This is a genomic window from Bacillus sp. FSL K6-1338 (genome assembly GCF_038006965.1).
GTDB classification, from domain to species: Bacteria; Bacillota; Bacilli; order Bacillales; family Bacillaceae_G; genus Bacillus_A; species Bacillus_A thuringiensis_S.
This window is the reverse complement of record NZ_JBBOWI010000001.1, coordinates 4,980,925-5,038,595: the sequence shown is the minus strand read 5'-3', so window position 1 is coordinate 5,038,595 and position 57,671 is coordinate 4,980,925. Positions and strand designations below refer to the sequence as shown.

Below are 57,671 nucleotides of genomic sequence, written 5' to 3'. Positions count from 1 at the left end.
GAACTGCACCATCAAATTTAGCAATTATGGGACGTTACGTATTAACGCCAGAAATTTTTATGTTCCTTGAAAATCAACAAACAGGTGCGGGTGGAGAAATCCAATTAACAGATGCCATTCAACGATTAAATGAAGTTCAACGTGTATTTGCGTATGACTTTGAGGGTACGCGTTACGATGTTGGGGAGAAGTTTGGATTTATTAAGACGACGATTGAGATGGCGCTACAAAATGAAGAATTAAATGTAGAGTTAATGAAGTATATGAAGGAACTTGTAAAAAAGGAAGAGGTACATTCATAAGAGAATGTCCTTTTTTATTATGAATAAGATAAGAATTATATAAAGAAGGGAACAGGTATATTGAGTTATCGAAGACGGCTCTCATTATTAATTTTATTAGATTCATTTATCGTATTAACTGCCGTGTATTTAAGTTATTGGTTTATACATCCAAATGTATTAAACAAAATTCCTATGACAGTAGTTATTAGTTCTATTACATTATTGTGTAGTCATCATGTTTTTGCAGCTATTTATAAGTTGTATAACAAGGCGTGGGAATATGCAAGTATTGGAGAGCTAAAGCAAATATTTAAGGCGATTACGCTATCAATTCTAGTAACAGCAATTGTTCAACAAATTATTAATCACGATATTTATGTTCGAATTTTAGCAATCGCATGGATGTTGCATTTACTATTAATTGGCGGTTCTCGCTTCGTATGGCGTATGTTCCGTGATACATATATTACAAAAGCTACTAATAAAAAACGAACATTAATTATTGGTGCGGGTTCAGCAGGAACGATGGTAGTACGTCAATTACAACATAATAAAGAAGCAGATTTATATCCAATTGCGTTTGTTGATGACGATAGAAATAAGCAAAAATTGGAGATTTATAATGTTCCAGTTGTTGGAACAACAAATCATATTCAAGAAATTGTAGAAGATAATGATATAGAACATATTATCATCGCTATTCCTTCTTTAAATAGAAGTCAAATCAATGAAATTTTTGAGAAGTGTAGAAAGACAAAGGCGAAAACGCAAATTGTACCGATGCTTGAAGATCTTTTAGATGGAAAACTCTCTGTTAATGAATTCCGTGATGTACAAGTAGAGGATTTATTAGGGAGAGAACCAATAAAGCTAGATGATGCAGGAATTGGAGAGAAGATTACAGGTAAAACAATTTTAGTAACAGGCGCTGGTGGATCAATTGGATCAGAAATTTGTCGCCAAGTGATGAAATATAAACCGGCTAAAATTGTTCTTTTAGGACATGGTGAGAACAGTATTTATAATATTGAGATGGAAATGAGAGTCACTTATAAAGATTCTGTGGAAATAACAACAGAAATTGCTGATATTCAAGATCGTCATAAAATCTTTGAAATAATGAAGAAGCATCAACCGTATATTGTATATCATGCGGCTGCACATAAGCATGTTCCTTTAATGGAACGTAATCCAGAAGAAGCTGTTAAAAATAACATTTTTGGTACGAAAAATGTAGCTGAAGCAGCAGATACGTTTAAAGTGAATACGTTTGTTATGGTTTCTACAGATAAAGCTGTAAATCCGACAAATGTAATGGGGGCTACAAAACGATTTGCAGAAATGATTGTGCAACATATGGCATCTGTAAGTACTAGTACGCGTTTTGTTGCGGTTAGATTTGGTAATGTTCTTGGAAGTAGGGGAAGTGTAATCCCACTATTTAAGAAGCAAATTCAAAAAGGCGGACCTGTAACAGTTACTCACCCTGATATGATTCGTTACTTTATGACAATACCAGAAGCTTCTAGGTTAGTAATTCAGGCTGGTACATTAGCTAGAGGTGGAGAGTTATTTGTTCTCGATATGGGAGATCCAGTGAAGATTGTTGATTTAGCTAAAAACTTAATCACTCTTTCGGGTTATTCTATTGAGGAAATTGGAATCGAATTTACTGGATTAAGACCAGGCGAGAAAATGTATGAAGAGTTATTAAATGAAGGTGAGATTCATCCAGAGCAAATATTCCCTAAAATTCATATAGGAAAAGCTGTTTTAATTGATCAAGGGATTTTAAGGCAGTTTATGAATGATTTTGAAGGAATTAGTAAAGAAGAAATAAGAGAACGATTATTAGATATTGCAAATAATAAAGTTAATCTTAAAAACTAATTTAAGGGAAGGAAGTTTTTTAAATGGGAGACAGAATATTTCTTTCATCACCACATATGAGTGATGAAGGTTATGAAATGCATTATGTTAAGGAAGCTTTCGATACTAATTGGATTGCGCCACTCGGGGAAAATGTAAATGGATTTGAAAGAGAATTAGCCGCAAAAGTTGGTTCTAAGGAAGCTGCAGCGCTATCTTCTGGGACAGCTGCAATTCATTTGGCTTTAAAAGCGGCAGGAGTAGGGGAGGGAGATATTGTTTTCTGCCAAACACTTACATTCTCGGCTACTGCAAACCCTATCATTTATCAGAATGCTACACCTGTTTTCATAGATAGTGACTATGAAACTTGGAATATGTGTCCTAAAGCTTTGGAAGAGGCTTTTAAAAAGTATCCGAACGTAAAGGCAGTTATAGTAGTCCATTTATATGGTCTTTCTGCGGATATGGATAAGATTGTTGAACTTTGTAAAAAATACGATGTTACTTTAATTGAAGATGCTGCGGAATCTTTAGGAACGTACTATAAAGGAAAGCATACTGGAAGTTTTGGTAATTATGGTATTTTCTCTTTTAATGGAAATAAGATTATTACAACCTCTGGTGGTGGTATGCTCGTTTCTAATAATGAAGAAAGAGTTTCAAAGGTAAGATTTTGGGCTACTCAAAGTAGAGATCAAGCCAGACATTATCAACATAGTGAATTAGGTTTTAACTATCGTATGAGTAATGTAGTTGCTGGTATTGGTAGAGGACAGCTTAAAGTTTTAGATCAAAGGGTTCAGAAGAAAAGATACATATTTGATTTTTATAAGAGAGAACTAGGAAATCTTGAAGGAATTGAATTTATGCCTAGTAATGGGTGGAATGAACCAAACTATTGGCTAAGTTCTATGACACTAAACGGTAAGATCCGTCCAATAGATGTGATGGAAGCCCTTGAAAAAGAAAATATTGAATCTAGGCCGGTTTGGAAGCCAATGCATATGCAACCATTCTTTGAGAAATATGATTTTGTTGGTACAGATGTATCAGAAAAACTTTTTGAGAATGGTATATGTTTACCAAGCGATACGAAGATGACAGAAGCAGATCTAGAAAAAGTTGTGAAAATTATTAAAGGGTTGTGGATAGCATAATGAGGAGTTCTAAAGTTGGCATCTATGGTAGGTTTATAAAAAGGCCGATGGATTTTATACTGTCTTTAATTGCTATTATAATGCTTAGTCCAGTATTCCTTATAGTGGCTTTTCTTGTAAAAACAAAGTTAGGTAGTCCGGTATTATTTAAACAAGAGCGACCTGGATTAAATAGAAATATTTTTAAGATGTATAAATTTAGAACAATGACAGATGAAAAAAATGAAAATGGTGAGCTATTACCTGATAGTGTGAGGCTTACTAAGTTCGGTAAGTTTTTACGTTCGACATCACTTGATGAATTACCTGGGCTGTTTAATATTTTTAAAGGTGATATGTCAATTATAGGACCAAGGCCTTTATTAGTTCAGTATTTACCACTATACAATGAACATCAAAAGCGTCGTCATGAAGTTAGGCCTGGATTGTCAGGGTTAGCGCAAGTCAATGGTCGGAATGCTATTAGTTGGGAAGAGAAATTTAATTACGATGTAGAGTATGTAGATAATGTAAGTTTTACTACGGATTGGAAGATTATCCTTTTAACAATTAAGAAGGTTTTTATTAGAGAAGGAATTAATTCAGAAACTGCAGCTACAATGGAATATTTTGAAGGTAGTAAAGTGAGGGAAAATAATGAGAGAAATTAATATTTTAATTTTAAGTGCGGGAAGACGCGTAGAGCTAGTGCAACATTTTCAAAAAGCAATGAGAGATTTAAATGTTAAAGGTAATATTGTAGCAGGTGACTGTTCTAATACGGCACCAGCGCTATATTTTGCAGACAGAACTTGTAAGTTACCACGAATTAGTGAACCAAATTATATTGAAGAGATTATAAACATCTGTAATCAAGAAAATATTTCGTTAATTGTCCCAACGATTGATACAGATTTATTGCTACTTGCGGAGAACAAGGAGTTTATTGAGGAAAAAACGCATGCTAAGGTATTGATATCCGATTCAAAGGTTATTAAAATTTGCAGGGATAAAATCAATACACAAAGATTTTTAGAAGAAGAAGGTTTTGGAGTTCCAAAAATGTATACAGATGAGGAATTAATTTGTGGGGAGAACATACAGTTTCCTTTATTTATCAAACCTAAATCTGGAAGTTCAAGTGTTAATACATTTAAAGTAAATAATTTAGCGGAATTAAAGACATATAAAAGTTTTATCAATGAGCCCCTGATCCAAGATTTTATGGAAGGGGAAGAATTTACGGTTGATGTATTTTTAGATTTTCAAGGGAATGTAATTACAGTAGTTCCACGATTAAGAATAGCTACACGTAGTGGTGAAATTTCAAAAGGGAAGATTGTAAAGGATCGAGAGATTATTAATGATGTAATTAAATTAATGAAGACACTCCAGCCAACTGGACATATAACTGTTCAACTTATGAAGACAAAGAAGGGGATTGAGTACATTGAAATCAATCCAAGATTCGGTGGAGGAGCTCCAATGAGTATTCAAAGTGGTGCAGATTCATGTGGTAATTTGTTGCGCTTATTAATGGGACAAACATTAAACTATAATGAAAACTATCGAGAAAACCTTACATTTATTAGGTTTGATAGTAGTATATGTTTAGATGAGAACATGGAGTTAGTAAAATGATAAAATCAGTTATATTTGATTTAGATGATACACTTATCTCTGAGAAAAGGTATATCGAAAGTGGCTATAAACATATCTCAAAATTACTAAGTAAAAAACTTCAAAAAGATGAACAAGAACTGTATCAAATATTAATAACCTTATTTAATGAGGATACTAAAAATGTATTTAATAGAATGTTTGATATGATTGGAGTTATCTATAATCAAAATGATGTATTAGAACTAGTAGAAGCATATCGTAACCATGTGCCAACGATAGATTTTTTTGAGGATGTATTACCATGTCTGAAAAGCCTAAAGGAAAAAGGGTTAAATTTAGGTATTATAACAGATGGTTATGCAAATGCTCAGCAACAAAAAATAGATGCAATAAAGGCCAGTAATTATTTTGATGAAATTATTATCACTGATAAATTGGGAAGAGAGTTCTGGAAGCCACACCCTAGGGCATTTGAGACTATGAAAGAAAAATTAAACACTGAATTTAATGAAATGATTTATATTGGAGATAATCCAGAAAAAGATTTTCATATAAGTTCTATTTATCCAATACAGACTGTAAGAATTTATCGGGATGGAGTTTATAGTGAAAAGAGTTATTTGAATGAAGTTAAGGAAGATTATTCAATTTATTCTTTGAAGGAATTGAATCAGATAATTAATAAGAAGCTTTGTAAATAGCAAGTTTATTGCGGATGTAACAAAAACTTGTTTCTAAGATAAGAGTATAATTGGTCATGGTTAATAAGGAGAAGGTGTTAGAAGTAATTCTAGATAGGAGATTAGAGAGTTAAAAATGAAAATATTATATGTTACGACCATATCCAATACTGTAAATACTTTTTTAATACCACATATACAACTTTTAGTGGAACAAGGGCATCAGGTTGATATGGCCTTTAATATTGTGCAAGAGGTTAATCCTGAACTAATTAAAATGGGATGCAAAATACACAATATAGAATTCCAACGCTCTCCCTTGGATAGAAAAAATTATTTAGCATATAAAAATTTGAAAAAGCTTATAAAAAACGAGGGATATGATTTAATTCATACACACACACCTGTTGCTTCAGCATGTGTGAGGCTTGCATGTAAGAAAATGCAGGGTGTAAAAGTAATATACACTGCACATGGATTTCATTTTTTCAAAGGTGCTCCACTTATAAATTGGTTGGTATATTATCCTATCGAAAAATGTTTAGCAAAGTATACTGATATACTTATTACTATAAATAAAGAAGACTATAATAGAGCCAAAAATTCTTTTAAAGCGGATAGAGTGGTGTATATTCCTGGAGTAGGGCTTGATACCCAAAGGTTTGATACGATACTTGTAGATAAATCATTGAAACGTAAGGAGCTGGGATTGCCAGAAGATGCTGTCATTATTCTATCGGTTGGTGAACTTAATAAAAATAAAAATCATGAAACTGTTATTAGAGCGCTAGCAAAGTTAAATAATCCAGCTATTTATTATGTAATATGTGGACAGGGACCTTTAGAAGATAATTTAAGAAGCTTGTCTAAAGAATTAGGATTAGAGAATCGTGTGAAGCTATTAGGGTATCGTAAAGATATAATTGAAATCTGTAAGGCAGCAGAGATCTTTGTATTTCCTTCATTTAGGGAAGGATTATCTGTGGCTTTGATGGAAGCGATGGCATGTGGTTTACCGGTTATTTGTTCAGATATCAGAGGGAATAGAGATTTAATGGAAAATAGTGAAAGTGGCCAGTTAGTAAAACCAAATGATTTTGAAGAGTTTGCTAAGAGTATTAATAAGGTTCTAATGTGTAATGGGAATAGGATTGACGTGAATAATAAAGAGGCTATTAAAGCTTTTGATATTAGGAACATTGTACAAAGAATGCAGGAAATATATTCACAAGTTCAGTTAGATAAGACATCAAATGAAATTTTAACTAAAGACAAAGATTATAGAGAGGGGGAAGTTTAATGCCAAAGATATCGGTAATAATGGGTGTTTACAATGGAGCTAATAAAATAAAAACTGCAATTAAATCAATACTTGAGCAAACATTTACTGATTTTGAATTAATTATATGTGACGACGGCTCAACTGATAATAGCATTGAAATAATTGAAAAATGGGTTGCTAAAGATAATAGAATTAAATTTATACGCAATCCAAAGAATTCAGGGCTTGCCCCAACGCTTAATAACTGTTTAAAGATAGCTAAAGGAGAATATATAGCTAGAATGGATGATGATGATATTTCACATCTAAACAGATTTGAAAAACAAGTGGATTTTTTAGATTCCCATTTAGAGTATGCAATAGTAGGCACGAGCCGAAATATGTATGATGATAATGGTGTTTGGGGGAAAAGTATAGAAGAGGGTGAAAGAACACCTCTTGATATTTATCTTGGAAAAACTTTCGCCCATCCATCAGTAATGATGCGGAAACAAGCCGTGGTTGATGTTGGGGGATATACAACAGGTCCCGAAACTGAAAGGACGGAAGATTTTGATTTATGGTGTAAATTATATGAAAAAGGTTATAAAGGATTTAACCTTGGGGATATATTATTTGATTATTATGAATCAAGAGGTTCATATGGTAAACGAAAATATAAATATCGATTTTGTGAATATAGGCTTAAAAAGAAATGGCGTAGAAAGCTGGATATTCCTGTGAAATATTCTATATATGCGTATAGACCCCTTCTTGTAGGATTAATACCTACAAAAATGCTCATGAAGCATCATGAAAAAATTTTTCAGAAATAAATTAATCGAATAAAAAGCTAAGATTACATCGTTCCTATTCTTGATGAGGTCATAAATAATGGTTGTGATTAGCTGGAAATAACAGGAGTGTAGGTGGAAATTGGAAATGAAAAAAGTGATGTTTGTAATTGGGGTTCTTAGTAATGGTGGGGCAGAAAGAGTAATATCCATTTTAGCAAAAGAGATGATTAGAAAAGGGTATGAAGTTAGTATTGTTACAGTTTTTGGTGATAATAACAATTATGTAACTGACAAAAGGATTACGCTATATCCAATAAATCAGAAATACAAAAATAAAATGCTAAGGGTCATGGGGATATTGCGTAGGACTCGTCAATTAATTAAACAGCAGAATCCAGATTTAATTATTTCTTTTGATACAACAATTAATATATATACTATTGTATCACGTACTTTTTTACCAAATAAATTGATAGTATCGGAGAGAAATGATCCCTACCAATATCCTGGAAGTAAAGGGATAAGAAAAGTAAGAGATTTTTTATATAGGTTTTGTGATGGATTTGTTTTTCAAACAGAGGATGCAAAGAAATATTTTTCATCTCGGATACAAGAAAAAGGAGTTGTAATTCCAAATCCTATCATATCTGATTTACCCTATTGGAATGAGAATAGTTCAGAAAAGACAATCATCACAGCTAGTAGGTTAAATAGACAAAAAAATCTCCCAATGCTAATAAATGCTTATTCAAGGATAAAGGATAGTTTTCCAGAATATAAACTTAAAATATTTGGTGTAGGAGAATTGCGAGAGGAATTATTAAATCAAATAGAGCATTTGGGATTAAGTGATAAGGTTACAATACCGGGATTTTCTAATGATATTCATACTGAGATGGCGAATTCAGATTTATTTGTTATTCCCTCCGATTATGAAGGGATTTCAAATTCTATGCTTGAAGCATTGGCTATAGGGGTACCAGTAATTTCAACTGATTCACCTATAGGTGGAGCAAAGATGTTTATTAAGAATGAAGAGAATGGGATACTTATAAAAGTCAGAGATACTGATGGATTAGTTCAAGCAATGAATCAGATTTTATCTGATAAAAAATTCGCGAAAAATCTATCATATGAAGCACGCAAAATAAGAAAAGATTTACAATCAGAGAAAATCGCAAAAATTTGGGTAGAGTTTGCCCAAAAAATTTATAGAGGTAATCATGAGTGGTAATCGATATATTCAAAAGGTGGAAATAAAAAGGCGAAATATGGAAATTGGGAGCATTACTATTTTATTAGCGGTGTTCGGATACCTATTATACCTAATGACGTTGTCATTAGGTAACACTGTTGCAAGTTATAATGAAATAATTTTCGCGCTTAGCTGGTTGGGAATTTTCTTGGTGGTATATGTTATTACAACGTGGTATAAATTATCAGGAACTATATTCTCTCCGTATACGATATTCATGTTATTTTTCTTTCTATTTAACTTTGGGCAGTGTTTTATGTGGGCATTTGGTATCCATAACCCATCTGAAATTGGAAAAGTACCTATGTTTAATGGGTTTGGAACACCAAGTGGTGAGGATATTGTTCATGCTCAAGGATTAACGCTAGCATGTATTTTAATGTTTCATAGCGGTGCAGTTTTATGTTATAAGAACAGAGCTAAGAAAAGTGTCAAAGCGATGGAAGATAACCCTACTATTTTTAAGGATTATAATAAAAGAACTTTGAATTCAATATTTTACGTTTGCTTAATAGTGAGCTTAGTAGTTATTCCTCTTGAATTATACAATAGCTATTCAGAACTTCGGTTAGCAAGTATTTATGGATATAATTCTTTATATTATTCAGATTTAGCTAGCACTGATGCGACGTTTATAGGTTTGTTGCAAAGAATGTTCTTCCCATGTTTAGTGGGGCTATTAATAGGTAGTAAGTACAATAGAAAGGTTCAAGTAGTTGTTTATATAATTTTTTCTATCTATATGTTTTTAAACTTGCTTGCTGGAGATAGGGGATCGTGGGTGTATAAAATCATAATTTTAGCTTGGCTTAGTCATGCATGCTATAAACCGATAAAGTTTAAGAAGTTCGTGAAATATATGGTTGTTGGTATTGTTTTTTTATATTTCATTACAGCCATAGTATCTGTAAGAGATACGGGTTTATCTAGTGCTACTATTGCGCAGGCATTTGAATCCATCTCTTTTGAGGAATCACCTATTATAGGGGCTATTTTTGAAATGGGTGGTTCAATGAAACCTGCTATTGTATTACAAAAGTATGGGTGGGATGTATGGCCCTATGGTAATACTTATTTGCTTGCCATACTTGGGATGGTCACAAATAAGGTTATATATCTTTTAGATATTCCGTTTGCTTTACCAAGTGCATGGTTTTCCCAGGGGTATTTAGGGTTATCTTGGGGAGCTGGTTTCTCTATTGTTGCTGAAGCTTTACTAAATGCAGGACCATTTTTTGCACCTCTAATATTAATTATTGTGGGTTATTTAGTTACATCGATGATATATATAGATAAAACAATGATTTATATGGAAAGGCCACTTAAATTCTTTTTTGTTGCATCAACTTTGCATTTTTTTATTCCAATGACAAGAAATGAATTACATGTCCAATTAAAAGATTGGTTTTATGGTTTGCTTGTTCTATGTATTCTTATATTAATAGTGAGAAACCTGCCATTTAGATCGAGTAATAATAGTGTTAATATTAGGAAATAAATGTGTTGCAGATTATCAACGTTTAATCTGAATTGAACTGCACTCCAATTGTTAGACATAGTGCAACAATTGGAGTGCAGCTTTTTGGGTTAAAGATCAATATAAGGATGTACTCGTAAAAAATAAAAGTTAAGAATCAAAAGATAGGTTGAAATTGAAGTGTTACAAGCTAAATCAGTGAGACCTCGTATAGAAACGTGTACTTAGAAAAGGTGAATACTGTAGTACGAAAAAAGGGGACATTACCAAGCAGGAAAAAGCCCATGTAATCTATGAACTAAGGTTCAAAATCCCCAATATAAAACCATTGTTACTTACTTTATATTCCTAAAAGTAGAATTTATGTATAAGTGAATTTTTAATTATTTTGGAATTTAAGTTGTTGTTCGACAAAAGTATATTTAGTCTTAAGTTATGTTTAGTATTAGAAACACATTGAATCATCTGATTTTTAGCACTCATTTAGGATGATATGAATGATTGTTTATTTTAGAATAGAAAGGGAAATTATTATCTTATGCTAGGAAGCAGTTTTAATAAAAAGGTTGGCATTTATTTTATTGGTATGTTGTCCTCAAAAGTATTATCGGTATTATTAATCCCAATATATGCATTTTACGTTTCGGCAGATGTTTTAGGGTATTACGATTATACACTTACAATCATGAGTATTCTAATCCCGTGTATATATATTGCAATTTGGGAGGCAGTCTTAAGGTTTATATTATCGGAAAAAGATGAAATTGAAAAAAAGACAGCAATTGCAACATCAGCGATTTTTAGTTTGTTTATGACATGCATCCTTATAATAGGGATAGTTATATATGGGAATCTATTTATGGATGAAACAAGGGTTATGTTATCAATAGCTATAATGTTTGCAAGCTATGGATTAGCAAATATATGGCAATATTTCGCAAGAGCTTTCGAGGAAAATAGAGTTTATGTATACGCGGGTATAATTGGTACAATAATTAATTTTATTTTAGTAGTGCTATTGGTGTGCATTTTTAAGTTAGGAATTCAAGGGCTTTTCATTTCTTATATTTTTGGACAAGCTTCAATTTTGATTTTCATTGAAAGTAAAATAAATGTTTGGCAGTATATTAAAATGAAATACTTTAAGATTGATATGCTTAAAAGGATGTTGATGTTTTCAGCCCCTTTAGTACTCAATTTAACTTCAATATGGTTAATGTCTGCATTTGGAAGATTTATTATTACAAAAAAGATAAGTATGGATGCAAATGGGCTCTTCTCATTTGCAAGTAAATTTTCTTTAATTGTAACTATGATAGGGTCAGTTGTGACTATGGCGATTATTGAAGAGGCTATTACTTCAGCAAAAACAAAGGGATTTAATTCTAATTTCACTAGAACGATAGAAAGTATTTTTAAGATATTTCAATCAATAATTTTAATTGCGGTTCCCTTAATAGTAATTTTTTATAATATTATTCATAAGACGGATTACTATACTTCAATGCAGTATGCACCTTGGTTATTGCTATATGCGGTTGCTACAACTATGTCATCCAATTTGGGTTCGGTTTTCCAGGCCATAAATAAGACAAAGTATCAATTTACAACGACTGTAATGGGTGCTTTGGTTACTGTAGCTTTATCTTACGGGTTAATTTCCATAATTGGGATTTACGCAGTTATTATTGGTCAAATCATGGGTGGTATAGTCATGATGTTGATGCGTTATAGATTGATTAATAAATATATAGATTTTAAAATGAAATGGATGCCAATTGTAGGAATGACGGCTTTGTTTTTGGGAATTACTGTGGTATGTTTGAACTCGAATTTAGTTATTAATATAATTATTTTGTTATTGATAATGGTATTTTTAGGTTATCAAAACTGGAATTATGTGAAGCAAGGATATCGACTCATCAGGAATCGATTTTGATTATAGAAATAAAAAGAAGGGGAAGGTGTAACCATGTATAAAATAGCAGTGGCTGGAACAGGTTATGTTGGCCTAGTAGCAGGTGTATGTTTTGCAGAAGTTGGGCATCAAGTAACTTGCGTGGATATCGATGAAAAAAAAGTAGATTTAATGAAATCCGGCGTTTCACCAATTTATGAAGCTGATTTAGAGAATTTAATGCAGAAAAATTATGCTGGAGGAAGAATTAATTATACAACGGATTACAAGTTAGCATACAAAGATGCAGATGCTATTTTTATTGGAGTTGGGACTCCAGAACAAGCTGATGGTTCTGCAAACCTTTCATATATTGCAACCGTGGCAAAACAAATCGCTGAAAGTGTAGAAAGAGATTGTCTTGTTGTTGTAAAATCAACTGTTCCAATTGGAACAAATGATAAAGTGGAGCAGTTTATTCAAGACTTTTTAGTTAATAATGTGAAAGTTGAAGTGGCATCAAACCCAGAATTTTTAGCTCAAGGTTCCGCTGTTCATGATACGTTATATGCAGAAAGAATTGTTATCGGTACAGAAAGTAAATGGGCAGAAGAAGTATTAACGAATCTTTATAAGCCATTTCATTTACCTATCGTTTCAGTAAACAGACGTTCAGCTGAAATGATTAAATATGCATCTAATGATTTCCTAGCTCTTAAAATTTCTTACATGAATGATATTGCAAATCTTTGTGAATTGGTCGGAGCAGATATTCAAGATGTTGCAAAAGGTATGAGTTTTGATGAGCGTATTGGAAGTAAGTTTTTAAATGCAGGTATTGGATTTGGAGGTTCATGCTTCCCTAAAGATACGAAAGCATTAGAATATTTAGCAAGACAAAATGGTTACGAGTTAAGAACAGTAAAGGCTGCAATTGATGTGAATAAAGATCAAAAGACTTTATTATACAAAAAGGCGAGTCAGCGGTTAATTACTTTTAACGGTCTTAAAGTAGCGGTGTTGGGTTTAACATTTAAACCTGGTACAGATGATTTAAGAGAAGCTGCATCCCTTGAAAATATTCCTCTATTATTAGAGCAAGGTGCAGACATTTATGCTTTTGATCCAGTCGGTGCAAATAATTTTGCAAAAGTATATCCTGAGGGAAGAAATAAGAATGGAAATATCACATATGTTACAGACATTGAACAGGCGTTAGAAGGGGCAAATGTTTGCTTTATCTTCACCGAGTGGGGAGAAGTGAAAGCATTAACTCCAGAGATTTATAAAAAGTTAATGAGAACACCACTAATTTATGATGGAAGAAATATTTATGATGTTCAAGCAATGCAAGAAGTGGGCATAGAATATCATTCCATTGGCAGAAAATCAACAAATAGAGATCGTATGAAGGAGTTGAATAACATTGAACTACAAGCCTCTAGATAATAGTAAAACATATCTTATTACTGGAGCAGCTGGTTTTGTAGGATACTTTTTATCTGAAAAATTACTAGCTCAAGGTTGCAAAGTAATAGGTATTGATAATATGAATGACTATTATGATGTAAATCTTAAATATGCTCGTTTAGAACAATTAAAGCCCTATGAAAAATTTACTTTTATTAAAGGTGATATTTCTGATAAGGATATGATTACTAAGCTCTTTGAAGAGTATAAGCCTAATATTGTAGTGAATTTGGCTGCGCAAGCTGGTGTGAGATATTCAATTGAAAATCCAGATGTATACATTCAAAGTAATATCATTGGTTTTTATAATATTCTTGAAGCATGTAGACATTTCCCTGTTGATCATCTTGTATACGCATCATCAAGTTCTGTTTATGGAGCTAATAAAAAGGTACCATTTGAGGAAACAGATTTTGTAGACAACCCAGTCTCGCTTTATGCTTCTACTAAGAAATCAAATGAGTTAATGGCTCATACATATAGTCACTTGTACCAAATCCCTGCAACTGGACTTCGTTTCTTTACAGTGTATGGTCCTATGGGGCGTCCGGATATGGCTTATTTTGGCTTTACTAATAAATATTTTGCTGGTGATTCGATTAAAATATTTAATAATGGTGATTTTGAAAACGATCTGTATCGTGATTTTACTTATATAGATGATATCGTTGAAGGAATTCAACGACTTTTAAGTAATCCACCTCAAGATGATGTTAAGCATAAAGTATTCAATATTGGAAATAATAACCCTGAAAAACTAATGGTGTTTATCGAAACGTTAGAGAAGACACTAGGTAAAGCGCTAGGGAGAGAAGTTGCATTTGAAAAGGTATTTGAGCCTATCAAACCAGGAGATGTACCAGCTACTTATGCATCTACAGATTTATTACAGAAGGCTGTAGATTTTAAACCTGAGACATCTATAGAAAAAGGTTTACAAGAGTTCGCTAATTGGTATGTAGAGTATTATAAAATGAAATAATCTGGTTATAGTCTAGCATCCTTAGTATAATAGACTAAAGTGTTATTTTTATTATCTGGATATTTATTCAGAGTGATGGAAAGAAGAGGTCTATAATAATGAAAAAGAAAATCCTACTTTGGATATTAGGAATCATAGGAGTATTAGTTATAGGTGGAGGAGTTTACGCTTATAATGTATATTCTAAAGTCTCAAATACATTAAATGAAGTTCATAAACCTTTAGAGCGTGATAAAAATAATAAACAAGAAGCAAAAATTAATAAATCTGAACCAGTTTCAATTCTATTACTAGGTGCCGATGAGCGCGGTGAAGACAAAGGACGTTCAGATTCCTTAATGGTCATTACATTAAATCCTAAAAATAATTCAATGAAAACAGTAAGTATCCCACGTGATACTTATACTGAAATTGTTGGAAAAGGTAAAAGTGATAAAATCAACCATGCTTATGCATTTGGCGGTGTAGATATGTCTGTAGCGACAGTGGAAAAATTCTTAAATATTCCTATTAATTATTATATTGAAGTGAATATGGAAGGATTTAAAGATATTGTTGATGCAGTAGGCGGTGTAGATGTTAACAATGATTTGGAATTTTCACTTGATGGACATCATTTCCAGAAGGGGAATGTTCATCTAACAGGTGACCAGGCCCTAGCATTCACACGTATGCGTAAAGAAGACCCACGCGGTGACTTCGGACGTCAAATGCGTCAGCGCCAAGTGATGCAAGCTGTTATTAAGAAAGGCGCAACTTTCTCTTCTTTAACAAGTTATGGTGATGTATTAACAGCAATCCAAAAGAACGTGAAAACAAACTTAACGCAAGATCAAATGTTTGATATGCAAAAGAATTATAAAGATTGTCTGCAGAATAGTGAAGATATCCAAATCTCAGGTGACGGTCACATAGCAGCTGATGGTATTTGGTACTACTACGTTCCAGATGCTGCAAAACAAGATTTAACGAATAAGTTAAGAGCACATCTTGAAGTGACTAAGTAATATGTAATAACCCAACTCCTTTGGAAGGAGTTGGGTTTATTTTTGCTTGGATTTATATTAGTATTATATATTGTGAGATTAATAGATGAGGTGAATCGATGAATAAGAAAGCAGTACTTGTCCTTGTTATTTTTGTATTGTTTGTTGCTTCGGTTGTGAGTGGTAAACTGTACTGGAATAAGAAGATTGCGAATGCAACAGGACAAACACAAACGAGTGAAGTAACGAAAACAAAGGCTGAAGTGAAAGATAGCGGAGCAAAGAAAGAAGAGAAAAAACAAGATGCGAAGTCATCTTTTAATGAGGCATACGCGAAGAACTTGCCAGATGCAGTGAAAGAGAAGTTAAAGAAAGCTGCTGAGGATAAAAAGCCAGTGAATCTTGTTATTGTTGGTGATGAAGGTTCTTCATCTGAAAAAGGTGCTTGGGCAGCTAAGTTAACGTCTAATTTAGAAACTGCTTACGGTAAAGGTTTATGGAATGTGACTGTAAAGGAATATAAGGGTGAAAGTACAGAAGAGTTAATTGCGAATAAGCGTGATAAAGAGATTGCGAAAGAGAATCCAGATGTAATTTTATTTGAGCCACCATTTATTACTGATAACGGTAAAACTGGTAATGGGAACTCTGTTGTGAGTACACAGAAGTTTGTTCAAGCACTTTCTACTAGTGCAAAGGGTGCTACGATTATGATTCAACCATCAAATCCAGTGTATGGTGCGAAAAATTATCCGAAAGCGATTGAAGCGTTAAAACAATTTGCGGCGCAAAATAATTATACATATATTGATCATTGGGGAGCATGGCCTGATGCAACAACAAAGGCAATTTTACCATACTTACAAGAAGAGTTTGGTTTCCCGAGTGCGAAAGGATATGACGTTTGGGCGAAATATGTAACTGATTATTTCGTTGCTAAGTAAAAAGGAAGTTTCAAGAGGTAATCATTTCTGTTGTGATTGCCTCTTTTTTGTTAATAAGCTATAACAATGGAGGTATACTCATGACATACTTGTAACAGGTGGAGCAGGATATATTGGTAGTCATACATGTGTAGAATTACTAAATAGCAGTTACGAAATTATAGTAGTGGATAATCTTTCGAATAGCTCAGTAGAATCTATAAATCGAGTGAAAGAAATAACAGGAAAACAATTTAAGTTTTATAAAGAAGATGTTTTAAATCGCGAAGCGCTTGAAGCAATTTTTGAAGAAAATGCAATTGAAGCAGTTATTCACTTTGCAGGATTTAAAGCTGTAGGGGAGTCAGTAGCGATTCCATTAACATATTATCATAACAACATTACAAGCACGTTAGTGCTATGTGAAGTAATGCAGAAACATAATGTAAAGAAGATAATCTTTAGTTCATCTGCAACGGGGGTCCGTGATTACATTCATGTTGTAGACTTAGCAAGTGGTCACGTCAAGGCGCTTGAGAAAGTACTGAGTACAACAGGAGTAGATGCTTATAATTTAGGCACAGGTACGGGTTATAGTGTACTAGAGATGGTTGAAGCATTTGAAAAAGTTTCGGGCAAGAAAGTCCCTTATAAGATCACAGAGCGTCGCCCAGGTGATGGGGCAGTATGTTTTGCTGATGCATCGAAAGCAAAGCGTGAATTAGGCTGGGAGGCAACACGTGGATTAGAAGAAATGTGTGCAGATTCTTGGAAATGGCAATCAAATAATAAAAATGGCTATATGGATAATGAAACGTAAAAAATTTTGAGCTAAATGCTTATGGTTTAATCTATTAGAGTTAATGATTCTTAATTTACAAGGCTAGATATATAGAAAGTAGGGGCAAAATGAAATCAATCTTAATCTGCGGCGGAGCAGGCTATATCGGCTCTCACGCTGTGAAAAAATTAGTAGACGAAGGTTTATCGGTAGTAGTGGTAGATAACTTACAAACCGGTCATGAAGATGCAATTACGAAAGGTGCGAAGTTTTATAATGGTGACCTTCGTGATAAATCATTTTTAAGAGATGTTTTTAAAAAAGAAAATATTGAGGCGGTTATGCACTTTGCAGCTGATTCTTTAGTTGGAGTTAGTATGGAAAAGCCCCTTCAATATTATAATAACAATGTGTATGGTGCACTTTGTTTATTAGAGGTAATGGATGAGTTTAAGGTAGATAAGTTCATTTTCTCTTCTACTGCGGCAACGTATGGTGAGGTAGATGTGGATCTTATTACTGAGGAAACGATGACAAATCCTACGAATACGTATGGAGAGACGAAGTTAGCAATCGAGAAGATGCTTCATTGGTATAGCCAAGCTTCTAATTTACGTTATAAGATTTTCAGATACTTTAACGTGGCTGGTGCAACTCCAGGTGGTATTATTGGAGAGGATCATCGCCCAGAGACACATTTAATTCCTCTTGTGTTGCAAGTGGCTTTAGGTCAACGCGAGAAGATTATGATGTTTGGTGATGATTATAATACACCAGACGGTACTTGTATCCGTGATTATATTCATGTTGAAGATTTAGTAGCGGCTCATTTCTTAGGGCTTAAAGACTTGCAGAACGGCGGAGAGAGTGATTTCTATAACTTAGGAAATGGTAATGGTTTCAGTGTAAAAGAAATCGTTGATGCAGTTCGCGAAGTTACAAATCATGAAATTCCTGCTGAGGTAGCACCGCGCCGTGCGGGCGATCCAGCACGTTTAGTTGCTTCTTCTAAGAAAGCGAAAGAGAAGTTAGGATGGGATCCTAAGTATGTAAATGTGAAAATAATTATTGAGCATGCTTGGAATTGGCATCAAAAGCAACCGAATGGATATGCTAAATAAATATAATAAGTGAAAGAGAGGGTATCGTCGACAAAATATGTTCGACAATACCCTCTCTTTTTTTATAGGATTTTTGCTATACTAAACTGTACTATAATACATGATGGAAGGAGGAGAATAATGAAAATACTTGTGGTTGATGATGAATCAAGTATTCGTAATTTGATTCGGATGCAGTTGGAGATGGAAGGTTATGAAGTATTAGCAGCGGCTGATGGGAGAGAAGCTTTAGAGCGATGGAATGAAGGGCCGGATGTATTGATTTTGGATGTTATGCTTCCGGATACGGATGGGTATGAGTTGCTTCGTTTGTTCCGTGAGAGGGATAGGGATATTCCGGTGCTTATGTTAACGGCAAAGAGTCAGATGAATGATAAGTTGCTTGGCTTGCAGCTTGGTGCTGATGATTATGTGACGAAGCCGTTTAATTATGCGGAGCTTATTCTTCGGGTTAAGAATATGGCGCGGCGTGTAAAGAAGACGGAGACCGCTGTAAGTCATGAAGTAATTGAGGCTGGAGAGATAGTGATTTGTCCTAAGGAAAGAAAGGTACATGTGAGTGGACGAGAGATTCAGTTAACGTACCGAGAGTTTAATTTATGTCAGTTGTTTGTTTCAAATCCACAGCGTGTGTTTATGAGGGATGAGTTGCTTGAGAAAGTATGGGGATTTGAGTATATCGGAAATACGAGAGCAGTTGATATTATGGTGCAGAGACTTCGAAAGAAGCTTGGGACGAGCGGAGAATATATTAAGACAATTTATGGCGTTGGCTATAAACTGGATTGTTAAGTGGTGATGGTATGTCTTTAAAGCGAAATATGGTGTTCGGAATAGTTGGGCTGTTAATTCCGATTTTTGTTCTTTTATATGCAGTTGTTTATATTACGTTAGAAAAGAATATGTATCATAACGCAGCAGGTTCTTTAGAAAAGTTAAGTGTAGAAGCACAAATTTATACGATGAATTATTTAGAGAAGGAAGCAGAAGTGGATACGCTTGGTCCTAATTCACTTTTAATTGCGTCGTATTTAGCGAAGCGTATGGATGTCCGTGTGCAGATGATCGGGAAGAATGGCGATGTTGTTGCAGATACACAAAAAGGAGCATTGATTCACCGTAACATCGACATTGAGAGTTCCTTGAAGGGAAAAAAGTCTTATGTTTTTGAGGAGGCGGATCCAGCTCCTATTCTTTTGTTTTCAAGCCCAGTATATTATGGAAACGATGTCATTGGAAGTATTCGTTTTATAAATGAGCTAACGGGTGAGAAGGAAGTTTTAACAAATGTGAGCTGGACGTTCTTAATGACGTCTCTTTGTTTAGTAGCTACCGGTATTTTCTTTGCGATTCGTTTGGCGAAGTCTCTTCATAAACCAATTGATCAGTTGAGACAAATGGCACAGAGGCTCGCGAATGGTGATTATAAGAGTAAGATTGAGTTAAATGAGTACGTGGAAATTGCTCAGCTTTCCGCATCTTTTAACGCGATGGCTGATGGAATTGAACTGCATATTAAGCAATTGCAGGAGGAGAAAGAGAAGCAGAAAGATTTCCTAGACCGCATTACGCATGAGCTAAAAACACCGCTAACGGCAATTATCGGTTATGTTGATTTAATTCCGAAGTTACAATCGAAAGAAGATGTACAGGAAAGTCTTCGTTATGTATCTGTGGAAAGTGAGCGTTTATTATCACTTGTAGAGGAACTGCTTAAGTCTTCGAGATATGGGAAGAGTACGTTTGAAGTGTCTCCTACAGTTGTGAATATAAAGGAATTGGCAGAAGAAGCAGTTTCAATTGTGAAGCCTCGCCTAAATCAATTTGAAATTGAAGTGATAAATGAGTTAACGGATGTACATGTTGTTGCGGATTTTGATAAGACGAAGCAAATTTTCTTAAATGTGCTTGATAATGCAATTAAGTATAGTGATGCTTCGCACATTCGTATGAATGTAATTGTAAATGAGCATGAGGCGAAGGTTTTTGTTCATGATGATGGGATCGGTATAGATGAAGTGGTGCTTGCAGAGTGGAATGAGTCTCCAAAAGGAAAAGCACTTCCTTCTAGTTACGGGAATGGTTATGGTTTGTATATTTGTCAGGAGATTATGAATAAGCAGGGCGGAAGCATGCGGATTGAGAGTAGTGAAGAAATAGGTACTACAATATTCATTACATTTTTGCTTCCGAGAAGGATGGAAGACATAAAAAACTTGAAAGCGGTTAAATGATACATTTATGAAACAATTATGCGGTATTTTCGAAACAACGTTTTTTTATCTTGGAGGTAGGCAGAAATGAAAAGGCTATCATTTCAAATTCTTATGTTTGTCATTTGTATGATTGTTTCTCTTGTTTTGTTTTATGTAATGGAGAAGCAAATCTATAATCGAATTAACATTGTAAATGATAAACAAGCCGTTTTACAAAGGGTGAATGAATCTCTTCCAATTGAAGTGAAAGTAAGACATGAAAAGTGGGGAGAAATTGTTGTAACGGATGAAGTTCGTTTGCATACGATTGTTTCATTCTTTGACCGAATTCGAATAGAGCCAGGTGACGTTAAGAGCAAAGAACAAGTATTTACTGGAGAAGTAACGTACTTGAATGGACATAAGCGTACTTTTGCAGTAGGTGACTTGTTCCAGTATGGGGAAAATGTATACGGAAAGAATGGCATGGATCCGATGATTTCAGCACTTCAAACGTATTTATTAAGCCTGTATTACACACCAGAGCGTATTAGTGATTTCTTTGCTTCAGCAAAGGATGTCGTAGTACGTCAAGGTGATGTGGTACGTACTATCAATCTTACGCACATACTTGATTCTATTCGGTACGCAAAGCAAATTACAGATTACGGAGAAATTCAGAAGTTATTACAATCACAGAATGAACCGATTGCTTATATTACAGCTTATAAAACAGGTAAGCGTGTAAAGAATGATCGTGAAGATATTCTTACGATTTCTGTGTATCCATCGTACTTTGTTGTGCAATATCTCGGTGATAATAACGGAAATGTCATGTATATGAAAGGCTCTCTAGCAGAGTTATTCGTAAAGGAGAATGCGTCATGAGAAAGATAGCCTTTTTCTTTTTTTTGCTAGTAATTGGAGGAGCGATGTCTAGTTGCTCTCGAGATACAACCTCTATTAAATATAGTAAAAATGGTCTCCCTATTTTGGATGATCGTCATATTGTTGCGTATGTAGCGGCTCGTGAGGAAGTTGGTGAAGCGTTACTTTCATCATTTTGTAAACCGCGCGGATGTACGTATGAATTTATTCGTCTTTCAACAGAAGAACTTCTTCGTAGAGTGGAAGAAGAAGCTGGAAATCCGAAGGCGGATATTATTATTGGCGGTACAGTAGATGCGCATCAAATGATGAAGCAAAAAAATCTTTCTATTCCTGTGATAAGCCAACATGCAAATCGTATTTCAAAAACTGTTAAAGATAAAGATGGTTATTGGTACGGTTATGAAGTGGAGAAGCTGGCAATTGCGATTAATAAAGAGCGGTGGAACGAGGAAATAGCGCCGCTCGGTCTCTCGTATCCGTTAAGATGGAAAGATTTATTAAATCCAGTATATAAGGGAAAGATTGTCATGCCCGATCCGAATGTTTCAGGTACAGCATATACGTTTTTCCAGTCACTTATTGATACGTTAGGTGAAGAGGAAGCGAGGGAATATGTGAAGAATCTGGCAGAACAAGTTGGAGAAGTAACAGTGAATGGTTACATCCCAGCAGAACTTGTTGCGAGCGGTGAATATATGATAGGCATCAACTTTATGGGAGATCAGAGAATGCTTCAAAAACAAGGCTTTCCTATTTTAAGTAACGAACCTGAGCAAACAGGGTTATCCGTTAATGCGATTTCTAAACTAAAACGTGCACCGAGTGGTATTATTGCGGATTTATTTATTGATTATTGTTTATCAGAAGAAGCGGGTCACATTTTAGAAAAAGTGTCGTTTGGCGTACCAACGATGTTTGCGAAGAATGAGAAAGAAATAGAAGGACAGCCGGTTAGAAGGACGAACCAAAATATATCAAATAGCGGGATAATCGAGATATGGAATAGACAGCGTCTCTCTCTGAAGTGAGAAAAGGAGACGAAAATATATGTTTAAATGGCTCAAGCCAGCACCTGCAATTGAAAGATTGCCAGCGGATATGATCGACCGTGTATATCGATTACTACGTATTCGTGTGTTAATCGGGATTTCAGTTGGATATGCTGCTTATTATTTAGTTCGTAGTAACTTTACGTTATCAAGTACGTACTTAGTACAAGAATATGGTTTTAGTACAGCTGAAATTGGTCTACTAGGTTCAGTAATGGCAATTGTTTATGGATTTAGTAAGTTCTTTATGGGGAATTTATCAGATAAAGCTTTCGCCCAGCGCTTTATCGCAGTCGGTTTATTCTTATCAGGGCTTGTAAATATTTGTTTTGGCTTTGCATCATCATTTGGGATGATTGTTACATTACTTGTTGTTAACGGTATTGTACAAGGTATGGGAGCACCACCTTGTAGTATTGTTATGACGAAATGGTTCTCAAAGAAAGAACGTGGTACGAAAACAGGTCTTTGGAATATTTCACATAACGTTGGTGGAATGCTTGTGCCACCACTTGTCGGAATTGGTGTAGGTATTTTTGGTGAAAACCATTGGCAAGGCGGCGTGTTTATTTTCCCTGCAATTATCGCAATGGTAATTTCAGTTCTTGTTTGGATTAATGCGAAGGATACACCAGAATCTGAAGGTCTTCCTCCAATTGATGAGTATCGTAATGACTATGAAAATCTTGAAAAAGCAGATAATGCTAACAAGATGTCACCAAAAGAAATTTTAATGAAGTATGTAGTGAAAAATAAATTTGTATGGTTCTTATGTATTGCGAATGCTTTTGTTTATTTAATTCGTTTCGGTGTTATTAACTGGGTTCCGCTTTATTTAACGACAGTTAAAGGATTTTCAAAAGCAGAAGCGCATGCGGCATATGCAATCTTTGAAGGTATGGCAATTCCAAGTTCATTAATCGTTGGTTTTTTAAGTGATAAATTATTTAAAGGAAAACGTATGCCATTATGTATTATTAGTATGGTTGGGGTTGTTATTGGTACGTTTATATATTGGCAAGCAACTAGCGTACTTGTTGTAAGTATTGCAGTTTCTATTATCGGTTGTTTAATTTATGTACCACAGTTCTTAATCGGTTTAAGTGCGATGGAATTAGTACCGAAATTTGCAGTAGGTACGACAGTTGGTATGTGTGGTTTATTCGGTTATGTAGGCGGAAGTCTTGTAGCTAACGCAGCAATTGGTGTTATTGTTGATCGTTCTGGCTGGGATGGTTGTTTCATCTTACTATTAACAGGAGCGGTTTTATCAACAATCTTCTTATTTATTGTTCAACGTGGACATGAGAGAAAAGATCCTAAAGTAGCGTAATGTTTTGTTTGAAAAGCTATCCAATTATTATTTTGGATGGCTTTTTCTATATAATATAATCTTTCCTTAAATCTATCTTAAAAGATATAATGTCATATTTCTAATCATTGGAATTTTTGTTACAATATAAATGGATGTGTAAAACTTTGTAAAAATAATGTAATAATATGTAATCTATTTTCAGAAAGTTTTATACAATTTTTATATTAAACTATTAAGTTATAAAAGGGAGCGAGAATATGTTACCAAATACGGTTCGTACTCCAAACAAGAAGAAGAAATGGATTATTATTGGGGTTATTGCACTAATTGTTATTGTAGCAGCAATTAATATTTTTGTTATGCAAGGGAAGAAGAAGGGTGCATCAACAAATGCTGATGCTGTAAGTTTTGAGAAAGTGACAGAGCGTAAGCTGAATAATACAAAGTTAATTTCTGGTCAGGTGAAGCCTGGTAATATTGAAAGCTTCTATGCAGATCCAGCCAAAGGGAAAGTGAAAGATATTGAGGTAAAAGAAGGGCAAGAGGTAGAGAAAGGTACGAAGTTATTCTCTTATGATAATGAAGAGATTAATCTTCAAATGAAGCAAGCTGAGCTTGATCAGAAGATGGCGGATATGCGTTATGATCAAGGGAAAAAGAAGATTGATTCGCTCAAGAAAGAAATTAAGAAGGCGAAAGATAGCGGAGCTGGGAAAGAAGTAACAGATCCGATGGACGAGCAAGTAAACGAATTAGAGATTGCTCAAAAGACAACTGATCTTGAGAAAGAAAAAGGGAAGTTGCAGAAAGAAGAGTTAAGTAAGAAGCAGAAAGAGCTTACGATTTATAGTAATTTCGCTGGTGTTGTTCAAAAGTTAGATAAAGATGCGGCGCAAAGTTCATCTCAAGCGTTAGGTGGTCAAGGAAAATCGTTTTTACAAGTAGCTTCTAAAGATCCATTCCAAGTTCAAGGTACGTTAACTGAGCTTCAGAAGTCACAAATTCAAAAGGATCAAACATTCACTGTAACTGCAAAAGCAAATAGCAAGAAGAAGTGGACAGGTAAGATTACAGAGGTAAGTGAGTTCCCAACGAGCGCAGAGATGGCGCAAGCTGGCGGCGTGGGTGAAGCAACTCAAAATATGTCTCAGTATACATATAAAGCAAGTCTTGATAGTCAAGATGGTTTATCTCCAGGTTACCACGTTTCTCTGCAAGTAAACTTAGAGAATAAGACGATGATTGCTGTTCCAAGTAAAAGCATTGTAGAAAAAGGCGATGATGCATTTGTTTATGTTGAGGAAAAAGGGAAGCTTCGTAAACAAAATGTGAAAAAAGGTTCTACTGATGGAGACTGGACAGAGGTTGTAGAAGGCGTAACAGTGGGGCAAAAGGTGGTTAAAAATCCTTCCGACGATGTGTATGACGGAATGGAAGTGAAAGAGAAATGATTACGTTAAATAATATTGCTAAAACATATTATCAAGGAAAATTGGCGGTGCCGATTTTACATGGTATTAGTTTAACGATTCAGAGCGGTGAGTTCGTTTCGATTATGGGACCGTCTGGTTCTGGTAAGTCAACGCTTATGAATATTATTGGTTGCTTAGATCGTCCAACAGAAGGCGAATATAAGCTGAATGACGTGAATATCTTAACAGCAGACGAGTCAAAGCTTGCTTTAATTCGTAATGAATATATTGGGTTTGTATTTCAGCACTTTAATTTACTGCCTCGTCTTTCCGCGGTGGAAAATGTTGAGCTTCCGCTCGTATATGGTGGTGTGAAGAAAGCGGAGCGTCGTAAGCGCGCTTTGGAGGCGTTAGGTAAAGTTGGATTGGCAGATCGCGTGCATCATTTACCGAATGAGTTATCAGGTGGACAGAAGCAGCGTGTAGCGATTGCAAGAGCGATTGCAAATAATCCAACGTTCATTATGGCCGATGAACCGACTGGTGCACTTGATACGAAGTCTGGTGAACAAGTTATGGATATTTTCACGAAGCTTAATGCAGAAGGCACGACGATTGTTATGGTTACGCATGAAGAGGAAGTAGCAGCGTATTCTTCCCGCCGCATTGTACTGCGGGACGGGAAAGTTACAGAAGATAGAAGGTGTGCGGTATGAGTTTACTAGATAGTATAAAAATTGCCCTCTCTTCTATTTTAGCTCATAAATTGCGTTCAGCTCTTACGATGCTCGGTATTATTATCGGGGTAGGTTCAATTATTACTGTCGTTGCGATTGGGCAAGGCGGGGAAGCGATGCTGAAGTCGAAATTCGCAGGTTCTGGTGGTAATAACCTTATGCCAATTCAATTTAAACCAGATATTAATGATGAGTTTGCTATAGGTGGATTTGAAATGCCGAAGTTAACGGAAGAGGATATTTTGGAAGTAAAACAAGTGAAAGATGTTTCACATGTTATTACGACAAACCAGAATTCAGAGGTGCTTGATGTAAATGATAAAAAAGCAAATCTGAATGTTATTGGTCTTGATAATGAATATTTTGCGGTTAATAAAGTAAAGGTCGTAAAGGGACGTACTTTAAATGAATCAGATATTTCTCATGCAAATAACGTCGTGATGATTAGTACAAAAACAGAAGAGACGTTATTTAAGGGCGTAAATCCAGTAGGACAAATTATTGAGATGAAAGGACAACCGATGCAAATTGTCGGTGTGTATACATCTGATAATGAATTTATGGGATTTGAAATGGAAGAAGCGTTAATCCCTCTTACGTTATGGCCTGTTTTATACGGAACAGATGAAATTCAAAGTATCGCAATTCAAGCTAAAAATGTAGACGATTTAGAAGCAGCAGGGAAACAAGCTGTTGATGTATTAAATAGTCGTAAGCCAAGTGAAATTCCGGGTAAATATGAACTGGTTAATTTAAAAGAATTCCAAGAAAATGTTTCTAAAGTTACTAACATTATGACGATGATCATCGGTGGTATCGCTGGTATTTCATTAGTCGTTGGTGGTATTGGTGTTATGAACATCATGCTCGTATCTGTAACAGAGCGTACGCGCGAAATTGGGATACGTAAAGCACTTGGAGCAACGCGTAGTAAAATTTTATTACAGTTTTTAATTGAAGCCGTTATGTTAACACTTCTAGGTGGTTTAATCGGAATTGGTCTTGGGTATGGCGGAGCATATATCGTTTCCACATTCGCAAAATGGCCACCGCTTGTTTCGTGGGAAGTTGTTGTTGGAGGCGTACTGTTCTCGATGACACTCGGTATTATTTTCGGATTAATTCCAGCAAATAAAGCTGCGAAATTAGATCCAATTGAAGCATTGCGTTATGAGTAATTAATAGTGTAGTAGAACTACACATTACCGTTCTAGTGGGCGGTTCGTAGCCTCTTGCATGAGGAAGTGAACCGCCCGTTAGAACGGGTTATATAAATAGAAGGAGGCGTTATAATGGAAGCAAATATTAATACGCAAAAAGTTGGTGGAGAAAAGCCATCATTGTTCGGAATAATCACTTCGCCTGGAGTGCAGTTCGAAAGAATGAAAACGAGTAATGCAGTTTGGGGAGCGTTTTGGCTACTTGTTTTATTAGGTGGACTTGTTGGGGGATTTGCTGCTTATGTATATTCTCTAACACCTGAAGCAATTGAGCTCAATAAGGAGTTAGGTGTTACTGTTTCAGCTGGAATGACATATGGTATGGGATTCGGTGTAGGTGCTCTTGGTATGGGATTTAGTTTCTTAATAAGTGCTGTAGTGTATAAAGTATTAATGGTGTTTATGAGCAATGATACTTCTTATAAAAAATTATTGGCGATTACTGTATATTCAAGTGTTATTTCATTAATTGGTGTATTAATAAATATAATTTTAGCTTATATTTTAGGTGGATCGGGTCAAGAAATGTACACTGGCCTAGGACCAATTTTCGCCTCGAGTAGTGGTGTTGTAAAAGGTATTGTAAGTAAATTTGAAGTGTTTACAATTTGGGGATATGTAGTTACATGGCTAGGTCTTCAAATTACAGCAGGCTTAACTAAAAAACAGGCAACAATTATTACTATTGTTTTCTTTGTTTTAACTCTCGGAATGGGTGCTTTACAAGGTATGTTCCAATAAGGAAATAAAATAGAAAAGGTGACTCTTCAAAGGAGTCACCCTTTTTTATTTTTACCCTTATTTCAAATACCAACAACAAAATTTCAAATACTCTCTAGTGTAATTTCAAATTCCGTCGGTAGTATTTGAAATTACTCACAGTGAAATCTTTTCTTTATTTTTATATTGTGAAGGTACCGCGGAATACTAGAAAGGTATACCTTTTAGAAACGGGTACTGTGTGAAGCCAGCGACTTTTAAAGAGGCAGTTGTTTTGTATGAAGGAATGATTGTAAATCAAATAAAGAAATTAGGTATTCGCCAAGATTATGAAGAGTATTATCAATGTGGTTTAATTGGTCTTTGGCATGCGTATGAAAGATTTGATGCAAAGAAAGGGTATTTCCCTGCATACGCACTTGTAACGGTGCGTGGTTATATATTAGAAAGATTGAAGAAAGAATCTACTGTACAAGAAAGATGTGTATGTGTAGGTGAGTATGAGGATATTTTTCATTTTGAAGATGTTGAAATAAGAGTGAAGGATTTTATGAGTGTGTTAGATGAGAAGGAGAAGTATATTATTTTTGAACGTTTTTTTGTAGGAAAGACGATGGGAGAAATCGCTTTAGAGACGGAAATGACATATTATCAAGTAAGATGGATGTATCGGCAAGCACTCGAGAAAATGCGAGATAGTGTAAGAGGATAAAAATAGCAAATAGAATGGAAGTTAAGGAAATAATACCTTCCATTCTATTTGCTATTAAGGTGATGAATCTTGCATGTTCATTTGGGATAATACATATCCAGCTTTCCATAATTGCTGACTTAGCTTATGGGAACTAATTTGTATCGTTACGGTAGCTCCGTTTGAAAAATGAATTTTAGCTTGTTTAGCTTTTTTGAAAAACTCTATTGTATGAACATGTTTGAAGAAAAGCCAAATACAATTTGGAGAAGCAGGAGATTCTGTTGGGAAAGCGCAAATATATTCTCTATGATTGATCGGAATTGGAACGTTTTGTTTAAATTTAAATTTTGTTTTTACGGCATTACGTCTCCCTTGATAGGTAGAATGAATATTTGTTAGACAAGATTTCTGTATAAGTTGGAGAGCAGTCTGACAGGAGTAAAGATGGTTTCCGCTACTGTCGATGATTTTTGTACGGTAATAAGGGTGTTTACATGGTTCAAGCATCATTGTAGAACTAGAAATAAAAATGTTGTTTTCATTATCCATAATTCTATATCCTCCCTTATAATTTTCATTCTGAATATAATTATATATAAATTAAGTAAATTGGTTGTTAATATTCTATTTCATATTGTAAATTTTGGCTATTCGTTTACAATCAATAGGTGATAGTCTTTCTAATTTGCATCGCTTGTACATATATATGAAAATAGAAAAGAGTAGGCGGTGATATAGTATGAAGAAAAAGTATATTATTATGGCTTTAGTTGTCATTCTCCTAGTATATTTAGCAAACAGCAATCCGAGTAAAGGAGAATATACAGAATGGGCAGCGAAGCAGTTTATGAAGCGTAATGATGTGAGTAAGAAGCTAGATGAAGTTCAAAAAGAGAATGAAGAGGGTCTTCTTGGCGACTTGGCATCGGCTGGTAAAAAGTTAGCGAAAAAGTATGTTGAGCCACAAGTTGGGTTATTAATTGATCATTATACGAAGCGAAATGATTATATATTCTTCTCAACATATACGACTGAGTTTGATATAGGTGAAGAACATTATAAGTACGTATGCGTCGGTTTTTCAAAGATTTTTATTCCGATTGAAATGCCGAAGAAAAAAGACGAATCTGCAAAATGATGCAGATTCGTCTTTTTCATTTTATAGAGTAATTGGAATTTCAGATACATTTTTTTCTACAAGGCGAGCTCCCTTTTTTCTTGTATTTTCATCAATGGATGAAAATACAGATGAGGCAAGGATTGTATCCATTACTTGATTTACGACTTTTGCATCAATTGGTGTGATGGGCATATCGATAGAAAAAACGACTGTTTTTCCATCTTCTTTCGCGAAAATCAATTCCAGTACTTGCATGTGTTATTCCCTCCTTTGTATTTATCCCGCTATTTACGGGATTCGGGTCTGCCGGTTAAATTGCGAGCTAATAATCAGCGGGGATGAATAAAATCCCTACTGATCTGAAGTTTTACTTTATAGTTTAGAAAGATCTGATGTGCTTACAAGTTGTACAGCGTGAAGTGGTGATGCCTGTAAGGAAGCAAGAGCATGAGCTACGTTGTGTACTTGATCTAAGCTCGCATTTGTTTTAACACGTTTAAATTGTTTGCTCTTGAAAACTGTTTTGCCGTTCTTATCTAATCCGTTGTTTAAGACAAGACGTAAAGTTAAATCCATTACGATTGTTTCAATTGCCATGTGTATCACCTCCTTTCACTTTATAAATAGGGTACAAATGTCATGTTTTGGCGTGAAATTTTTTCTTTTTTTTGGTACCCTTAAAAGATTAAGAGAGGAGAATTCTGGATAATGAATCGTAAATGGTTATTTTGGATTCCTGTATTACTATGGATGGGGCTGATTTTCTATTCTTCGGCACAACCATATAAAAAGCAGGATATGCGTTCAGATATTGAACAATATGTAAATGTTGAATTTGTAAAAGAGCATTTTTCATGGGTATCTATTGATTATGGTGGAGGAACCCCTGTTAGTATTGCGAATAAAGGTGTAGGCGGATTTATTGAGTTTTTCCTTCGTAAAGGTGCTCATTTTATGGTGTTCTTTATGCTAGGTTCATTGATTTATTACGCTTTTCATCGATCAGGTCATTCGAGGAAAAGATGTTTTATATATGCCATTCTTTTCGTTGCGGGTTATGCAACATTTGATGAAATTCACCAATGGTATACGGGGGACCGTACACCAATGTGGCAAGATTCATTGCTTGATACGTGCGGCGGATTAACGGGAATTATAATAAGTAATTGGTTTTGGAATAGAAAAAAGCGCTAATCTCATTTCGAGATTAGCGCTTTTTTTGCGGGTAGTAAAACTTCCGGTAAAAGCCCGATTGGTGAGGGCTGATAATCAGTGGGGGATGAACAAAACCCCTACTGATTAAAGTTTCACTTTATACACCAAGTAATTCTTTTAGTTCGTCTGTTGATAGTTCAGTCATCCAGCTATCACTTGTGATGACCGCATTGTTTAGAGATTGTTTTCTTTCTAGCATTTCATCGATTTTTTCTTCTAATGTTCCTGTTGTAATGAGTTTGTGAACATGAACAAATCTTTTTTGACCAATGCGATATGCGCGGTCTGTTGCTTGATTTTCCACAGCTGGATTCCACCAACGATCGTAGTGAATGACATGGTTGGCAGCAGTTAAGTTTAATCCTGTTCCCCCAGCTTTTAAGGATAAGATGAAAATGTCATACGTTCCGTTTTGGAACTCCTCAATCATCTTGTCACGATCTTTTTTCGGTACACTACCGTTTAAGAAGAGGACACGCTGGCCAAATTGTTCTTCTAGCACACGTTTTAGCATGTTTCCCATGCCGATGTACTGAGTGAAGATGAGGCAACTTTCATTTTGATCTTTTATATTTTCGATGAGCTCCATTAACGTTTTTGTTTTCATAGAGCGTTCAACGACATTTTGTGGTTCTTCTTCTTTTAAATAAAGAGCAGGATGATTACAAATTTGTTTTAGCTTGTTCAACATAAGTAATATAAAGCCGCGTCTTTCAATTCCGCTTAATCCTTCTACATTTTGCAGTGTATCTTGAACAAGTTGTTCATATAAGGAAGCTTGTTCACCAGTAAGAGGACAGTAAGCTTTTTGTTCTTGTTTATCTGGTAAATTTAATGCGACTGTTTGATCTTTCTTCGTTCGGCGCAGTAAAAATGGTGAGATAAACCGTTGGACTTGCTGGATTTTTCCTTCATCACGATCTTTTTCAATCGGTGTGACGAAGCGGCGTTGGAATTGTCCTAAGCTTCCGAGATATCCATGATTAATAAAGTCGAAAATGGACCAAAGTTCAGCGAGGCGATTTTCCATTGGTGTACCAGTTAAAGCGATTTTGTGATTTGCCTGCAAGTTTCGTACTGCTTTCGACTGTTTCGTATGTGGGTTCTTAATATTTTGTGCTTCATCCAAAATAACAGCATCCCAGCATAATGAAGTCAGTTCTTCCTCATCGAGTTGAGCCAATGCATAAGATGTTAATACAACATCTGCTGATTGAAGGAAATCTTCAAATGAATTGCCCTTCTCTCTATTACTTCCGTAATGTAATTGGACACATAAATTCGGTGCGAAACGCTCAAATTCTTTTTGCCAATTTCCAAGAACAGATGTCGGCGCTACGATTAATGCAGGGCCTGTTTTGAGATTGTTTTCTTTTATATATAGTAAGTAAGAGATTGTTTGAATACTTTTCCCGAGTCCCATATCGTCAGCTAGCAATGCTCCAAATCCAAGCTTTCGTAAATATAATAACCATTCAATACCATGTTGTTGATACGGACGAAGTGTTGCGTTTAGTGAAGTAGGGACATCTACCTTTGGAATATCTCCAATATGAAGCAGCTTTTGGAATAGTTCCTCATAATATCCATCTAGTTCGATTTCAATATCAGTAAACGGACTATCATCTTCTACAATTTCTGTTTCAGCCGTATTTGATAAATGTTGCTGCAGGACATCTTTCATCTCTAGTCCGTATTTATCGGCACGGTTCATGAGTTTCCTTACTTCTTCGATAAAGGCTGGATCTAGTCGCATCCATTGACCATTTATATTAAATAGACGTTTGTTTTGTTCAACGAGCTCGAAAAATTCGCTTTCTGATAAATCAATGCCGTTCGTCGAAATGCGCCAGTCAAAATTAACGAGCGTATTCATACCGAAGAACGATTGTGTTTGTGCTGTATTTTGCTTCAACTGGACACGTAATTTCGGTTTTGTTGCTTTTAAATTTTGCCACCATGATGGTAGTAAAATTGTAATGCCGGCTGCAAGTAATTCGTTGCTTGCATCTGTTAAGAAGTTCCAAGCTTCTGTTTCAAAGAGCTCATTTCGGAATGTATCTCCTTCTTTTAACCACGGTATGAGCTTACTAAAACCTTCTTGTGTTTCTGTAATCCGTTCTTCGTAATCGTGCCATCTTTTCGGTAAGGAATCGATGTTTTCATATACATATATGCGATGAGCCCCGCGCTTTGGTGTCACAATTGTTTCAAGCTTCCACATTTCAAATTCTTCTTGTGGTTCTTGTAGTCTTAGTCCGATTGTAAACGGAAGATCATCTTCAATATAACCGATTTTTCGAAGCCAATCTTCTTCATGTAGTGCTGTTTCCAATTGTCTTTTCGTAAAGTCGTAATGTTCATATAGCCTTTTAGCATCTTCCCAGCCGTCATTTGAGCGATTATCTTGTAATATGCTTTCATTAACTGCTGCTGAGAAAAGAGATGCTAATGTTTCATCTTCAATTGGTGTATTTTGAACTTTCCAAGATGGCTGTTTAGGCCAATGATTCATATCTGGTACGAAGCTACCACTCGTAAAAGCGTCCCATAATTCATTTGCATCTTTCGTAAGTGCTGTAATAGGTCCGTTTATTTGCATATGTGCAAAGGAATTCATCGGTTTGTTTGCAATGTATTCAAAGGCTTGTGCATTTGTTAGGAGCACACCTTGTTTTCCTTCGAAGGTTGCTTCTTTTAGAGAAGTACCGTAGAAAGAAGTGGAGTGCCATGTGAATGCATTTCGTTTCCAACTTGTTACGGATAATGGAGTACCGCTGTCATCTTCTCCCCAAAGGAACCAACCTTGACTAACATGCTGGAGCCTAATTGTTACTTCAGTTTGATTGATCATCGATTAATTTTCCTTTCCGTAATTCCTCTTGTAGTGCACGCAGACGTGAATGGAGATTGGCGATGTGAATAATGAAAGCATCCCATTCATCGGTGCGTTTTAATCGTTTATACAATGTACGTAATTTCTTTAAGTAACGAACTGCGCGTTTATATGATTTACGATTTCGTTCTTCAATCGCCTCTACAGCAGCAAGATGGTAAAGAGGAAGTGCCACTTCTGGCGCTTCTTTTTCAATATCTTTCAGTGGCTCTTTCAACAGCTCAATTGCTTCAAATCCATATAGGAGATGAAGCTCTGCCCATGTACGATACTGTTTTTTCGCGAGTACGTACTGTTCATAGTTTGTGAAACTATACGGTAATAGTTCTTGTAAGATCATTTCGAAACCAGCTTGTTCATTTGTATGTGTTGCATATGTTTCATACATGATTACAAATAGCCGAACGACATCTTTTATGAAAATCGTATTTTCGTGATCTTGGATCGTTTTCTTTACTTGTTTATACGTAAAGGAAAGCCAGTTTTTTGCACGATCCCAATGCATGGCACTTAATAGTTCTTCTAACCAATAGAAGTATAGACTCACAACAGAAGCAGGCTGTTTTTTTAGTAAGTCCATCGCTAGTAGATCTTCGTCATTTAAAAAGAGAAGATGAGAAGACGCTAACGCTTTAGATAGTGGATTGATTTTCGTATCGATTCGTTTTTCTTCTTCTTGTATTTTCTCTTTATTGTTTAAAAGTTCACTCCATATGTGACGATAAATGAAAAATCGCTCTTGCGTATAAGCGTCGGTAGAGAAGAATACTTCATGAACGAGACGAGCTGTTTCTTGTAAAATTATTTCAGACTCTGAAGGAATCGCTTCTGATTGTAAGTCCCGAACGATGGATTCCACTTTGTCTACAAATAGGCGAATGACATTAACAGGTTGGTGATAAGAATATGTTTTGTTTGCTTCGAATGCCTGAATTTCTTCTAATAATTTTTGAAAGCAGTAAAGTGCTGCGTGTAACCTGAATAATTCATGTATCGCAATGATACGCGGAGCTTTCCGCTCAAGTTTCGTATAGAAATCTGTAAAGATACTCATAAGAAAATACATTTGTTTATAAGTAAGCCGAGCTTGTTCTTTTTTAAATGAATCATATTCTTTTTCAAAATATGATTCCCAACTTTTATAGTCAGTTTCTTCAAAAGCTGATGATTGTAATACTTGTCTTGCAGTTCGAATAGGGGGAAGGGAAGGTTTCGTATTATTTTTAAATAAAGTTAATACATCTCCTACTTGCCCAAAACTAGACGCTGCAGATAGTAATACAGCGAGCATATGCTCACATTGTGTTGGTGCGAAGCAATCACAATAGCTTTCAGCGACGTTACGAATCGGAATATGAACGCTATATACGTTGCCTTCCGCATCTACAGTTCCTGATAGTGTATAACCATCAAAGTCAACGTTATAGACAACACCACTACGATATAGGTGCCGAGCTGTAGCGACATGTTCCTGATCAGCTGTTTGCTGTGGATCTAGTCCTTGAACGAACTCATTCGCAATCATCATAATTTCATCTTTCGTAATTGAGTGTTGCAGCATAATATTCCTCCGTACACATATTTCTTTCCTTTACCATTATAAACAAAAAATGCTCAAAACAGAAAAAATGAAATTTGGATTACATAACTTGAAAATCATGGTAATATATAAAATGTTAATTTCGTATATTACTATATATTTATAGGAGGGGAAGTTGTGTCAGATTTACAAGCGAAGTTTGGGAATGGTATGAACAAGTTGCAAGAGGGAATTGAGCAAGGAAAGATGAAGTTGCAAGTTGCACAAGAGGTTGCACAACTAAAGAAAATTACGCAGGAGAAGTTACAAGCGAAAACTGAAATTTTGTTGGAGCTTGGTCAAACTACATATATGCAACTGCGCAATGATGAAGTTCGAATAGAGGTATTGAAAGGAATTGTAGAACCGGTACAAGAGCTTGATATTGCTATTTATAACATGCGTAAGCAAATTGCTAATTTGCAGAATCAAGGTCAGAAAGGGCAGTGTAGCTGTGGTGGCTCATTATCATTAAATGATAAATTTTGTGGACAGTGCGGGAAAGAAAATGAGTTACTCCTTCAAACAAACAATGTTGAAAATAAATCATGTTCTTCATGTAGTGAACAAATCGCAACAGAAGCTATATTCTGTCCAGTTTGTGGTATGAAGCAAAGTAAGGAGTGAGGAACATGTATTGTAAAACTTGTGGTTTAGAACAGTCTGATGTATCAAATTATTGTACGCATGATGGGTCTAGTACAGGTGGTGTAGCAAGTCATATTATATTAGCGCCTAAAGACTCAAAATATTGCCGAACTTGTGGAGTGGAAAGTAAAGAAACTGCTACATATTGTGAGAAATGCGGCGATTCCTTACTAGTAGGTATTACGAAAAAAGAAATGAAAACGAAATTACCAGACCAGGGTGTACAACTAAATGTGGGTTCATCTGGAATTGCTTTGAAAAAAGGCTTACTTGGTGGTGGTCTGGCAATTATATGCATGTTTTTGGCTGGCTGGATTAGTAGTTTAATTATCGATGCAGCGATGAATGATTTAATGAGAACGATGGTTACAAATACGAACGGTATGCTGGATATGACTACTATTAATCAATCTTTCATTGGCATAGCGCCATTAATTTTAATGTATCATTTAGCGGGTCTTGAAGTCAGTGGAAGTGGTACATACATAATGTCATTTATTCTTCATGTCCCATTGTTCATTTTATTAACTATTCCAGCATTTATATTAGGTGGAATTGGCTTTTTTGTAGAGAAAAAAAACCCGTCTATTGTTTGGCGTGAGAAGCTAGTAACAGCATGTATTATCGGTATTGTATATGGAAGTTTCTTATGTGTTATAAGTTTTGTAGCAAGTTCTTCTACGACGATTTCTCAATTCTATGAAACAATGACAATTAATGTTAGTTATTCTCATATTATTAGTTTGTTGTACGGTATTATATTTGGTTTATTATTTAGCTTTATTGGCATGAGTATTGCAGCGGGACCACATCGTATGCTTTCCGCAATTAGTCAAAGTGTTCCATATGCAGCATCTATTTATTATAGTGTAGTGACTGTTTTAAAAGGATTAATCATTACATTTGGTATTATACTTATTACGATTTTATTTAGTAGTTCAAAATCAATGGGACCAATTGATTTCCCTGAGAAAACATATAAAGCATTAATTTCATTAGAAGCAACACCGTATATGTGGAATATGGCTCACTTTGCTCCAACTGCAATTGAATGGGCGAACATGGAGAAAGAAATACAGAACTATCCAGGAGGAAAAGGGCCGTTACATTTATCATATACATCAGGCATATCATTAAATGGTACGTCTTTAAAAGATGTGGCAATTGCTAATGGTGCTTCTGCTAAAGAAATTAAATATATGGATGATTTCAATTCCTACATGCATTGGTGGGGTTTATTAATTTTAATACCATGTATCTTACTATTTAGAGCTGGAATGAAATTAGCTCAATATCCAATGAAAAATATATATGTAACAATTGCGATGTTTAGTGCGGTTTATACTGTGATGATGCTTTGTGTAAATGGATTAGCAAAAATCCAAATCGAAGCTTCAGGTAGTAAGGAAATTATGAAGGAATTTACGGGGATTTCTGGTCCGCTATTATCGATTCAAAGTAGCACGATGTATTTAATAGTAGGTAGCTTTATTCTTTCTTACGTATTAGTGTTTGCTGGGATGAAGTTGGTAAAAAAATAGGGGGGAGAATCGCTTGAAGTTTTGTGGAATATGTAATGAAAAAGTTGCAGACCATTTAAATTTTTGTCCAGAGTGTGGAAGTAAGATAGAAGAAATAGCTGATCAAACAGCTTCTTCTCGTTCAGAAATACAACGGGAAACAAAGCCGGTGAAAAGTAAGAAGAACATATTTTTACTGCTAGGTTTTCTTGTTATTTTTGCTATATTGTTCGGAGCATATAAATTTGGTGCAAGCAAGTTTTCAAAGGAAAAACAAGTAAACGTTATGATTGAGGCGTTTCAAAAGAAAGATGCGAATGCAATTGATGAGTTTGTAAAGGTAGATGATCCGAGCTTAAAGATTAAGGCAGAGGATATTAAGGCATATATCCGTTATTTAAAAGACAACCCTTCATATAATAAAGAGCTGCTGTCTTATTTACAAAGAGAGACAGTGGATCAAAAACTAGCAAGTGATAAAGCATCGTTTAAAGATGGACAAATTATAGAAGACGGAAAAGAATGGTTTTTATATCCGAAGTATAAATTTAGCATGAAATCGTATTATATGAATGTAAGTACAACTGCGAAGAATGCAGAAATATATGTGAATGATAAGAAAGAAGTAGAATTGTCTAATGACAAAACTTCAAAAGAAATTGGTCCATATTTTCCGGGTTCTTACGTTGTAAAGGCAAAAGCAAAGTCAGAGTTAACTGAGTTAGAAACAGAAAAAGAAGTAGATTTAGCAGATGAAAAAAGTGCGAAGGTAGATGTAAATTTATCATTAGAAGGCAATTATGTAACAATTTCCTCTGATGAAAATGATGCAAATGTAGTTGTGAATGGTAAGAAGCGTGGGAAGTTAAGCCGCGGAAGTTATAAACTTGGTCCTGTACCAACAGATGAAACGGTAGAAGTGCATTTAGAGAAAAATGCTGAGTTTGGCTTAATTAAATCAGAAAGCGTTAAAGTTGGAGACCAAAGCACCTATTACTTAAAATTCCCGAAAGAAACATCAAGTTCAGCAGTGGGCGAATTTGTAAAAAATCATATTTATGATAACGTACGTGCAATTTCATTAAATGATTTTAGTTTAATTGAAAATAATTATGATAAGAGCGGGAAATCGTATAAGGAAGACCGTGATTATATACAGTATTTACACAAAAAAGGAATTACAGAAGACTTATTAACGATGGAAGTTCGTAATGTAGAGCGTCAAAGTGATACGAAATATAAAGTAACGACATATGAAGAGTATCATATTCGTTACGGTGATGGATCTGTGAAGTTCAAAAGTTTTAACAACGAACATATTGTAACTGTGAATGGAAATGGAAAGATGTTGTATCATTCTCTTGGTGCAAATAATACGTTGAAATCAGAAGATGTATCTGGTCCAACTCGTTAATATGAGAGAGGCTGTTCAATATTTGAACAGCCTCTTTTTGTAGCTAAATCGATATTTCGTGTCAAACCGTTGATATATCGTAAGTTATGATAGATATAATTGAAAAATCGTTGATATATTGCGATTTATGATAGATATATTCGGAAAATCGTTGATATCTTTTTTTACAATTATGAGTGCGTTTCCTTTAATATCGCTTGTACATATGGATCATGTAATATTTGCTCTATAATTGGTAACATGTTTTGTTCAAATGGAATGTCGATAGGAAATGGCTTTTGAGAGCCTGGTTTTATTCCATATTGCACAATTTTGTAATGTGTATTTTTTTCTGACTTGAGCACAATTAGCTTATAGCGATTATCATCGCCAGCGAGTGAGAAATCAATAGAAGTAGCGTTATATGTTACTTCATCTTTATATATGTACGGTTTTGGCGTACCAATCCAGTCTATTTTTGCTTGTACATTCATGGGCATAGCCTCCTTATATGTATTATAAATAAATAAATAAAAGCCAGCTCTCAATAAAGAGAACCGGCTTTTAATTTAGCAGTCATTGGTTATTTTAAAATTTTCACTTTAACAGTTTTGCGGCCCCATTTTTGAGCAGCACTATCTGATCCAAGTAAGATATCGATACGGTTACCTTTAATTGCACCACCAGTATCTCCAGCGATAGCTTCTCCGTAACCTTCTACCCATACTTTAGATCCTAATGGGATTACTTTCGGATCAACAGCGATCATTTTCATGTTTGGATTCGCAGTTAAATCATGACCCATTGCAGTTAATACACGGCCGCCATATGTGCCACCGTTTTCGCTCGGATGAGCTGTATATGCTGTAGCTACAACTGTTAACTCACGACCACCAGATGGTTCGCTAGTTTCAGCAGCTTTCACAGCAGGCTTAGCAGCTGGTTTTGCTTGTGCTGCAGGTGTTTGAGCCTTAGCTGGTGCTTCAACTTTAGCTTTAGCAGGAGCAGTTGTTTCTTGTTTCTCAATTACAGGTGCTGTACCTGTTAAGAAAGGAACATGAACATAAGCTGTTTTCCCGTTATATTCAAATTGTAACCACTCATTTTGTACTTGGTTCGTTGTTTCGATTACATCGTCTTTCTTCAACTTTCCAAGAATTTCTGAGTTTGTGTTCGCTTCAGCACGTACGTTTAATACGTTAGCTGTTACGTAGTAGATGCTTTTTGTGAACTCTGCACTTACGAATGCGTCTTTACCGTCTAAAGTAACTTTTGACCATCCGTTCTCTGTATTTTGAACATCTATTTTATTACCGTTTAGTAATTTACCGACAACTTTTGATTCAGTAGTAGGGTTTTCGCGTACGTTTAGTACGTCTGTTGTTACAACAGTTTCTGCATTAGCAGATGATGTGAAAATCCCAAGACCAAAAACTGCTGCTGTTGCTATTCCAATTAATTTTTTCATGATAGCCTCCATTGCGTTTGTTTTCGTGTCCTCATTATAGCAACAGATTTTTTCGGATTTGGGGAAAACACACAATTACAAACCATTCGTAATCAGTCGTTAACATCCTGTAATATAATAAAAAATATAGGAAAGCGTTTTTCATTCTATATGACTCATAGGTTGCTGGTTATATTCAAAATATTTAATACAACATATTTTTTTCGACGTAAATAAAAACATTACAGGAATGTTACATGATGTTTACTAAACGATTACATTCCTTGAGTATTTTACCGTTTTATGGGTAATATAGTTATATAAACATAAACATTTTGTTTGTGAAGCTATAAACACGTGCTATATACTAGCAAAAAAACCGCATAATTGTTACAAAACGAAAGGGTTGCAAGGAAGAAATTCGCCCTTTTTTACATATGTAACACATCCTTTTTTAGGAAAATACATTCCTATCCGCGTTTTTCTCACACAATTTGACAGCAGTATTTCTAACTTGTAGCTCTTGCAGAGTGAAAAGGTTATACGAAAGGTAAGGCTGTCTATAAGAATTCGAATTGGTGAAGGTGAAAGTAAGAAAATCACCGCAAAATTATAGTTTTCTATCCGATTTTACATATCGGAATTTATGTTATTTACAAAAGCGAAACCTACGAAGGGGGATTTGATGAGGAAACTGACAAAAACATTCATCGTTTCATTAACATTATGTATTGCATTTACAATTTGGGGGATTATTCCCGAATCTATTATTGGAAAAGGTAGCTTAGGAAATGTAACAACTGCAATTCAAACTGCATTAGTTAGTAAGTTTGGGTGGTTTTATATTATTTCCGTTTCTATTATTTTAGGTGTGTCTATCTTTTTAATTGTTTCGAAATACGGTTCTATTCGTTTAGGTAAAGATGATGACGAACCTGATTATAGTTATATGACATGGTTTGCTATGCTATTTAGTGCTGGTATGGGTATCGGCTTAGTTTTCTGGGGCGTTGCTGAACCATTAAACCATTTGTACGCACCTCCGTTTGGAGAAGGTGCAACTGAGGAAAGTGCGCGCCTTGCATTGCGTTTTTCATTTTTCCATTGGGGATTACATCCTTGGGGACTATATGCGTTTGTAGCGTTATGTATTGCTTATTTTACCTTTAGAAAAGGAAAAGCAAGTACGATTAGTGCGACGGTAGGTCCGTTATTTAAGGGCGGGGAACACGGACGTATTGCTCATTCATTTGATGTGTTAGCTGTTTTCGCAACTGTGTTTGGTGTTGCAACTTCATTAGGTCTCGGTGCAAAACAAATTGCAGGTGGTGTTAGCTATTTAACATCTATTCCGAATTCATTAACGACACAGTTAGTTATTATTGCAATCGTAACAGTTCTTTTCATGTTATCTGCACAAACAGGTCTTGATAAAGGAATTAAATATTTAAGTAATACGAACATTATTTTTGCATTTGCACTTATGATCATTGTATTATTTGCAGGTCCAACAAACTTTATTATGAATTACTTCACTTCAACAATAGGTTCTTATATTCAGGAATTGCCAAGTATGAGTTTCCGTTTAAGTCCATTGGATGAAGGCGGAAATCAATGGATTCAGTCATGGACAATTTTCTATTGGGCATGGTGGATTGCGTGGTCACCGTTCGTAGGTACGTTTATTGCTCGTGTTTCACGAGGTCGTACAATTCGTGAGTTTGTTATCGGTGTGTTACTTGTACCGACCGTAATCGGTGCGCTTTGGTTCTCCGTTTTCGGCGGGACTGGTATTCACATGGAGCTGTTTGGTGATGCACATATCTTTGAAAAAATTAAAGAGATGGGAACAGAAGTAGGATTGTTTGCTATGTTCGATCAGATGGGAAGCTTTGGATCAGCTTTATCTGTTTTAGCGATTCTTCTTATTTCTACATTCTTTATTACATCGGCAGACTCTGCAACATTTGTTTTAGGAATGTTAACGACACATGGTAGTTTAAACCCACCAAATCGTATTAAAATGATTTGGGGTATCGTTCTAGCCGCGATAGCTTCTACCTTATTATATATTGGCGGATTAGAAGCCTTACAAACGGCAGCTATCATTGCAGCATTCCCATTCGTCTTTGTTATTTTCTTTATGATGGCAGCATTATTTAAAGAGTTACAAAAAGAAGGACGTATGAAGCGTCATTAATAATAGAAGGAAAAGAGCTGATTTTATATCAGCTCTTTTTTTATCCCTCTATTTGCTGAGCAGTAAGAACCCCACCTCAAAATTCAGCAAAAGCAAATAAATCGAGCTGCTTGTAAAAGCCCGATTGGTGATGGCTAATGAAAGTTTCACTTTATATAGAAGGAATTTGAAATGCGGGTAGGGGAAATAAAATACTTTACTATATAAGTAGTATGCCCTTTATATGAAGAAAAAACGATAGTTTTCGACAATATTCGATACCTTACGAATTCTATTCGTATTTTTGTCAAAAATATGTCGGAAATGTGTTGTCACTTTTATGTATATGTGCTATATTATTTCCTGTAAGCGATTTCAAATAGTTTTAAAGCGCATTCAAGGGGGACATCTAGAATAATGAAACGTTACGAAAGAAAGTGGAAGCATATTTGTTTGAAACGTGTGGCACATCGTAGTGTCCAAGAAAGCACGGAACCTAAGACTGAAACGCGCAAAGAACAGCAAGAGAAGCAATTGGTTCTACAAAAATAGCAATCACTTTTTCGTATATAAATGAAGGTCGATCGTTCGTTGGGGGATGGACGTGAAATTACTTTCAGCTAAGGGGTATTGTCTGATATATAATTTATACGGCAATAAATAAGCACAGAGCATACGGCGCTCTGTGCTTATTTTTATTTATCTTTTTTAAATCGAACTGTCTTATCCCAGCCGATGACTTGTTTCTTGCTCTTTGCACGTAAATATAAGATTAAGCTGCGAATAAATAAGTACGTAAAGAGCTGTGCATACGTAAAGTACATAATAACGCTAATAAAAATATTAGTCGGTGTAAAGGTTCGTTCGACACTCTGGGCACTAAATAATTGTGAAAAATATGTAATATATGCTACATACCACATAAATAGTAGCGGAATGCTATATTGAATTTGGAATATCCCGAGTAGCCCAATTACAAACCAAACGTTTGAAATGATTAGGAATAGCCAAAATACAACATACACTAGAACTTGTTGTAAGGAATGAACGAGCAGTTTTCCTTTAAAGAAACTTAATGACGAGAACATTTTTTCTAAAATGTATAAATTTCCTTGGAGCCAACGTGTACGTTGTTTAATAAGAATTTTTAAATGCTCTGGTTCTTGTTCCCAAGTAACTGATTCTGGGACGATTGGTAAGAGATAACCTTTTTGTGTAATTCGTAATGTTAATTCAGCATCTTCTGCAATTGCATAAGGGTCATAGCCACCAAGCTCTTCTAGTGCTGAGCGACGAAGAAGCATATTTGTTCCTGTTAGTGAACCCGTTTGGAATAGTAACCAGCGTCCAGATTGCATAAGGAGCTGGAAGATTTGAAATTCTAGCGAAATCATTCGCGTCAACCAGTTTCTTTTTTCATTTACAGTACGAACGTGTCCAACTGCTCCAACCGCATCTTCAGTTGTTTCAGCGTGCTCTACAAGCATTCGCAGTGCGTGTGGTTCAGGTTGGTTATCTGCATCGTAAACACAGAAGTATTCACCATCTGAAATACTAAGCCCATAGTTTAGTACACGTGATTTACCCTTCGGTTCACCGGAGGGAACACGAATGTGGCGAATATGAGCATAAGCTTTGTCGAAATCATCGCCGATTTCAGGTGTTTCATCTTGAGAGTTATCATTTAATAAATAAATAGTTAGCTTTCCTGGATATTCAATCTTCGCCATCGCCTCTAAAGTAACTTTAATAACGACCCCTTCATTATGGGCAGGTATGAAAATATCGACGCTAGGATAATGTTCTAGTGTACGATCTTTTCGTTTGCTATTTCGGTGAATTAGGCCCGCGATTGTTAAGAAAGAGTAGTAAACGAGTAAGCCAGAGAATAGAAAGGCCGTAAAAATAAGTACATATTTAATTGAAAATGTGATACTGATCCAAAAAACGAGTACGCAAAACAGAAGAAATAAAAGAAGTATAACGAGAGTCATCATAACAATGTCTGTCCTTTGTTTCCAATTTGCTCGCTTGAAATTTTTATATCTTGGATTGCTTCAGCTGCAAGCCATTTTTCTAATTTTGGCTGTAGACGGTTCATTACTATATCTGCACCAGCCTCATTTGTGTTCTGTAATAAAATAACTAATGTACTCTCATCATATTCAGCAGCAAGGTCAAAATCATTCCTTACCGTTTCAACTAATAAGGAAGCTACACGATCCATAACACTTTCCTTCGTATATTTACTAAAGGAAGTGAAATCAAAGTAAACGATAACGCCTGTTTCATTACGACGATTCATTGCAGTCGTTAATAACGCTTGGCGTCTCTCGAATTCTTGTCTAGTTAATAATTTTGATTCTCCAATATATTGTTCCAACGTTCTCACACGCTCAGTTAAAGTTTTATTTTCATGAATCACTTTTTTCAATAGGTGAGTTGTTATATATACAATGAAGAAGTTAGCTACCATCAGGAAGTGGGTAATCATATATTGCCATTGATCTGATGTACTCCATAAATGAAGCCATGCTTGATAAAATAAATAAAATACGGAAATAATGGTTCCTAGTATGAAGAAAATAAATGCTGTTTTATCAGCTAAAAATAAGAATAGTACATTTACGATTACGTATATTATTGTAAAAATGAGCGCATGCTCATAATTCGTCACATGTACAGTAGTAAAATAAAATACAATTTGTAGAATCCACATAGAGAGGATTTTATAGAACTTATCTTTCACAAAACTTTCCTCCTTAAAGCTATTTCATCCATAGATACTTGTAGTATGCGCAATTATTAAGAAATTGACTATGTCGTTAAATTCTTTTGAAGGGCAACAACAAGTAGTATCTCTATTTTCATAAGAAAAATAAAAAGACTTAAACATTATTGTATCATAATGTTCTCATATTTGGGATAAGGTGATTGATAGATACATAAAAGGCGTTTGGAGTGCATGAAAAAAGTCTTCTCTTGGAGAAAGAGAAGACTCTATATAAGTTTATAGGAACATCATACCTGCAACTGCTGCATTTAAGAAGTTAGCTAATGTACCAGCGATAACTGCTTTAATCCCTAATTGTGCAATTTGTTTACGGCGAGTAGGAGCTAGCGTTCCTGTTACACCTAATTGAATTGCAATAGAAGAGAAGTTTGCGAATCCACAGATTGCGAATGTTAAAATTAGATTTGTTTTGTCAGAGAACTCTGCCATATGTGGTCCTAAGTTTGCGTATGCAACGAATTCGTTGATTGCAAGTTTTTGACCGATAAAGCTTGCTGCTTGTACAGCTTCACCTGGAGAAACCCCGATTAAGATTGCAAATGGTGATAATAAGTAACCGAAGATTAAATCAAGGCTAAGTTTAATATGGAATAAAGACCCAACTAATCCTAATAGACCATTTAATAAAGCGATTAATGCAATGAAAGCCATTAACATTGCTGCTACGTTAATAACAAGTTGCATACCTTCAGATGCACCACGTGCAGCTGCGTCGATAACGTTTGCGTCTTCACGTTCTGTAGAAAGTTCAACGTTATTATCTACTTTTTCTGTCTCTGGCATGATTAGTTTCGCAATTAATAAGCTTGATGGAGCTGCCATAATTGCAGCTGCTAATAAGTGCTCTAACGGAATACCCATTGCTGCATAGCCGACAAGAACTGATCCGGCAACAGCTGTCATACCGCTTACCATAATAGTGAAGAATTCACTATTTGTTAAGCGTGCTAAGTAAGGTTTAATTAAGATTGGAGCTTCAGTTTGTCCTAAAAATACAGTCGTTACTGAGTTTAAGCTTTCTGCTTTAGAAGTTCCAAGAAGTTTACTTAATGCACCACCAACGACGCTAACAAATTTCTGCATAATACCGAAATGATATAAGATTGCTACTAATGAACTAATAAATACGATTGGAAGTAGTGCTTGAATAAAGAATACAAATCCCCAAGGTCCTTTTGCGTTGACTAAATCCCCAGCAACGAACTTAATTCCCTCGTAAGAAAAATTAATTAATCCTTGAACACCGTCAGCAGCGTGTTTTAAACCTGCTTTACCAGCATCCCATCGTAATACGATAAATGAAAATGACATTTGTAATGCTAGCGCAATTAAAATTGTGCGCCAATTAATAGCTTTGCGGTTGGAAGATAGTAAGAAAGCAATTGCTAATACTCCAATCACGCCGCCAATTCCCCATAAAAGATTCATGCAGTGTATGCTCCTTCCTCATAGTAAAAACAGTGTATAAACCAGTTGTCTATACATTTACGAATATAACATCTTAAGTAACTTATCATAATGGACATCGGAGGTCAAACGTCTAATGAAAAGTTTAAATAAAAAGAAAATTCTTCAAAAAAACACATATAAAATAAATAGACATGAAATAGGTTATGTTTTTTATGAAAATATATACATTATGATAACGTTATGCATTGTTTTTGCAGAATAAAGTGTATGAAATAGAAGAATGGATACATTATTTTTGTAGAGAGAAACTAGGGGAAAGGGAGTAATGTGTTGAACTCGTAACAAAAAAGCCTTCTAGTAAACTAGAAGGCTTTGAAACTATTAATTAAGGTGCTTTCGTGTATCCTAAGAAGTGGCTCTTCCAATAAGAGTTACTTAATGAAGCGATTGCTACACCTTTATCTCCAGCTTGGATAAATGATCCGCCCCCAAGGTAAATACCCATGTGAGAAGGACCAGATTTATAAGTGTTTTGGAAATAAATTAAGTCACCAGGTTGTGGACTTGAAGTTTTTGGTAGGCTACTCCAATATCCCGCAACACTTTGACGGCTAATGTTATGACCAAATTTCTTAAATACATGGTAGATGTAGCCACTGCAGTCTACGCCGTTAGCAGAAGTTCCGCCCCAAACGTATGGTACACCTTGCATTGATTTTGCATATGCAAGTACGGAAGAACTGTCGCCACTATTATTGCCTGTATTATTATTATTATTGTTGTTATTGTTTTGATTGTTATTTTGGTTATTGTTAGGCTTATTATCTACTGCGCCTCCAACTGGTGTTTTAGATAGGTAACGTGTTCCGATATAACCAGTTTGACCGTTGTAGTTAATTTTGCTCCATCCAGAGTTTTCAGAGATTACTTGAACCTTCTGTCCTTGTGGAAGTGCACCTATGATTCTATAATTTGTACCTTCGCCGCTACGTACATTTAGTGCAGAAGCATTAATGTAGTAGTCGCCAATTGCACCTTGGTTAGGTTTTTCAGGTTGTTTTGGTTGCTCAGGAGTAGTAGTACCACCTTTAACGAATTTTACAAATTCGCTACTAACAAAGCCTGTTTTTCCTTGGTAATTTACTTTAAACCAACCGTTTTCAGATCCAACTACGTTTAATGTTGTACCGTTTAAAACACCACCAATTACACTATGGTAAGCAGCAGGGCCTGTACGAACACGTAAAGATGTAGCGTTAACCACGTAAGAACCGCCAGTTTGAATAGTTCCATTATTATTGTTTTGCTCTTGTTTGTTGCCTTCTGTAACGTTTTCGTTAGAACCGCCTTTTGTTACGTAGTCTTTGCTTATATAAGCAGTTTGTCCTGCGTAATTGATTTTGAACCAATCTTGAACTTCCCCAACAACTTGTACTACTTGTCCTTTTGTAACAGAACCTACAGTTGTGTGAGAAGTACTAGGACCTGTACGAACACGAAGGGAAGATACATTTACTGTATAGTTTCCGCTTGCTGGTTTTACTTCTTGGTTGTTATTGTTATTATTCGTATTGTTGTTTGAAGAACCCGCATTAGAAGAAACGCCAGATACGAATTCGCCACTTACATAACCTACTTGTCCATTATGGTTAATTTTCACCCAACCATTTTCTTGTCCAATTACGTTTAATGTTTGTCCTGCATATACACGTCCAGAAACAGAACTAGAAGTGTTAGGAGCTGTACGTACACGTAATACATCAGCAGTAACTTTATTGTTTCCGCCTGTGCTTACATTGTTGTTTATTGCTCCACTTTTTGATACAAATTCGCCACTAACAAAGCCCGTTTTTCCGTTAATGTTAATTTTGAACCAACCATTTTCTTCGCCAATCACGTTTAGTGATTGACCGTTATAAACGCGTGAGATGATGTCGTGAGAAGTGCTTGATCCCGCACGAACATGTAATACGCTCGCGTTTACCTTATAAGATGAGTCGTTTGATGCAGAAGCTTGGACAGTTGTAGCAGCTTTTTGTGTATTTTGTTCAGGTGCAGCTTGAACACTATCAAGTGTAGGTGCTGCTCCTCCTGCTACAGACACTGCCGCAAGACCGGCAAGATACTTTTTCATAATTTGTCGATTCCTTTCTGTCTGTAATGTAGTGAAGAAATATTTACCAACTGTTAAAAATTCTAAAGAGCATGTCGATTACTGTCAAGACTTATGTAGGAATCTGAATATGACAAAAAGATTACAAAAAAAAATCAAGGCATAAATTTACACCTTGATTTCCATTTAAATGTATATATTGAATATGAAAGGACAGAAATTATTCGTGTTTAAGAAGATGCCATATTGGATTGTAACAAGATTTGATTAAAAGATTTTTGCAGTTTTTTGGTGATAGGCCCAACTTGCCCATCTTGAATCGCGGTTCCATCAAGGTGGGTCATTGGTAAAATTTCAATCGTTGTGCCTGTAAAAAAGCATTCATCTGCTTGATAAACGTCACGAACGCTGAAAAGTTCTTCCTGTACAGGAATGTGAAGAGTATTCGCTAAAGAAAGGACATATTGACGAATAATTCCATTTAGAATAAGGTGATTGGCTGGATGTGTGTAAAGAGTTCTGTTTTTAATTAAAAAGAAGTTGGAATGGCTTCCTTCCGTTACGATACCATTCCTTATGAGAAGTGCCTCTTTACAGCCTTTACGTTCAGCTTTCGTAGCAGCTAGTACGTTTGGTAATAAATTTAATGATTTAATGTCACAGCGTAGCCATCGAGTATCGGGTTCTGATATAGCGCGTATACCATATTCAATCCATAATGCTGGTCTTTCTTTTTTTGTAATATAGGCATAAATTGTCGGAGGGGTGTCATATGAAAATACATGTGTGCGAGCTTGTACACCGCGAGATACTTGCAAATAAATTGTGCCATCTTCGTGGAAATGGTTTCGTTCAATTAATTTGTAAAGTAAAGTGATGAGTTCAGCTTTTGAGAAAGGGAGCGATAATTCTACTTCTTCCATGGATCGATATAATCTTGTTATGTGCGGATCTAATAAGTGAAAGTTCCCTTTATATAGGCGAATAACCTCGTAGACACCATCTCCGAATTGCAAACCTCTTTCTTCAAGTTCTATGTACGTTTGTTGTTTTGTTGTATCAATAACTTCATCATTCCAAAGTACAAATTTTTCGTATGCCAATTTCCGTCCCATCCTTTCGTAAGTACGTAAATAACGTGAAACTTTCATTCATGCGAGATAAAAATCACTATAGTAATTTTTATGTAAGCAATTCTCTATATATGACCGTATATGTATTTGTAAATCATAGAGAAGTAAGGACGATTTCCCCCGCATTAACGGGCTGATTAAAGTTTCACTTTACAGCATTTTGTATATACAAATTCGAAAATAAGAAATGAGAATCCTGCTTTTAAATAAAAAAAAGCAACATTCTTATGGAATGCTGCACAAGGAGGGTAGCTATCTTTCATAGGGACATTGTCTCGTTGAATGCTTTGTGTATGGAAACAAAACATGTTGAAAGACAATTATAAGAAAGTAGAAACAAGAGATTTACACATTTCTTTAAGGGATCTTACGAAAGATGAGAGGTAAGAAATATGTAGAACCTTGTTTACATATTTTATTATAGAGATTCTTCATTAACCCTATGTGAATATTTGGTAAAGGTTATGTAATTTTAAAGTTAATGAATATAAGCAGTTGTATGGAAGAAAATAAAAAAAGAGGCTGAGATTACTCAGCGCTCTTCTTTTCTTCTTTAATAGCTGTTTTTACTTCACCAGTTTTGATCTTATTACTTTCAGAGAAGCGAAGTAAGTCACCTTCAATGATTTTATCAGACATGTGCAATTCATTTTGGGCACGATCAATTAGTGGTTGAGATTCTTCTTTCGGTAATTGTACAACTTCGCCAGTAGCACGGTCGTAGAATGTACTGTTTGTGTACATGTATTTATCTGTAATGAAGCTACCGTCACGAAGAACAACAAATCCTTTATTATCAGGTGAGAATACATCATGACCGAATCGAACGTCATTTGTAGAATCTACACCAAGTAAGTTTAGAATAGTTGGTTTAATATCAATTTCACCAGTTGGTTTCGAAATTGTTTTACCTTCTTTTTGACCTGGAACGTGAATAAACATCGGTGTTTTTTGTAAGTTCATATGGTCAAATGCAGTGATTTCTTCTTTTCCTAAGAACTGTGCCATTGCACGGTTATGGTTTTCAGAAATACCGTAGTGATCACCGTAGAATACGATTACTGAGTTGTCGTAAATACCTTCTGCTTTTAGACGCTCAATAAAGTGTTTCATTGCTTCGTCTAAGTAACGAGCAGTTACCATGTAACGGTCAAATACTCCATCACCAGAATTATATTCGTCGATTAATTTTGTACTGTCATCGTAAGTGAATGGGTAATGATTCGTTAAAGTAAGGAAGCGAGTATAGAATGGTTGCTTCACTTCTTTCAACATATCAATAGATTGATCGAAGTATTCGATATCTTTTAATCCCCAGTTTAATTTTGTTTCCGGCGTAATCTTGTAATCAAGCTCGTTGTAGTAACGATCATAACCAAGTGCTGGATACATAATGTTACGGTTCCAGAATGTTGCGTTGTTTGCGTGGAATACCGACGTGTGATACCCTTGCTGACGTAAAATTTCTGGAGTTGCTGTATATTCATTGTTACCGTGTGTGAAGAATACAGCACCGCGGTCTAGTGGATATAAAGAAGTATCTACTAGGAATTCAGCATCAGATGTTTTACCTTGCCCAGTTTGATGGAAGAAGTTATCAAAGTAATAACTTTCTTTCGTAAATTGGTTTAAGAACGGTGTAACTTCTTGTCCGTTAACTGTTGCGCCAATTAAGAATGTTTGTAATGACTCAAGAGAGACAACAATTACGTTTTTCCCTTTTGCAGTACCGAACATATTTGGATCTGGTTTACTTTGTGTTGTTTTCACGTAGTTTTCTGTTTCTTGTAATTTACTACCGTCAGCGAATGCTTTTTGTGAACTTGATTTCGCTTGTAAGCCAAGATCGTATACTTGGTGTACATATAATCCTAAGTTTTTAACAAGCATAACGCGGTCGAATGAACGTGTTAATAGTTCTGGGCGTTCAGCTTCTGCAAGTCCTAAGTTTGCGAAGAAAATAGCAACTGTTGATACGAAGTATAGAGAACGCATCGGGCGTGCTACACGCTCTGTAGGTGCAAAGTTTTTCATTTTCTTCAATAGAACGAAGAATACGATAATGTCTGCGAATGCAAGAATAATTTTGTAGTTAAATAATTCTTTCACACTAGAACCTAAACTTCCGAAGTTAGATGTTTGTCCGAGTACTGGTAAAGTAACGAAGTCATTGTAGAATCCGTAGAACATTACGTTACCAACAAGAACGATTGTTAAGACAAAGTTAATTCCAAGTGCTATATAGTTACGTTTTTTCCCTTTTGCAAATAATGCAAGACCAACAAGCAGTAATGATGCTGCTAATGGGCTAAGGAATAAAATGAATTCTTGCATGAAAGATTCAAGTTTTAAATCAAAGCTTGTGCGTGTAATAATGTAAGTTTTCAGCCATAAGGCTAAAGCTACGAATACAGTGAAACGCACATTTTGAAATTGCGATTTCAAGGTTTCTTTCATTCATTTCCACCCTTTCTCTATCAGGCTTGGTCGATTTTGGAGCGAAAAATGCTAAAATAAAAAATACATAGTTTTCTTGGCCATAATTAAAGGTTCTATATTCACCCATATACGACTATAACTATGCATACCCTTTTGGTTTCTTTTGTTGCTCATAAGCATAACGTCATTTCTGTATTATACAACAAAATTCATTTCTGAGAAACACTATAACATTTTACATTTTTTGTATAAGATTTGTCACTACCAGAGAAAACTTTAACATTCGTTTATATGTCCGTCAACTAGAAAATATAACAAAGATAGAGCAGAATGTTAAGTGGAAGTGAAAATTTCTTTGTTGAGAAATAAGAAACGAAGGTGGATAAGGGTTATCTAGAAATCTATTATATGAAGGAAATTGTGTAAAAATTAACGAACACTTGTTCTTTTTTGGTTTATTTGTTACAATGAAAGTTCATTGATAGGTTTTGTGTAATTTCCATGAACTTTTACTGATAACATATTGTAGCTTATTTCTTTTTAAAAATAGGGAGGCTTTTACATGAAACAAAAATTTTCAGTTGAAGCGTTTTGGAAGAAAGTAAAACATGTTGCAAAGCAAGCAGGGCAGTCGGTCATTTATACAAGTTTATTACTGTTTTACGTTTTGCAAAGACCCGATGTTCCAAAACGAGTGAAAATTATTGTAATTGGAGCACTTGCTTATTTTATTGCACCGATTGATGCGATTCCAGATTTCATTGCTGGAATTGGCTATACGGATGATTTAGGGGCGTTAACGGCCGCACTAATACAGGTGTCGTTATACGTCAATGAAGATGTGAAAGATAAGGCACGAGTGAAGTTGGCAGAATGGTTTGGTTCGGATATAGACACAACATTTATCGATCAGAAATTAGGTCAATAGGTGAAATCTGTCATAAGGTGACAGGACGAACGTAAGCGAGGAAGTGCATTATGCCATCAGGAAGAACGCATACGAAAATAAACTTAATATCCCTTCCGGTTGTTTTGTTTTTGCTCTTTTCGTATGGATTAACAAATTTTGATTTTTTATTAACTTTTGCAATTGGTTTTTTAGTAGGTACTTCATTTTTAACACCAGATTTAGATACGTACAGTAATGCTTATAACAAATGGGGTTTCTTACGTATATTTTGGTATCCTTATAAGAAAGTAATGCCACATCGATCTTTCTTTACGCATACGATTATACTTGGTGATGTGATTCGTATTGCGTACATGTTAATCGTCTTTTCTCCATTTTTATTCCTATTAAATGTAATCGCACTGGATGGTAATTTAATAGAAATTGCGAAGAAACATGAGGTTGAAATTGTAACGTTCTTAATGGGAATTGTTGTGGCAAGTACGCTCCACATTATAGCGGATAAGGTGAATACGCGCCGAAAGAAAATGATGAGAAAAAAGAAGAAACGCAGAAGATAAAGTAACTAATCGGGAAAAGGACCCTTGCAATTTGCAAGGGTCCTTTTTTAAACAAACGTTTGTTTAAAATTAAGCTTTCAGTACTTTAATTCCTTTTACAATGTTCCAGATGAAGTAGTATAAGCTGATGATTCCGCAAATAGCTAAGACAATCATTGCTCCAATTCCAAGTGTTACATCTGGTTGGTCAGATCCTATGCCCATAATTCCTAAAATGGTTAAGCCGATAAATGTAGCGATACTTGGAATGATGTGTGTCCATAGAGCACGTTTTGCGTGTGGCTTTGTTTCAGCGTCTCCTACAATCCAAACGATAATAGGGAATAAGATAGGGGCAAATAGTACACTAAAGTATGATAACGCAGCTAATATTTTATTTCCGTTCATATATATCACCTCATGAATAATGTCTGTTGTTATACTATTATTATGCAATAATTTAGTTAAGCTTTCTATCGATGAACATTACAAGAACATGACGATTTTGTAAGATTTTTTTGTTAAATGATAAAATTTTCAAAAAAATCTTTTTTAATGGAAATTGTTATGGTACAGTATAAATGGAAGTTGTTGAAAACGTTTTCTTAAACGTTTTTTATTTTTAGGCTTAAAGGTATGATGACCTGATAGTCTATTGATAAGATTGTATTTATTTAAAAGGGGATTCTTTAGGGGGAGAGGACAATGAACACATGGACACAAGTTTATGATCCGTTCGGTAATATTTGGATTTCAGCAGCAGTAGCACTTATTCCGATTATCTTTTTTTTCTTAGCTTTGGCGGTTTTTCGCATGAAGGGGTATGTGGCAGGATTTATTACAGTTGTACTTACAGTTTTAGTAGCATTATTCGCTTATAAAATGCCGTTCACGATGGCAATGGCAGCAACCGGGTACGGTTTTTTGTACGGGTTATGGCCAATTGCTTGGATTATCATTATGTCGGTATTTTTATATAAAATTTCTGTAAAAACAGGTCAATTCGATGTGATTCGTGCATCGGTATTATCGATTACGAACGATCATCGTTTACTCGTTATTTTAATTGGATTTTCATTCGGAGCATTTTTAGAAGGAGCGGCAGGGTTTGGAGCGCCAGTAGCGATTACAGCAGCGCTTCTTGCTGGTCTTGGGTTAAATCCTTTATACGCAGCAGGTTTTTGTTTAATTGCAAATACTGCACCAGTGGCGTTCGGAGCGATGGGAATTCCGATTACAGTTGCTGGACAAGTAACAGGTATTGATCCACATAAAATTGGACAAATGGCTGGGCATCAATTACCGTTCCTATCATTATTTGTTCCATTCTTTATCGTATTTTTAATGGATGGATTTAAAGGGGTAAGACAAACGTGGCCTGCGTTACTTGTAGCAGGTAGTTCATTTGCGATTACGCAGTTCATTACAGCGACGTTCTTAGGACCGGAACTTCCGGATATTACGTCAGCACTTGTAAGTTTAGTGAGTTTAGCACTGTTCTTAAAAGTTTGGCAGCCGAAAGAAATTTATCAATCCGGGCAAGCAAATAATGAGGTAGCAGCAACAACGACAGCAGCATCGATGCCGAAATTAACGTTTGGAAAAGTAGTGAAGGCATGGTCCCCATTTATCGTATTAACGGTTATGGTAGTCATTTGGAGCCAAAATTTCTTTAAGGCATTATTTGCTCCAGGAGGGGCTTTAGAAAGTCTTGTATTTAAGTTTGAAATTCCAGGTCTGCATAATCTAGTAATGAAAGCAGAGCCAATTGTAAATAAACCAACGCCTTACGAGGCAATTCTAAAGTTTGATGTATTATCGGCAACTGGAACAGCGATTTTAATTGCTTGTATCATTTCCATGTTTATTTTGAAAATGAATGTAAAAGATGCAGTAGTGACATTTAAAGAAACGTTAAACGAATTAAAAATGCCAATTCTATCTATCGGATTTGTACTAGGGTTTGCATTTATCGCAAACTATTCTGGCCTATCTTCTACGTTAGCGTTAGCATTAGCTGGAACAGGCGGACTATTCCCGTTCTTCTCACCATTCTTAGGCTGGATTGGCGTATTCCTAACAGGGTCTGATACGTCTGCGAATGCACTGTTCTCAAATTTACAAGCCATTACAGCGCAGCAAGTCGGCGTATCTGAAGTGCTTCTCGTTGCAGCAAATACAACAGGCGGTGTAACAGGTAAAATGATTTCCCCGCAGTCGATTGCCATCGCTTGTGCAGCAGTTGGTCTTGCTGGAAAAGAATCGGATTTGTTCCGTTTTACAGTGAAGCATAGTTTATTCTTCGTAATTATTGTTGGTATTATGACGTATGTACAGGCATATTATTTAACGTGGATGATTCCATAAAAAACAAAAGAAATAAACTTTGAATTTTTCAGATTATAGTGTATGATGGGAAAGTATTGAAAATTAAATCAGTGATAAACTAGGGGTGCCTAACGTATGCGTAGGCTGAGAGAGAAGCGCGTGAACTTCTTAACCCTTTGGACCTGATCTGGCTCGTACCAGCGTAGGGAAGTTAACGGCTTTACATAATGATGTCTTTATGAGCCAGGTCCTTATTTTTTTATGGACCTGGCTCTTTTTATTTTGGCATGCGCTGGCCATATCTTGTCCTTGTCACGAACAGGGGGGCAACAAAATTTATGAAACAATCTGTTTCAGCTGAGCAAATTGAATTGAAATCGAGTTTACCAGGGAGTAAGAAAGTATATGTGGATGGACCACGAGAAGGTATGAAAGTGCCGATGCGTGAGATTGAACAAAGCGAAACGAATGGCGTCCCAAATCCACCAATCCGTGTGTATGATACGAGCGGTCCTTATACAGATCCTGCGTATAAGGTCGAGCTGGAAAAAGGCATTCCAACGCCGCGCCACTCCTGGATTATGGGGCGTGGTGATGTAGAAGCATACGAAGGGCGTGAAGTAAAACCAGAGGATGACGGTGTGAAAGTGGCTTCGAAACATACACCTGTTTTCCCGCAAATGGATCGTAAGCCGCTTAGAGCAAAGCAAGGTGCAAATGTTACGCAAATGCACTATGCGCGTAATGGCATTATTACGTCTGAGATGGAATACGTTGCGATTCGTGAAGGGGTAGAGCCGGAGTTTGTTCGTAAGGAAATCGCAGAAGGCCGTGCTATTTTACCAGCGAATATTAATCATCCAGAAGCTGAACCGATGATTATCGGGCGTAACTTCCATGTGAAGGTCAATGCAAATATCGGAAACTCTGCTGTATCTTCTTCTATTGCAGAAGAAGTAGAGAAGATGACGTGGGCTACTCGCTGGGGTGCAGATACGATTATGGATTTATCTACAGGTAAAAATATTCATACGACGCGTGAGTGGATTATTCGTAACGCGCCTGTACCAGTTGGAACTGTACCAATCTATCAAGCGCTGGAAAAAGTAAACGGAATTGCAGAAGATTTAACGTGGGAAGTATATCGTGATACGTTAATTGAGCAGGCGGAGCAAGGCGTTGATTACTTTACGATTCACGCTGGTGTATTGCTTCGTTACATTCCAATCA

At 35.5% G+C, this 57,671-nt stretch carries 51 protein-coding genes and 1 riboswitch (2 of these 52 only partly in view); of the genes, 37 read left to right on the top strand and 14 right to left on the bottom strand.

Going from position 1 to position 57,671, the window contains the following annotated elements; all coding sequences use genetic code 11:
• The 27 genes from bpsC to NZ044_RS25835 all read left to right on the top strand — a co-directional run.
• Window positions 1-302 carry the 3' end of a UTP--glucose-1-phosphate uridylyltransferase BpsC gene (bpsC, locus tag NZ044_RS25965; protein ID WP_079246204.1) on the top strand. It extends 580 nt beyond the left edge of the window, so the window shows 302 of its 882 coding nt (coding positions 581-882); its start codon lies off the left edge, out of view; its stop codon occupies window positions 300-302.
• A gap of 60 nt (window positions 303-362) precedes the next feature.
• Window positions 363-2,174, top strand: coding sequence for a polysaccharide biosynthesis protein (locus NZ044_RS25960; protein ID WP_079246203.1), 1,812 nt, complete (start codon window positions 363-365; stop codon window positions 2,172-2,174).
• Between the two features lie 23 nt (window positions 2,175-2,197).
• On the top strand, window positions 2,198-3,313 hold the full coding sequence (locus tag NZ044_RS25955) for a DegT/DnrJ/EryC1/StrS family aminotransferase (protein ID WP_079246202.1): 1,116 nt from the start codon (window positions 2,198-2,200) through the stop codon (window positions 3,311-3,313).
• A complete protein-coding gene (locus NZ044_RS25950) occupies window positions 3,313-3,963 on the top strand; it encodes a sugar transferase (protein ID WP_079246201.1) in 651 nt (216 codons plus the stop codon). Before NZ044_RS25955 ends, NZ044_RS25950 begins: the two co-directional genes overlap by 1 nt.
• Window positions 3,950-4,933 carry an ATP-grasp domain-containing protein gene (locus NZ044_RS25945; protein ID WP_063549135.1) on the top strand — a complete coding sequence of 328 codons (984 nt, stop codon included), beginning with the start codon at window positions 3,950-3,952 and terminating at the stop codon, window positions 4,931-4,933. Before NZ044_RS25950 ends, NZ044_RS25945 begins: the two co-directional genes overlap by 14 nt.
• Complete coding sequence (locus tag NZ044_RS25940; RefSeq protein ID WP_000597761.1) at window positions 4,930-5,616, top strand: HAD family hydrolase; 687 nt, start codon at window positions 4,930-4,932, stop codon at window positions 5,614-5,616. Before NZ044_RS25945 ends, NZ044_RS25940 begins: the two co-directional genes overlap by 4 nt.
• Before the next feature lie 115 nt (window positions 5,617-5,731).
• The gene (locus tag NZ044_RS25935; RefSeq protein ID WP_097891793.1) at window positions 5,732-6,895 is read left to right on the top strand and encodes a glycosyltransferase family 4 protein; all 1,164 of its coding nucleotides are present in this window, start codon (window positions 5,732-5,734) and stop codon (window positions 6,893-6,895) included.
• Window positions 6,895-7,692: a glycosyltransferase family 2 protein gene (locus NZ044_RS25930; RefSeq protein ID WP_079246199.1), complete on the top strand. Its 798-nt coding sequence runs from the start codon at window positions 6,895-6,897 to the stop codon at window positions 7,690-7,692. Before NZ044_RS25935 ends, NZ044_RS25930 begins: the two co-directional genes overlap by 1 nt.
• A gap of 106 nt (window positions 7,693-7,798) precedes the next feature.
• A complete protein-coding gene (locus tag NZ044_RS25925) occupies window positions 7,799-8,887 on the top strand; it encodes a glycosyltransferase (protein WP_000757395.1) in 1,089 nt (362 codons plus the stop codon).
• Window positions 8,877-10,406 (top strand): O-antigen polysaccharide polymerase Wzy, encoded by a 1,530-nt coding sequence (gene wzy / locus NZ044_RS25920; RefSeq protein ID WP_079246198.1) that lies wholly within the window; start codon window positions 8,877-8,879, stop codon window positions 10,404-10,406. Before NZ044_RS25925 ends, wzy begins: the two co-directional genes overlap by 11 nt.
• 517 nt (window positions 10,407-10,923) lie before the next feature.
• A complete protein-coding gene (locus NZ044_RS25915; protein ID WP_000901585.1) occupies window positions 10,924-12,324 on the top strand; it encodes a lipopolysaccharide biosynthesis protein in 1,401 nt (466 codons plus the stop codon).
• Window positions 12,325-12,357: 33 nt separating this feature from the next.
• Window positions 12,358-13,731, top strand: a complete 1,374-nt coding sequence (locus NZ044_RS25910) for a UDP-glucose dehydrogenase family protein (RefSeq protein ID WP_079246196.1) — start codon at window positions 12,358-12,360, stop codon at window positions 13,729-13,731.
• Window positions 13,709-14,734: a GDP-mannose 4,6-dehydratase gene (locus NZ044_RS25905; RefSeq protein WP_095689979.1), complete on the top strand. Its 1,026-nt coding sequence runs from the start codon at window positions 13,709-13,711 to the stop codon at window positions 14,732-14,734. Before NZ044_RS25910 ends, NZ044_RS25905 begins: the two co-directional genes overlap by 23 nt.
• A gap of 98 nt (window positions 14,735-14,832) precedes the next feature.
• Window positions 14,833-15,741 carry a polyisoprenyl-teichoic acid--peptidoglycan teichoic acid transferase TagU gene (gene tagU / locus NZ044_RS25900; RefSeq protein WP_079246194.1) on the top strand — a complete coding sequence of 303 codons (909 nt, stop codon included), beginning with the start codon at window positions 14,833-14,835 and terminating at the stop codon, window positions 15,739-15,741.
• Window positions 15,742-15,839: 98 nt separating this feature from the next.
• Window positions 15,840-16,664 carry an SGNH/GDSL hydrolase family protein gene (locus NZ044_RS25895; protein WP_097891796.1) on the top strand — a complete coding sequence of 275 codons (825 nt, stop codon included), beginning with the start codon at window positions 15,840-15,842 and terminating at the stop codon, window positions 16,662-16,664.
• 85 nt (window positions 16,665-16,749) lie between these two features.
• Window positions 16,750-17,463, top strand: a complete 714-nt coding sequence (locus NZ044_RS25890; RefSeq protein WP_118961591.1) for an NAD-dependent epimerase/dehydratase family protein — start codon at window positions 16,750-16,752, stop codon at window positions 17,461-17,463.
• A gap of 89 nt (window positions 17,464-17,552) precedes the next feature.
• Window positions 17,553-18,545 (top strand): UDP-glucose 4-epimerase GalE, encoded by a 993-nt coding sequence (galE, locus tag NZ044_RS25885; RefSeq protein WP_118961590.1) that lies wholly within the window; start codon window positions 17,553-17,555, stop codon window positions 18,543-18,545.
• A gap of 120 nt (window positions 18,546-18,665) precedes the next feature.
• Window positions 18,666-19,337, top strand: coding sequence for a response regulator transcription factor (locus NZ044_RS25880; RefSeq protein ID WP_097891552.1), 672 nt, complete (start codon window positions 18,666-18,668; stop codon window positions 19,335-19,337).
• An 11-nt stretch (window positions 19,338-19,348) separates the two neighbouring features.
• Window positions 19,349-20,779 carry a HAMP domain-containing sensor histidine kinase gene (locus NZ044_RS25875; RefSeq protein ID WP_097891554.1) on the top strand — a complete coding sequence of 477 codons (1,431 nt, stop codon included), beginning with the start codon at window positions 19,349-19,351 and terminating at the stop codon, window positions 20,777-20,779.
• Window positions 20,780-20,845: 66 nt separating this feature from the next.
• The gene (locus NZ044_RS25870; RefSeq protein WP_043935852.1) at window positions 20,846-21,628 is read left to right on the top strand and encodes a DUF3919 family protein; all 783 of its coding nucleotides are present in this window, start codon (window positions 20,846-20,848) and stop codon (window positions 21,626-21,628) included.
• Window positions 21,625-22,659 (top strand): ABC transporter substrate-binding protein, encoded by a 1,035-nt coding sequence (locus tag NZ044_RS25865; protein WP_097891557.1) that lies wholly within the window; start codon window positions 21,625-21,627, stop codon window positions 22,657-22,659. The genes NZ044_RS25870 and NZ044_RS25865 overlap by 4 nt, the downstream gene beginning before the upstream one ends.
• 19 nt (window positions 22,660-22,678) lie before the next feature.
• Window positions 22,679-24,013, top strand: a complete 1,335-nt coding sequence (locus NZ044_RS25860; protein WP_000477603.1) for an MFS transporter — start codon at window positions 22,679-22,681, stop codon at window positions 24,011-24,013.
• A 239-nt stretch (window positions 24,014-24,252) separates the two neighbouring features.
• Window positions 24,253-25,446, top strand: a complete 1,194-nt coding sequence (locus NZ044_RS25855) for an efflux RND transporter periplasmic adaptor subunit (RefSeq protein WP_000937311.1) — start codon at window positions 24,253-24,255, stop codon at window positions 25,444-25,446.
• On the top strand, window positions 25,443-26,123 hold the full coding sequence (locus tag NZ044_RS25850) for an ABC transporter ATP-binding protein (protein ID WP_000631619.1): 681 nt from the start codon (window positions 25,443-25,445) through the stop codon (window positions 26,121-26,123). The genes NZ044_RS25855 and NZ044_RS25850 overlap by 4 nt, the downstream gene beginning before the upstream one ends.
• On the top strand, window positions 26,120-27,322 hold the full coding sequence (locus NZ044_RS25845; protein ID WP_000054362.1) for an ABC transporter permease: 1,203 nt from the start codon (window positions 26,120-26,122) through the stop codon (window positions 27,320-27,322). The genes NZ044_RS25850 and NZ044_RS25845 overlap by 4 nt, the downstream gene beginning before the upstream one ends.
• Window positions 27,323-27,436: 114 nt before the next feature.
• Window positions 27,437-28,105, top strand: coding sequence for a Yip1 family protein (locus tag NZ044_RS25840; protein ID WP_097891559.1), 669 nt, complete (start codon window positions 27,437-27,439; stop codon window positions 28,103-28,105).
• Between the two features lie 220 nt (window positions 28,106-28,325).
• Window positions 28,326-28,796 (top strand): sigma-70 family RNA polymerase sigma factor, encoded by a 471-nt coding sequence (locus tag NZ044_RS25835; RefSeq protein ID WP_097891562.1) that lies wholly within the window; start codon window positions 28,326-28,328, stop codon window positions 28,794-28,796.
• A gap of 54 nt (window positions 28,797-28,850) precedes the next feature.
• On the opposite strand, the gene NZ044_RS25830 is transcribed toward NZ044_RS25835, so the two are convergent.
• Window positions 28,851-29,327, bottom strand: a complete 477-nt coding sequence (locus NZ044_RS25830) for a competence protein ComK (protein WP_000368310.1) — start codon at window positions 29,325-29,327, stop codon at window positions 28,851-28,853.
• A 190-nt stretch (window positions 29,328-29,517) separates the two neighbouring features.
• Between NZ044_RS25830 and NZ044_RS25825 the strand changes: the two genes are divergently transcribed.
• Window positions 29,518-29,916, top strand: a complete 399-nt coding sequence (locus NZ044_RS25825; protein ID WP_000731400.1) for a DUF4359 domain-containing protein — start codon at window positions 29,518-29,520, stop codon at window positions 29,914-29,916.
• Between the two features lie 21 nt (window positions 29,917-29,937).
• Here NZ044_RS25825 and NZ044_RS25820 read toward each other — a convergent pair whose 3' ends face one another.
• Entirely contained in the window at window positions 29,938-30,153 is a 216-nt protein-coding gene (locus NZ044_RS25820; RefSeq protein WP_001197587.1) for a DUF2922 domain-containing protein, read from the bottom strand.
• A 117-nt stretch (window positions 30,154-30,270) separates the two neighbouring features.
• Window positions 30,271-30,495, bottom strand: coding sequence for a DUF1659 domain-containing protein (locus NZ044_RS25815; RefSeq protein WP_000963861.1), 225 nt, complete (start codon window positions 30,493-30,495; stop codon window positions 30,271-30,273).
• A 111-nt stretch (window positions 30,496-30,606) separates the two neighbouring features.
• On the opposite strand from NZ044_RS25815, the gene NZ044_RS25810 reads away from it, so the two are divergent.
• Window positions 30,607-31,092: a VanZ family protein gene (locus tag NZ044_RS25810; protein WP_001080704.1), complete on the top strand. Its 486-nt coding sequence runs from the start codon at window positions 30,607-30,609 to the stop codon at window positions 31,090-31,092.
• Between the two features lie 118 nt (window positions 31,093-31,210).
• Here NZ044_RS25810 and NZ044_RS25805 read toward each other — a convergent pair whose 3' ends face one another.
• Window positions 31,211-33,967, bottom strand: coding sequence for a DEAD/DEAH box helicase (locus NZ044_RS25805; protein WP_097891565.1), 2,757 nt, complete (start codon window positions 33,965-33,967; stop codon window positions 31,211-31,213).
• A complete protein-coding gene (locus NZ044_RS25800) occupies window positions 33,951-35,570 on the bottom strand; it encodes an SWIM zinc finger family protein (protein ID WP_000939128.1) in 1,620 nt (539 codons plus the stop codon). Before NZ044_RS25800 ends, NZ044_RS25805 begins: the two co-directional genes overlap by 17 nt.
• A gap of 156 nt (window positions 35,571-35,726) precedes the next feature.
• Between NZ044_RS25800 and NZ044_RS25795 the strand changes: the two genes are divergently transcribed.
• The 3 genes from NZ044_RS25795 to NZ044_RS25785 are packed head-to-tail and all read left to right on the top strand — an operon-like array spanning window position 35,727 to window position 39,170.
• The gene (locus NZ044_RS25795) at window positions 35,727-36,215 is read left to right on the top strand and encodes a zinc ribbon domain-containing protein (protein ID WP_001281737.1); all 489 of its coding nucleotides are present in this window, start codon (window positions 35,727-35,729) and stop codon (window positions 36,213-36,215) included.
• 5 nt (window positions 36,216-36,220) lie between these two features.
• Window positions 36,221-37,777 carry a zinc ribbon domain-containing protein gene (locus NZ044_RS25790; RefSeq protein ID WP_097891567.1) on the top strand — a complete coding sequence of 519 codons (1,557 nt, stop codon included), beginning with the start codon at window positions 36,221-36,223 and terminating at the stop codon, window positions 37,775-37,777.
• 13 nt (window positions 37,778-37,790) lie between these two features.
• Window positions 37,791-39,170, top strand: a complete 1,380-nt coding sequence (locus tag NZ044_RS25785) for a zinc ribbon domain-containing protein (protein WP_000666859.1) — start codon at window positions 37,791-37,793, stop codon at window positions 39,168-39,170.
• A gap of 170 nt (window positions 39,171-39,340) precedes the next feature.
• Here NZ044_RS25785 and NZ044_RS25780 read toward each other — a convergent pair whose 3' ends face one another.
• Together NZ044_RS25780 and NZ044_RS25775 are read right to left on the bottom strand one after the other, a co-directional pair.
• On the bottom strand, window positions 39,341-39,643 hold the full coding sequence (locus tag NZ044_RS25780; RefSeq protein WP_001102514.1) for a DUF3910 family protein: 303 nt from the start codon (window positions 39,641-39,643) through the stop codon (window positions 39,341-39,343).
• A gap of 89 nt (window positions 39,644-39,732) precedes the next feature.
• A complete protein-coding gene (locus NZ044_RS25775; protein ID WP_000733341.1) occupies window positions 39,733-40,617 on the bottom strand; it encodes a cell wall-binding protein EntA in 885 nt (294 codons plus the stop codon).
• Window positions 40,618-41,281: 664 nt separating this feature from the next.
• On the opposite strand from NZ044_RS25775, the gene opuD reads away from it, so the two are divergent.
• Complete coding sequence (gene opuD, locus NZ044_RS25770; RefSeq protein ID WP_001230116.1) at window positions 41,282-42,796, top strand: glycine betaine transporter OpuD; 1,515 nt, start codon at window positions 41,282-41,284, stop codon at window positions 42,794-42,796.
• Between the two features lie 674 nt (window positions 42,797-43,470).
• Here opuD and NZ044_RS25765 read toward each other — a convergent pair.
• The 6 genes from NZ044_RS25765 to NZ044_RS25740 all read right to left on the bottom strand — a co-directional run bounded on the left by NZ044_RS25765 (window position 43,471) and on the right by NZ044_RS25740 (window position 52,682).
• The gene (locus NZ044_RS25765; RefSeq protein WP_340950033.1) at window positions 43,471-44,772 is read right to left on the bottom strand and encodes a glycosyltransferase family 2 protein; all 1,302 of its coding nucleotides are present in this window, start codon (window positions 44,770-44,772) and stop codon (window positions 43,471-43,473) included.
• The gene (locus tag NZ044_RS25760) at window positions 44,769-45,524 is read right to left on the bottom strand and encodes a diguanylate cyclase domain-containing protein (protein ID WP_000653231.1); all 756 of its coding nucleotides are present in this window, start codon (window positions 45,522-45,524) and stop codon (window positions 44,769-44,771) included. Before NZ044_RS25760 ends, NZ044_RS25765 begins: the two co-directional genes overlap by 4 nt.
• 261 nt (window positions 45,525-45,785) lie before the next feature.
• Complete coding sequence (locus tag NZ044_RS25755; protein ID WP_001051018.1) at window positions 45,786-46,997, bottom strand: NupC/NupG family nucleoside CNT transporter; 1,212 nt, start codon at window positions 46,995-46,997, stop codon at window positions 45,786-45,788.
• 367 nt (window positions 46,998-47,364) lie between these two features.
• The gene (locus tag NZ044_RS25750; protein ID WP_086413452.1) at window positions 47,365-49,113 is read right to left on the bottom strand and encodes a C40 family peptidase; all 1,749 of its coding nucleotides are present in this window, start codon (window positions 49,111-49,113) and stop codon (window positions 47,365-47,367) included.
• A gap of 209 nt (window positions 49,114-49,322) precedes the next feature.
• Window positions 49,323-50,207 carry a D-amino-acid transaminase gene (locus tag NZ044_RS25745; RefSeq protein ID WP_079997269.1) on the bottom strand — a complete coding sequence of 295 codons (885 nt, stop codon included), beginning with the start codon at window positions 50,205-50,207 and terminating at the stop codon, window positions 49,323-49,325.
• A 546-nt stretch (window positions 50,208-50,753) separates the two neighbouring features.
• Window positions 50,754-52,682, bottom strand: a complete 1,929-nt coding sequence (locus tag NZ044_RS25740) for an LTA synthase family protein (protein WP_000665344.1) — start codon at window positions 52,680-52,682, stop codon at window positions 50,754-50,756.
• 544 nt (window positions 52,683-53,226) lie between these two features.
• Between NZ044_RS25740 and NZ044_RS25735 the strand changes: the two genes are divergently transcribed.
• A complete protein-coding gene (locus NZ044_RS25735; RefSeq protein ID WP_000810378.1) occupies window positions 53,227-53,592 on the top strand; it encodes a YkvA family protein in 366 nt (121 codons plus the stop codon).
• Window positions 53,593-53,642: 50 nt separating this feature from the next.
• Window positions 53,643-54,134 carry a metal-binding protein gene (locus tag NZ044_RS25730; RefSeq protein ID WP_001139059.1) on the top strand — a complete coding sequence of 164 codons (492 nt, stop codon included), beginning with the start codon at window positions 53,643-53,645 and terminating at the stop codon, window positions 54,132-54,134.
• Between the two features lie 69 nt (window positions 54,135-54,203).
• Here the strand turns inward: NZ044_RS25730 and NZ044_RS25725 are convergent, their stop codons facing one another.
• Window positions 54,204-54,521, bottom strand: a complete 318-nt coding sequence (locus NZ044_RS25725) for a DUF4870 domain-containing protein (protein WP_001014091.1) — start codon at window positions 54,519-54,521, stop codon at window positions 54,204-54,206.
• Window positions 54,522-54,818: 297 nt separating this feature from the next.
• On the opposite strand from NZ044_RS25725, the gene lldP reads away from it, so the two are divergent.
• Window positions 54,819-56,480 carry an L-lactate permease gene (gene lldP, locus NZ044_RS25720; RefSeq protein WP_098505608.1) on the top strand — a complete coding sequence of 554 codons (1,662 nt, stop codon included), beginning with the start codon at window positions 54,819-54,821 and terminating at the stop codon, window positions 56,478-56,480.
• Between the two features lie 71 nt (window positions 56,481-56,551).
• Window positions 56,552-56,667: riboswitch (TPP riboswitch) on the top strand.
• Between the two features lie 112 nt (window positions 56,668-56,779).
• On the top strand, window positions 56,780-57,671 hold the 5' portion of the coding sequence (gene thiC / locus NZ044_RS25715) for a phosphomethylpyrimidine synthase ThiC (protein WP_000814477.1). Its footprint extends 869 nt past the window's final position; 892 of the gene's 1,761 nt are visible here — the first part of the coding sequence; its start codon is at window positions 56,780-56,782; its stop codon lies off the right edge, out of view.

Bases quoted from the DNA above. Each gene is read 5' to 3' on its own strand.
- NZ044_RS25870 (WP_043935852.1), top strand. From the start codon at position 20,846: ATGAAAAGGCTATCATTTCAAATTCTTATGTTTGTCATTTGTATGATT.
- NZ044_RS25810 (WP_001080704.1), top strand. From the start codon at position 30,607: ATGAATCGTAAATGGTTATTTTGGATTCCTGTATTACTATGGATGGGG.
- NZ044_RS25735 (WP_000810378.1), top strand. From the start codon at position 53,227: ATGAAACAAAAATTTTCAGTTGAAGCGTTTTGGAAGAAAGTAAAACAT.
- NZ044_RS25775 (WP_000733341.1), bottom strand. From the start codon at position 40,617: ATGAAAAAATTAATTGGAATAGCAACAGCAGCAGTTTTTGGTCTTGGG.
- NZ044_RS25755 (WP_001051018.1), bottom strand. From the start codon at position 46,997: ATGAATCTTTTATGGGGAATTGGCGGCGTGATTGGAGTATTAGCAATT.
- lldP (WP_098505608.1), top strand. From the start codon at position 54,819: ATGAACACATGGACACAAGTTTATGATCCGTTCGGTAATATTTGGATT.
- NZ044_RS25895 (WP_097891796.1), top strand. From the start codon at position 15,840: ATGAATAAGAAAGCAGTACTTGTCCTTGTTATTTTTGTATTGTTTGTT.
- wzy (WP_079246198.1), top strand. From the start codon at position 8,877: ATGAGTGGTAATCGATATATTCAAAAGGTGGAAATAAAAAGGCGAAAT.
- NZ044_RS25875 (WP_097891554.1), top strand. From the start codon at position 19,349: ATGTCTTTAAAGCGAAATATGGTGTTCGGAATAGTTGGGCTGTTAATT.
- NZ044_RS25800 (WP_000939128.1), bottom strand. From the start codon at position 35,570: ATGCTGCAACACTCAATTACGAAAGATGAAATTATGATGATTGCGAAT.
- NZ044_RS25745 (WP_079997269.1), bottom strand. From the start codon at position 50,207: ATGGGACGGAAATTGGCATACGAAAAATTTGTACTTTGGAATGATGAA.
- NZ044_RS25865 (WP_097891557.1), top strand. From the start codon at position 21,625: ATGAGAAAGATAGCCTTTTTCTTTTTTTTGCTAGTAATTGGAGGAGCG.
- NZ044_RS25820 (WP_001197587.1), bottom strand. From the start codon at position 30,153: ATGCAAGTACTGGAATTGATTTTCGCGAAAGAAGATGGAAAAACAGTC.
- NZ044_RS25880 (WP_097891552.1), top strand. From the start codon at position 18,666: ATGAAAATACTTGTGGTTGATGATGAATCAAGTATTCGTAATTTGATT.
- tagU (WP_079246194.1), top strand. From the start codon at position 14,833: ATGAAAAAGAAAATCCTACTTTGGATATTAGGAATCATAGGAGTATTA.
- NZ044_RS25845 (WP_000054362.1), top strand. From the start codon at position 26,120: ATGAGTTTACTAGATAGTATAAAAATTGCCCTCTCTTCTATTTTAGCT.
- NZ044_RS25945 (WP_063549135.1), top strand. From the start codon at position 3,950: ATGAGAGAAATTAATATTTTAATTTTAAGTGCGGGAAGACGCGTAGAG.
- opuD (WP_001230116.1), top strand. From the start codon at position 41,282: ATGAGGAAACTGACAAAAACATTCATCGTTTCATTAACATTATGTATT.
- NZ044_RS25780 (WP_001102514.1), bottom strand. From the start codon at position 39,643: ATGAATGTACAAGCAAAAATAGACTGGATTGGTACGCCAAAACCGTAC.
- NZ044_RS25725 (WP_001014091.1), bottom strand. From the start codon at position 54,521: ATGAACGGAAATAAAATATTAGCTGCGTTATCATACTTTAGTGTACTA.
- NZ044_RS25765 (WP_340950033.1), bottom strand. From the start codon at position 44,772: ATGATGACTCTCGTTATACTTCTTTTATTTCTTCTGTTTTGCGTACTC.
- NZ044_RS25840 (WP_097891559.1), top strand. From the start codon at position 27,437: ATGGAAGCAAATATTAATACGCAAAAAGTTGGTGGAGAAAAGCCATCA.
- NZ044_RS25950 (WP_079246201.1), top strand. From the start codon at position 3,313: ATGAGGAGTTCTAAAGTTGGCATCTATGGTAGGTTTATAAAAAGGCCG.
- NZ044_RS25850 (WP_000631619.1), top strand. From the start codon at position 25,443: ATGATTACGTTAAATAATATTGCTAAAACATATTATCAAGGAAAATTG.
- galE (WP_118961590.1), top strand. From the start codon at position 17,553: ATGAAATCAATCTTAATCTGCGGCGGAGCAGGCTATATCGGCTCTCAC.
- NZ044_RS25855 (WP_000937311.1), top strand. From the start codon at position 24,253: ATGTTACCAAATACGGTTCGTACTCCAAACAAGAAGAAGAAATGGATT.
- NZ044_RS25740 (WP_000665344.1), bottom strand. From the start codon at position 52,682: ATGAAAGAAACCTTGAAATCGCAATTTCAAAATGTGCGTTTCACTGTA.
- NZ044_RS25915 (WP_000901585.1), top strand. From the start codon at position 10,924: ATGCTAGGAAGCAGTTTTAATAAAAAGGTTGGCATTTATTTTATTGGT.
- NZ044_RS25750 (WP_086413452.1), bottom strand. From the start codon at position 49,113: ATGAAAAAGTATCTTGCCGGTCTTGCGGCAGTGTCTGTAGCAGGAGGA.
- NZ044_RS25940 (WP_000597761.1), top strand. From the start codon at position 4,930: ATGATAAAATCAGTTATATTTGATTTAGATGATACACTTATCTCTGAG.
- NZ044_RS25805 (WP_097891565.1), bottom strand. From the start codon at position 33,967: ATGATCAATCAAACTGAAGTAACAATTAGGCTCCAGCATGTTAGTCAA.
- NZ044_RS25790 (WP_097891567.1), top strand. From the start codon at position 36,221: ATGTATTGTAAAACTTGTGGTTTAGAACAGTCTGATGTATCAAATTAT.
- NZ044_RS25830 (WP_000368310.1), bottom strand. From the start codon at position 29,327: ATGGATAATGAAAACAACATTTTTATTTCTAGTTCTACAATGATGCTT.
- NZ044_RS25955 (WP_079246202.1), top strand. From the start codon at position 2,198: ATGGGAGACAGAATATTTCTTTCATCACCACATATGAGTGATGAAGGT.
- NZ044_RS25730 (WP_001139059.1), top strand. From the start codon at position 53,643: ATGCCATCAGGAAGAACGCATACGAAAATAAACTTAATATCCCTTCCG.
- NZ044_RS25815 (WP_000963861.1), bottom strand. From the start codon at position 30,495: ATGGCAATTGAAACAATCGTAATGGATTTAACTTTACGTCTTGTCTTA.
- NZ044_RS25825 (WP_000731400.1), top strand. From the start codon at position 29,518: ATGAAGAAAAAGTATATTATTATGGCTTTAGTTGTCATTCTCCTAGTA.
- NZ044_RS25925 (WP_000757395.1), top strand. From the start codon at position 7,799: ATGAAAAAAGTGATGTTTGTAATTGGGGTTCTTAGTAATGGTGGGGCA.
- NZ044_RS25860 (WP_000477603.1), top strand. From the start codon at position 22,679: ATGTTTAAATGGCTCAAGCCAGCACCTGCAATTGAAAGATTGCCAGCG.
- NZ044_RS25935 (WP_097891793.1), top strand. From the start codon at position 5,732: ATGAAAATATTATATGTTACGACCATATCCAATACTGTAAATACTTTT.
- NZ044_RS25930 (WP_079246199.1), top strand. From the start codon at position 6,895: ATGCCAAAGATATCGGTAATAATGGGTGTTTACAATGGAGCTAATAAA.
- NZ044_RS25910 (WP_079246196.1), top strand. From the start codon at position 12,358: ATGTATAAAATAGCAGTGGCTGGAACAGGTTATGTTGGCCTAGTAGCA.